Raw genomic sequence first — 57,671 nt, 5'->3', positions numbered from 1 at the left:
AGTTCGAGCAGTTGGTGGTACGCCTAGGCGCGGCGGGTCTCCAGGGCCTTGGCGGCGGGGAAGGTCATGGTCAGCACGTCGGCGAAGCCGCGGTCGGCGGCCTGCATGGCGCAGACGGCGTGGATGTAGCCCATGAATCCGTGCCAGGGGTCGGGGTCGTCCAGGGCGGCGGTGACGGCGTCGGCGTAGGCGTCCATGAGGTCGGCGAAGACCGCGTTGACGAGTTCCTACCGGGTGACGAAGCGTCGGCCGAGCGTGGCCTTGCCGACGCCTGCCTCGCGGGCGACGGAGGCCATCGAGGCGGCGAGTCCTTCCGTGGCGTAGAGGCGGCGGGCGGCGGCCAGGATGCGGTCGCGGTTGCGCTCGGCGTCGGCGCGCAGTCCCGTGCCGGGCTGTCGGCCCGGCGTCTGGTCAGAAGGTGGCGAGGGCATGCCCTCATCCTATCCAAGTGGAACGACCGGCCCGCTTCTGGTGTACGGTGGCGACCGTGAAATTGGTCCGACCGTCCCACTTATTCGAAGGGTGTGGTCATGCGTGCTGCAACCGTGAAGGCGGGGGACGCGGGCGCGCTGGGCGAGGCCGGGGCCACTGTCCTGGTGAGTCTGGACGCGGTGGGCCTGGTCGAGGGCGAGACGGTGCTGGTCTCCGGGGCTTCCGGCGGGGTCGGTTGAGGCGTTCGCCGCCTTCGGCGCCGGCACCCCGGGCAAGATCGCCGTCTCCTGCTCCCGACACACGTCCAACAGAAGAGAAGAGAAACGACCATGCCCACTATTGCCATCATCGGCGCAGGCCCCGGTATGGGCCTGGCCATCGCCCGCACCTTCGGCAGCCGCGGCTTCGACGTCGCCCTGATATCCCGCACCAAGGAGAAGCTTCAGACCCTGGTCGACCAGCTGGGCAAGGAAGACATCACCGCTGAGGCGTTCACCGCCGATGTCCTGGACAGGCCCTCCTTGACCGCCGCCCTGGACGCCGTGAAGGCCCACTTCGGCGGCATCGACGTACTGGAGTACTCCCCGGCCCCGCACTCCCCGGTGCCCGGCGTCACCCTGGCCGCCCCCTCCGAGGCCACAGTGGACAATCTGCAGCCGCAGATCGAGTACCTCTTCTACGGCGCCGTCACGGCGGCCCAGGCCGTACTGCCCGCCATGCGGGAGTCCGGCGCCGGGACCCTGCTGTTCACCACCGGCGGCGGCTCCGTGGACCCCATTCCCATGCTCGGCAACGTCAACGCGGCCGCCGCGGCCCTGCGCAACTGGGTGCTCAACCTGGACAAGGAGCTGGCCGGCAGCGGTGTGCACGCCGCACACGTGGCGATCAACGTCTGGATCGGCGACGGCGGCCCGGAGGGCTTCCCCACGGCCACGCCCGAGCAGATCGCCCCCGTGTACTGGGACCTGCACGAAAACCGCGACCGCTCCGAGTCCGTCTTCAACGCCTGACCGGCCGGCCCACGCCGCTCCCGGGAGGGGGCATCCGCTCCCTCCCTGTCCCGTCCCCCTCTTGGCAAGGAATCCGTACGTGAACGTCTTCTTGTGGATCGTGCAAGCCGTGCTCGCCGCCATGTTCGCCATGGCCGGTGTCATGAAGTCCACCCAGCCCAAGGAGAAGCTGGTCGGCCAGTTGCCCTGGACGGCCGACTTCTCCCAGGGCACCGTCCGCCTCATCGGCGTCGTGGAGTTCGCCGCCGCCCTCGGCCTGATCCTTCCCGCTGCGACTGGCATAGCCCCCGTGCTGACCCCGCTGGCCGCGACAGGCCTGGTCGTGGTGATGGTCCTGGCCGCGATCACCCACGCCCGCCGCAAGGAGCCCGGCGCGATCGCCTTCAACGCCGTCCTGCTGATCCTGGCCGCCGTGGTGGCCTGGGGACGCTTCGGCCCCTACAGCTTCTGACCCCCACCACTACTGTAGGAACCACCCTGATGCGTGTCACCGTCTTCGGCGCGACCGGCGGCACCGGCCGCCTCGTCGTCCAACAACTCCTGGACGACGGCCACCAGGTCACCGCCCTGGTCCGCACCCCCGCCAAGCTCGACCTCACCCACTCCCAACTCACGTCCGTCACCGGCCAGTTGTCCGACCGCGACGCTGTCCAACAGGCCCTCAGCGGCGCCGACGCGGTGATCAGCGCGCTCGGCCCCTCCCTGAAACGGTCCACGACTGGCACCCAGGTGACCGACGGCACCCGCACCATCGTGCAGGCCATGGAGGCCCAGAAGGTCACCCGCTTCATCGGCCTGGCCACGCCCTCACTGGCCGATCCGCAGGACAAGCCGCACTGGAAACACAAGGTGCTGCCCGTCGCGGCCGGGCTGATGTTCCCCCAGGCCCTGGCCGAGCTGAAGGGCATGACCCAGGCCGTCACCGACTCGGATCTCGACTACACCATCGCCCGCATCACCAACCCCACCCACAAGCCCGCCACCGGCCGTATCCGGTCCGGGTTCCTCGGCCACGACCGGGTCGGTTCCACCATGAGCCGCGCCGACATCGCCGCGTTCCTCGTCCTCCAGCTCACCGACACCCGCTACCGGCGGGCCATGCCCGCCATCAGCAACTGACTCAGGACCGGCCCGCCATGACCTTCGAACTCGGCGTCTACTCCTTCGGCAACACCCCGCGCCGTGCGGACGGCAGCCGCGGCCCCACCGCCCAGGCCCTCCGCGATGTGCTGGAGGCCATCAAGCTCGCCGACGAGGTGGGCCTGGACTTCTTCGGGGTCGGCGAGCACCACATACGGGCGATGCCACTGTCCTCGCCCACCTCGGTGGTCAACGCCGCCGCGGCCGCCACCCACCGGATCAAGCTCGGCACCACGGTCACCGTCCTGTCGACCGACGACCCGATCCGGGTGTTCCAACAGCTCGCGACCGCCGCGTCGATCGCTCCCGGTCGCATCGAGCTGGTCGCCGGACGCGGCTCGTCGACGATCACATTCCCGCTGTTCGACCACGACGAGCACGACTACGACCTGCTGTACGCCTCCAAACTCGACCTGCTGACGGCCGTCAACGCCGGCGAGAACGTCACCTGGAACGGCCCGCACCGCAGACGGCCGTTGCAGGATGTCACTGTCTTTCCCCGCCCCGAGGAGCCGCTGAAGATCTGGCTGGGCACCGGCGGCAGTCCCGGCTCGGTGGGCCGAGCCGTCGAGTTGGGTCTGCCGATGTTCCTCGGCGTCCTCGGCGGCACCCCCGAGCACTGGGCCCGGTACGGGCACGCCTACCGCGCCGCCTGGGCCCAGGCCGGACATCCCGCCGAGCGGGCCGACATCGCGGTCGCCGTGCACGGGTTCGTCGCCGAGTCCGGTACCCAGGCCCGGTCGACCTACCTGGAGTACGAGCACCGGATGATGGCCGAGGGCATGGCCGCACTGGGCCGCCCCGCCCCCTCGCGCACCGACCGAGCCGCGACCTACGGCCCCGACGGCATGGTCTTCGTCGGCAGCCCCGACGAGATCGCCGACCGCATCCTCCACCTGCACGGGCTGCTCGGCCACACCCGCCAGATCCTCCAGATGGACGTCGGCGGTATGCCGCAGCGCGACTTCCTGCGCGCCATCGAACTGCTCGGCACGAAGGTGCTCCCTCAGATCCGCGCCGAGCCAGCGAAACCATGAGCCGGAGCCGTCCTCGCCACGGAGGCCACCCGCCGCCTAGCGATCTCCGCCTTACGAGGCGCCCCCGACCAGTGTGTGAGAGGTCTGCGGGCGAAGGAGTGGCACAGCCCGTGGTGCGGCAGGCTTTGTTGAAGGCCTGGAGACCGACGATGCCCACGGCCGCGGCGATGGCGGTGATGGACAAGGTGGAGGACAAGAGCAGGTGGCGGGCGCGTTGAAGGCGTCGGTGCCGGATGTACGACACGACCGTTCGGCCGGTTTCGGCACGGAACACCCGCGCAGCAGCGGCAAGGCCGTCGAGGTCCAGAACGCCTCCACCGCGGACGGCGCCAAGGTCGTGCAGTTCACCGACTGGGGCGGCGCCAACCAGCAGTGGCAACTGGTCCGCACGTCGGGAGTGCTGGCGCAGGTGCACACCGCGGGGCGGGTCAAGGACGCCGGAAACACGGTGCGGTACAGCTGGCCCGGCGTCTACTTCGAGGGCCGCGTCAGCGGCACCGGCGTGGGGATCGTGCTCAGCGACTCGGCCGCCGACTACGACGTCCAGATCGACGGAGCCACCGTCGCCACGCTCGTGACTCCCGGCAACACCACGCACTGGATCAACGGCCTGCAGGACCGCACGCACACCGTCCGGCTCGTCAAGCGCAACGACACCCCGGGCGACACCAGCGCGTTCGGCGGCTTCGTCGCAGCGCCCGGCGGTGCCGTACTGAGCAAACCGGCCGCCCGCAGCCGCCAGATCGAGTTCATCGGCGACTCCCTCACGGTGGGCTACGGCAACCTCTCGACCTCCCGCACCTGCACCTGGGAGCAGCTCAAGCGGACCACCAACTCCGATGTGAGCTACGGCGCCCTCACCGCCCGGCAACTGAACGCCGACTACCAGATCAACGGCTACTCGGGCCTCGGCATGGTGCGCAACGTCAACGGAAGCCAGCCGGACGTCACGTACCGGACCTTCTACGACCGTGCCCTGCAGAACGTGTCCGGCGACGTCTGGCAGAACCCGGGCACCTGGCGCCCCCAGGTCGTCGTGGTCAACCTCGGCACCAACGACTTCTCGACCGCCGTCAACCCCGGTGAGCCGTGGACGCCCGACAGCCTCGCGGCCGGCTACCGCAGTGCCTACGGCGACTTCCTCCAGAAGCTGCGTACGCGCTACGGGGTCGGGACGAGCATCGTGGCAGTCGGCGCCGGCCAGTACGCCGGCCATGTCCAACAGGTGGTCAAGGCACGCAACGACGCCGGCGACAGCGGGGTTCGCTACTGGTTCCTCGACGACTCGGGCCTGGACTTCCTCGGCTGCGACTGGCACTACTCGGCCCGTGACGACCGGCTCATCGCCGACCGGCTCACCTCGTTCATCGCCGGTCTGCCGACAGGTTGGTGACGGCACCGACCGCTGTTCACCGCTCTTCCCCCACGGAAAGGGGTGCAAGATGTCTTCCTCCGTCAGCAGACGGCGCCTCCTGCAAGTCGCCGGGGCCACCGCCGCAGCCTCCGCCACCGGATCCCTCATCGGCAGTTCTCCCGCCCGAGCGGCCATTCCCCGGTCTCGTGCTGGGCATCCAGGACATGTCCACGGCTGACAACGCGACCGTCCTGCAGTGGTCGGACACCGGCACCGCCGACCACACCTGGACGCTGCTCGACCAGGGAGACGGGACCTACAAGATCCGCAACGCGCACAGCGGCAAGTTGCTCGCCATCGCGAACAACTCCACCGCTGTCGGCGCGTTCGCAGCCCAGGACTCGGACAATGGCACGGCCGACAACCGGTGGCGCATTTTGGGCAACTAGTGCCGTATCCGGCAGTGTTCGCCCTGTTCGGCCGTGGAGTGGTGTCGCCTGGTAGCGTCGCTCTCTTCGGTTGGGGCGACCTGCTGGAGCTTTGACGGGATGCCTTGTGACTCTTCCGGATACCGATGTCCTCGCCGCTGCGGTGGCCAGGGTCGCGAAAGTCTTCGGCGGCATGACGGCCCGAGTGGACGAGGCCGGCTGCGGCCGGTGCTTCGATGCGGGCGAGGTTGGGCTGCTGCGGACTCCCGATGTCCCACTCCCAGCGGATCTTGCCCGCCGCGTTGCCCAGAAGCATCCTTCCCACTGGGGCGACCAGCCTGCGATCATCAGACGGGTTTTGCCAGAGCTCGTCTCGATCCTGGCTGAGGGGGAGCACGAGTCTGACCTCATGGCTCGGGGACTGGCCGCGTCAGGCTGGCCCCAGTGGCCCCGACAGCAGGCCCAGGCCGTCGCGGGTTTCCTGGACGCGTGGTGGACCAGGACCCTGCGGACGAAATCTCCGCCGACCTCGGCATCCGAGGTATTCGAGAGCTGCGTGACGGCGGGGTCCTCAGCCACCCCGTGGCTGGCCCGCTGGGAGATGGAGAAGGGCCCGATCGCCCGTCAGCACCTGGATGAGAGCGTCCACCGGTGGCGGGAGGAGCTGGCTTCGGGCGACTCGCCTTTCTCCTGGTGGTGGGGCGCGGAGGCAGAGGGGCGGGCCGCTTGGCAGGAGGTGAGGCGCTGGCTGGCTGGTCAAGGCCGGTAGTCGAGTTGGGCAAGGGCTGCGGCCTGGCATGCGGATCTCCACCCAGTGCCGCACCAAGCAACGTTGCCCGGTCGTGATGTGACGCGCTCCTCGGGTCCGGTTCCGGGCGGCGCGTGGCCGTCAGGCTGTGCGGGTGGCAGAACGAGTACGTGTCCGTGAGATCGATGAGGAAGAAGGCAGACGGCTTCTGCGGATCATCCGCAGGGGCACCGGGTCGGTGGTGACCTGGCGGCGAGCTCAGATGATCCTGCTGTCCGCTCAGGGCATGCCAGTGGCGAAGATCGCCGAGGTCACGTTCACCAGCGAGGATCGGGTCCGCGACGTGATCCACAACTTCAACGCCGACGGCTTCGCCTCGCTCTACCCGAAGTACAAGGGCGGACGGCCGAAGACGTTCACACTGCCCGAGCGCCGCGAGATCAAGAAGATCGCCAAGTCGAAGCCGGCCGAGCACGGCCTGCCGTTCTCGACCTGGAGCCTGGCCAAGCTGGCGGACTTCCTGGTCGCCGAGGGGGTGGTCGACGACATCAGCCACGAGGGCCTGCGCATCCTGCTCCGCGAGGAGGGCGTCTCCTTTCAACGCATAAAGACCTGGAAAACCTCCCGCGACCCGGACTATGCCGCGAAGAAGGCCAGCGTCGAGCACCTCTACGCAATCGCCGACGGCGAAGTCATGGCCGAGGACGGCGAGCCCGAAGTCGTCTTCTGCGTGGATGAGTTCGGGCCGCTCAACCTGATGCCACACCAGGGCCGGCAGCGGGCCGAACGCGGTGGCAGGCACAAAGACCCCGACCGCGAACCCCGCCGCAGGCGCCGGGCCACCTACAACCGCTACGGCGGGGTACGGCACCTGTTCGCCGCACTGGACCTGGCCAAAAACAAGCTCTAAGGGCACATCAAGCCCGTCAAGAAGCGCACACAATTCCTGGAGTTCTGCCGCTACTGCGAACCCTCTACCCGCCCGGGATCCGCATCGCGATCGTCTGCGACAACTTCTCCCCACACCTGACCGCGAAGAAGTGCCAGCGCGTCGGCACCTGGGCAGCGGCGAACAACGTCGAGATCGCCTACACGCCCACCAACAGCTCCTGGCTGAATCGGATTGAGGCCCAGTTCACCGCCCTGCGCTACTTCACCCTCGACGGCGCCGACCACGTGGACCACATAGAGCAGGGCAGCATGATCCGCCGCTACATCATCTGGCGAAACCGCCACGCCGACGACCAGCGCCTCCGCGCCGTCGTCGACGGGGCGAACGTTGCCTGATGCGGCACTAGCAACTAGGGCCTGTGTGACGTTGTGATCAGTCAGCCTTCAGGAGGTCGTTGATCCAGATCATCGAGGCACGGAGGTGGAGGCCGGCGAGGTAGCTCTCGGGCGACTTGTCGTATCGAGTCGCGACGCCTCGCCATGCCTTCAACTTGTTGATGAGCCGCTCGACGGTGTTCCGCTCCTTGTAAAGATCGCCGTCGTGGCATGTGGGGCGGCCGCCCCGGCTGCCCTTCTTCTTCCGGTTGGCGGCCTGGTCCTTCTTCTCCGGGATGACGGCCTTGATGTTGCGTTTGCGCAGGTAAGAGCGGTTGGCGCGGGATGAGTAGGCCTTGTCCGCGGCGACAGCGTCGGGCCGGGTCCGGGGGCGGCCGACAGGCAGACGGACCCGCACCTTCTGCAACACGGGGACGAACTGCGGGCTGTCGGCGGCCTGTCCTGCGGTCAGTACGAGCGACAGCGGACGGCACTTGCGGTCCGCGGCGAGATGAACCTTGCTCGTCAGCCCACCACGGGACCTGCCGAGCAGGGCTTGGTTCAAGCGGAGCTTGCGCCGCCGCCTGACACGCCGCCGCTCTTCCCGCTCGGGGCCGTCCCTGCCGTCCTGTCCGATCTGTTCTGGCGTGCCGCCCCCTTTTGCCGGGCCCGCTCCTGCTCGGCGGCAGCTTCTTCAAGGGCGTCCATGACCTCCTTGCCGATACGCATCCCGGCGGCGTCGTGATGGGCGCGGGCAGTGGTGGAGTCCACGCTGACCAGGGACAAGTCCGTCTGTCCCCGGCGGGCGGCCTCCGCGATCACGCCTTCCAGAAGAGCGGAGAAGACCCCGGCGTCCCGCCAGACGCGAAAGCGCCCGTAGACCGTCGGCCACGGTCCGAACTCGGAGGGCATCTCGCGCCACTGGGCGCTGGACCGGAACCGCCAGATCACCCCCTCGAACTGCTCCCGCAGCCGTTCGGGGTACGGACCGTACTCGCCTATAGGGAGGTACGGCTCGATGAACTCCCATTGCTCGTCGGTGAGTTGCCTGCGTGTCACACCCAGCGTCCTACCAGGTTCTGCCCCCGCACGGGACCAGAACCCGAAATTGATCACGACCTCACACAGGCCCTAGGGGAGGGTCTGCGCGCACCAGATCGTCTTGCCGTCGGTGGTGTGCCGGGTGCCCCATCCCTGGGTGAGCTGGGCGACGAGCAACAGGCCCCGCCCGCCCTCGTCGAAGGCCCGGGCCCGGCGCAGGTGCGGAGCGGTGTTGCTGGCGTCGGAGACCTCGCAGATCAGGGAAGTGTCGCGAATCAGCCGCAGCCTGATCGGCGGCTCGCCGTATCTGATGGCGTTGGTGACCAGTTCGCTGACGACCAGTTCGGTGACGAATGACGCCTCCTCCAGGCCCCAGGCGTCCACCTGTTCGACGGCGAACTTCCTGGCGCGCGGCACCTGCGCGGGGTCGGGCTCTACGTCCCAGTCGGCGACGTGCTGGGGATCCAGCGCGTGAGTGCGAGCGAGCAGCAGCGCGGCGTCGTCGGTGCGGCGTTCGGGCAGCATCGCGTCCATCACCGTGTCGCACAGGGCCTCCAGTGAGGTGGCCGAGTGGTTCAGGACCTGCTGCAGCTCGGCGATCCCCTGGTCGACATCGCGCTCGCGGCTCTGCACCAGTCCGTCGGTGTGAAGGGCGAGCAGACTGCCCTCGGACAGCTCGAGCTCGGTGGCCTCGAAAGGCAGCCCGCCGATGCCGAGCGGCGGTCCCGGCTGTGCGGGTACCGGTGTCATGGTGCCGTCCGGGGAGATGATCAGCGGGAGGGGATGGCCGGCGCTCGCCAGTGTGAAGCGCCGGGAGACAGGGTCGTAGACGGTGTACAGACAGGTGGCCCCCGACTCGCCGGTCGGCTGGAAGGGGCCGACGGGCTGGAGGTCGTTGGCGAGGTGGAGGACCAGGTCGTCCAGGTGGGTCAGCAGCTCGTCCGGCGGCAGGTCGACGTCGGCGAGGGTGCGGACCGCCGTGCGCAGCCGGCCCATGCCGGCCGAGGCGTGCAGGCCGTGGCCGACGACATCGCCGACGACCAGCGCGACCCGGGCGCCGGACAGCGGAATGACGTCGAACCAGTCACCGCCCACCTCCACGCCGGTCCCGCCGGGCAAATAGCGGGATGCCACCTCGACCGCCTCCTGCTTCGGCAGCCCCTGCGGCAGCAGGCTGCGTTGCAGGGTCAGCGCGGTCGTGCGCTCGCGCGAGTACCGGCGGGCGTTGTCGATGGCGACGGCTGCCTTGGCGGTCAGCTCTTCGGCGAGGATCAGGTCGTCGGCGGTGAAGGCCTCGGGCCGGTCGCGGCGGGAGAAGGCGACGACGCCGAGCAGCGCGCCGCGCGCCCGGAGCGGCACGGTGATCCGGCCGGTCAGTCCGTCCGCGGCGATGGACCCGTCGATCAACGGGTTGCCCGGGGGCCAGTGCGCCGGGTCGGCGGCGAGCCCGGGCCCGAAGGCCCATTCGCCGCCCTGGCCGGGCTCGGCGGCGAGTTCGACCGTGGACCTGCCGGTGGCCATGCAGCGGGCGGCGACGGAACCGGGAGCGTGGCTGACCGGCATCGTGGGCCCGGGACCCCGGTCGGTGTCCTCCCTGGCGCTGTGCTGGGCGGCACGGCTGAGCGCGATGGCCTCGCCGGGGGCGAACGCGGACGCGGAGGGCGGTTCCTCTCCGCGCAGCACCTCGTCGAAGAGATCCACGCTGACGAGGTCGACGAATCCCGGCACGGGGGTCCTGGCCAGTTCCTGGGCGGTGCCGATCACGTCGAGTGTCCGGCCGATGCCACGGGTGGCCTCGTTGAGCAGGAGCAGGCGCTGCCGAGCCCAGTACTCGGCGCTCATGTCGAATCCCCAGTTGGCGACCGCGCGGACCCTGCCCTCCTCATCTCGGACGGGCCAGATGCTGGTGGCCCAGGCGTTGGCGTAGTCACTGCCACGCGGGCGGAAGACGGTGATGAGACGCGCGGGCTCGCCCGTCCTCGCCACTTCGGCGAGCTTGTCGGTGTAGGGCTTGTCGTCTCTTTCGGGAAACAGCGTGCGGTCGAATTCGGGCAACACCTCGCGGTACTTCTTACCGAGCACCTGCTCCTCGGAGTGCGCGATCACCCGGCCCGAGGAGGCGTTGATCCACAGGAACCGCAGCTCAGGGTCGTAAACACCCAGAGCGAAGGGGGACTGCTCGAAGGCCCGGTCGGCGATCACCGGGCGGCGTCCCCAGCGCTGGACGGTCACCACCTGACCCAGTGCCCGCCCGTCGGGGCCGCACAGCGGCTGAGCCGCCACCACGGCGTCCACCGTGGAACCGTCCCGGTGGCGCAGCGGGATGAACCCCGTGGGGTCGGGGCCGGCGCCGTAGCCCTCGGGGAAGCCGGGTGGCGGGGGATCGGCCAGCAGGTCGGTCACGGGGCGGCCGACGGTGTCCTGCGCCGTCCAGCCCAGCAGCAGCCGGGCCCCCTCGCTCCAGCCGCTCACCATGCCGTCCGGGTCCACCACGGCAACGGCAGTGGGCGCGTCCTGCTTGCCGGCCATCTCCACGCCACGCCTCCGTCCGGACAGCCGTGCCCGTCAGGGCTGGTTTCCAGCGGCTGCTTCCAGCCTAGATCGGCCCCCGCCGCACGGCGCTCCGGCCGGTGCGTTCGGGGTGCTGGGTGCTGGGTGCTGGGGCCTGGTGCCGGGTGCCGGGTGCCGGAGCGACTGGGGCCGGGGGCCGCGCGCCCCCGCTCGCGTCTCGAAGGACGGGGCCGACTCGTCCGCGAGCGGGTGGCGCGCCGCTCGCCGAGGTCCAGCCCGCCCGGTCGCCTGTCTCGCCGTCGGCATGCTGTGGGCATCGACGGCCTCGGCGGGGGACCCCGCCCTGACTGTCGGGTTCAGCCCGGGTACGGCAGGTCGGCCTCCGCGGTGCCGGCGGGCCGGGTGTGCACGGCCCCGTTCGGGCCGTCGATCCGCAGCTGCCACGCGTGCGGGCTGTCGGTGGTCACGTGCAGGCGGCCGCCCCGGCGGCGCAGGTGGAAGCGGGCCGTTTCACCGGGGCCGTCGGCGCTGGGGATCACCACGGTGCGCTCGGCGCCGTCGGCGAAGGCGTGCACCCGCAGTTCGACGCCGTCCCCCCAGGCGGAGACCGGGTGCTGGTCGTCGGCGGCCAGCGCGATGACCGAGTCCGGGCGGGCCAGCAGCGGCAGGGTATGGAAGCCGTGCCGCTCACGGGCCCAGCGTGGACCGGTGACCTGAGCGCCCGTCAGCACATTGGTCCATGTGCCTTCCGGCACGTAGTACTCGACTGTGCCGTCGTCGGTGAAGACCGGGGCGACGAGCAGGTCGTCACCGAGCATGTACTGCCGGTCGAGGGCGGCGGCGGCCGGGTCGTCGGGGAACTCCAGCACCATGGCGCGCATCACCGGGACACCGGAGGTGTGCGCCTGCTGCGCGGCGCGTTGCAGGTACGGGGCAAGGCGGTGCTTGAGCAGGGTGAACTCGCGGGTGACGTCGACGGCCTCCTCGCCGTAGTCCCACGGCACACGGTACGAGTTGCTCCCGTGCAGGCGGCTGTGCGAGGAGAGCAGACCGAACTGCACCCAGCGCTTGAAGACAGTCGGCGTCGGGGTGCCCTCGAAGCCGCCGATGTCGTGGCTCCAGAAGCCGAACCCGGACAGACCGAGCGAGAGCCCGCCGCGCAGTGACTCGGCCATGGCGCCGAAGTGGGAGTCGCAGTCGCCGCCCCAGTGCACGGGGTACTGCTGGCCGCCGGCGGTGGCCGAACGGGCGAACAGCATCGCCTCGCCCTCGCCGCGCTCCTCGCGCAGCAGGTCGAAGACGGCCTGGTTGTACAGGTGGGTGTAGTAGTTGTGCATCCGTTCCGGGTCGGAGCCGTCGTGCCAGACGACGTCGGTGGGAACGCGTTCGCCGAAGTCTGTCTTGAAGCAGTCCACGCCCTGGGCGAGCAGGGAGCGCAGCTTGCCGGTGTACCAGTCACGGGCCGCCGGGTTGGTGAAGTCGACCAGGGCCATGCCCGGTTGCCACAGGTCCCACTGCCACACACCGCCGTCCGGACGGCGTACGAGGTGCCCCTCGCGCATTCCCTCCTCGAACAGCTCGGACTTCTGGGCGATGTAGGGGTTGATCCAGGCGCACACGCGCAGTCCCCGCTCCTTGAGCCGGGCCAGCATGCCCGCCGGATCGGGGAAGGTCTCCGCGTCCCATGCGAAGTCGGACCACTGGTAGGCGCGCATCCAGAAGCAGTCGAAGTGGAAGACGCTCAGCGGGATGCCGCGCTCGGCCATGCCGTCGATGAAACGGCCCACCGTGGCCTCGTCGTAGTCGGTCGTGAAGGACGTGCTCAGCCACAGGCCCAGTGCCCAGGCGGGCGGCAGGGCCGGGCGGCCGGTGAGCGCGGTGTAGCGCTCCAGGATCTGCTTCGGGGTCGGGCCGTACACGACGAAGTACTCCAGCGACTGGTCCTCGACGCTGAACTGGACCTGGCCGACGCTCTCCGAGCCGACCTCGTAGCTCACCTTGCCGGGGTGGTTCACGAAGACGCCGTAGCCGCGGTTGGTCAGGTGGAACGGGACGTTCTTGTACGCCTGTTCGCTGCTGGTGCCGCCGTCGGCCTGCCAGATGTCCACCACCTGCCCGTTCTTGACGAACGGGGTGAACCGCTCACCCAGCCCGTAGACCAGTTCCCCCACGTCCAGGGCGAGTTGACCGACCATGTGGTGACGGCCCTCGGCGTCGGTGACGAAACCGGTGCCACGCTCGCCGGCGGAGGTCAGCACACGTCCGCCGGCGGTGAACTCCAGCCGCCACGGCTGTTCCGTGTCCACCCGCAGCGTCAGTTCGCCGGAGGCCAGCTCCAGCAACGCTCCGTCCTGGCGCACCTTGCCGGCGTCCGCACCCGCGCCGGGCAACGCGAAGTCCGGTCCTCGGCGCACCGATCCGGCGTGGTGGGTGGTCCGCACGCCGATGATCCCCTCGGCCGGGGACCAGCACTCCACGGTGAGCAGCGGGCTGTTGAGGGTCTGCCCGCGCCGGCTCACGTGCTTCACGGGTGCGTACAGGGTCAGCCGGTGGTCGCCGGCGCGGATGTCGGCGACCTCGGCCGCATAGCGGGCGGTGCAGCCCGGACGCATCAGCCAGTAGCCGTCCGTGAACTTCATCGGGCAGGTTCCTCCGTCCGCGCGCGGTGCGCGGTGATCAGGCCCCGGTACCAGTGGTAGCTGTCCTTGGGGGTGCGGTCCTGGGTGTCGTAGTCGATGTGGACCAGGCCGAAGCGCTGGTCGTAGCCGCGCGCCCACTCGAAGTTGTCGAGCAGCGACCAGGCGTAGTAGCCGCGTACGTCGACGCCGGCGGCGATGGCGTCGGCCACGGCGGCGAGGTGGTCGGCCAGGTAGCGGATGCGGTCGGGGTCGTGGACGTGGCCGTCGGGTGAGACCGTGTCGGCCTCCGCGGAGCCGTTCTCGGTGATCCAGATCGGCGGCAGGTGCGGGTAGCGGGCGTGGAGGTCACGGAGCAGTTCGGTGAACGCGGACGGGACGACCGGCCAGCCCATGGTGGTGTGCCGGGTGCCGTACGGGTCCAGCTCGGCCACGCCCACGTCCACGGCGGTGCGCCGCTCGGGGTCGGCCACCCGATGGGGCGCGTCGGCCACGGTGAGGGGCCGGTAGAAGTTGATGCCCAGGAAGTCCAGCGGGGCGCCGATCAGGTCCAGGTCGCCGGGCAGCCGCCAGGGGCCGTCGGCGAGACCGGCCCAGGTCTCGGCCTCATGCCGGGGGTAGCGGTGGGCGAGGAGCGGTTCCGTCCAGATGTCGTTGTGCAGGGTCTCGGCACGTCGCAGGGCGGCGCGGTCCTCGGGCCGGTCGGAGGCGGCGTGGATGCGGTCGAGGTTGAGGGTGATTCCGATCTCCCGGGCGCCCGCGGTGCGCAGCTCATGTACTGCCAGGCCGTGGGCGACCAGCAGATGGTGGGCGGCGGCCAGTGCGCCGCGTCCCTCTTCGGCGCCGGGTGCGTGCCGCCCCTCGGCGTAGCCGACGAGGGCGGAGCAGTACGGCTCGTTGAGGGTGATCCAGCGCTCCACCCGGTCCCCGTAGCGCTCGGCGGCGAGGGCCGCGTACCCCGCGAACGCCTCGGCGGTCTCCCTGACGCGCCAGCCACCACGGTCCTCCAGGGCCTGGGGCAGGTCCCAGTGGTAGAGCGTGACGGCGGGTGCGACACCGGCGGCCAGCAGCTCGTCGATCAGCCGGTCGTAGAAGTCCAGGCCCTTGGCGTTGACCGGCCCGGTGCCCTGGGGCAGCACGCGGGGCCAGGCGATCGAGAACCGGTAGCCGTCGACGCCGAGCCCGCGCAGCAGGGCGATGTCCTCGCGGTAGCGGTGGTAGTGGTCGCAGGCGGTGTCGCCGGTGGCTCCGCCGAGGGTGCGGCCAGGGGTGTGGCTGAAGGTGTCCCAGATGGACGGGCCGCGGCCGTCCTGGTCGTGGGCGCCCTCGATCTGGTAGGCGGCGGTCGCGGCTCCGAAGCGGAACCCGGCGGGCAGGAAAGCAGGACCCACGGAGGGACACCTCGACGAGTGGGAGAGGCTGGGTTGGTGAAGCGCTTCGACGCTGCCACTGCCTGAGATGCGATGTCAATGCCTGGCGGAAAACCCGGCTCCAGTGACTGCAGCCTCTTGTTTCGCCAGAAATTCCTCATTAACTTGCATCTCAATCGAAGCGCTTCGACTGCACCACTTTCCCGTCTCGACTGCCGGGATCCACTCGTCTCTCAAGGGCTTCGCATGACTGATCTGCCCGCGCGCGTCCTGTTCGGCGCCGCCTATTACCACGAGTACCAGCCGTACGAGCGGCTCACGACCGACCTCGATCTCATGGCGGAGGCGAACTTCACCGTCATCCGCGTCGGCGAGTCGGTCTGGTCCACCTGGGAACCGGAGAACGGCCGGTTCGAACTCGACTGGCTGCAACCCGTCCTCGATGGCGCCCATGAGCGCGGCATCTCCGTCGTCCTCGGAACTCCCACCTACGCGGTGCCGCCGTGGCTGGCCCGGCAGTACCCGGAGATCGCCGCCGAGGACGCCACCGGGCGGCGCGCCGCGTGGGGTGGCCGGCAGGAGGTCGACATCACGCACCCGGCCTTCCGTTTCCACGCGGAGCGGGTGATCCGCGCGATCGCGGCCCGTTACGCCGATCATCCCGCGGTCATCGGTTTCCAGGTCGACAACGAGCCGGGCCCCCGGCTGCCGCACAACCACGGTGTCTTCCAGCGGTTCGTGGACGACCTGCGGCAGCGGTACGGCGATGTGGAGACCCTCAACCGCGAGTGGGGTCTTGTGTACTGGTCGCACCGACTGTCCACCTGGGCCGACCTGTGGAAGCCGGAGGGCAACGCACAGCCGCAGTACGACCTGGCCTGGCGGGCGTTCCAGGCCCGGCAGACCACCGAGTTCATCGCCTGGCAGGCCGGCATCGTGCGTGAGTACGCGAGGCCCGGCCAGTTCGTCACCACGTGCCTGGCCTACTGGTCTCCCGGCCTGGAGGACGACGAACTCACCGACAGCCTGGACGTCACCGCGGGCAACCCGTACTACGACATGCAGGACAGCCTCACCATGCCGGAGCCTCCGCACGAGAAGCTGCCGGGGCAGTGGATGTCGTACGGGGCATGGGCGCTGCACCAGAGCGCCGACCGGATCTACTCCTCGCGCCAGGAGCCGTTCCTGATCACGGAGACCAACGCCCAGGCCATCGGCGGCACTTCGGACAACCGGCCCGCCTTCGACGGGCAGTGGCGGCAGGCCGCGTGGGCGCTGGTCGCGCGCGGGGCCCGCATGATCGAGTACTGGCACTGGCACACGCTGCACTTCGGCACCGAGACGTACTGGGGCGGGATCCTCCCGCACAGCGGACGGCCGGGCCGCGCCTACGGTGAACTCGCCCGTTTGGGAGCGGAGTTCGAGCGGGCCGGAGACCTGGTCGCCGGGATCACACCGGACGCCGACATCGCGATGGTGTACTCGGCGCCGAGCAAGTGGCTGATGAACAAGTACCCGCCGCTCGCGGGTCCCGACGGCGGTCCGGACAGGGGCGCGTACGAGGGCATCTTCGACCCGTTCTACCGGGGCGCGTTCGAGGCGGGGCGCCAGGTACGGATCCTGCACGCCCGTCAGTTGCACGACGCGCGCGGCGAACGCCCAGGCCTGGCACCGGAGTCGGCGGCCGAGCTGCACCCCGTGCTCATCGCTCCCGGGCTGTACGTGGCGGGCGACGGGATGCTCGACTGGCTCGGCGCCTACGCGGAGGCGGGCGGCCACCTCGTCCTCGGTCCCCGCACCGGCTACGGCGACCATGAGGCGCGGGCACGCCACGAGGTGACGCCGGCGCGACTGGCGCGGGCCGCGGGCGTCCGGTACGACGAGTTCAGCAACCTGCACGCCGACCTGCCGCTGCGCACCGCACCGGGCAGCCCGCTCCAGCTGCCCGCCGACGCGGTGGCCACCCGCTGGGTGGAGGGCCTGGCCGTCGAGGACGCCGACGTCCTGGCCGAGTACGACCACCCGCACTTCGGGCGCTGGCCCGCCGTCACCACCCGCCGCCACGGCGCGGGCCGCGTCACCTGCGTGGGCACCGTGCCCGGCCGCGATCTGGCCCGCGCCCTTGCCAAGTGGCTCGCGCCCTCCCCGTGCAGCGGCTGGCAGGACCTGCCGGACTCGGTCACCGTCGCCACCGGCACCGCCCCCGACGGCCGGCGCGTCCATGTCGTCCACAACTGGAGCTGGCAGCCGGCCACCGCCCAGGCCCCGGTGGACCTGACCGACGCCCTGGACGGCAGCGCGGTCCCGGCCGGTACGCCCGTGGGGCTCGGCGCCTGGGACGTCCGCGTCCTCGCCGCCGCACCGGGGCCGGCCGCGCAGGACCGGTGACATCCGCCACCGCGGCACCGGAAACAGGCCGACAGGCCGACAGGCCGACAACGAACCCGGCGTCGGTCTGTCGGCACGCCCTGGCCGAATTCATCGGCCCTTCGCGTCCCCGAGCAGGACGTCCTGGTCGCCGCGGAGGCCGGCCCACGCGGTCGTAGCCATCCCATCTCTTCGTCGGGCGTGAGCCGCGCCGGCAGATCGTCGATGCGCTTCGCGGAAGGCAGCCGCGGATCGCGGAAAGGTGCTGGTGCGTGCGGCGCGTGGGCGGACACATGGGATCCCCCTGAGACGGAGCGGTACGAGCTTTCGAAGCGCTTCGATGCTGGTCAGGCGCCAGGCGAGCGTCAAGGGAGCAACGCCGTTCCATCAAGCAGGACATAGGCAGAGCTCCCGACAGCGCCCTGAAGGAATCTTGGAAGCGGCCCTTGTGCGCCTATGGGTGTTCACTTAACCTCACAGCAACATCGAAGCGCTTCGACTACGCATCGCGTCGCAGTGGTTGGATGTCTGCTTTCAGCTCAGCCAGTTCCAGTCACGACACCGCAGCCGACGGCCCACCGCTGGGTGTCCAGATGCGCCATGAAGGGTTGACGCAATGACGCCGAATGCCGCTTCCTCCGGACCGAGCCGGAGAAGCTTCCTCGCCTCCTCCGCGATCGCCACCGCAGCGGTGGCCGGTGGAATGCCGCTGCTCACCGCCTGCGGCGGTTCGGACAACAGCTCGCGCGAGGGCACCACGTCGGGCAAGGCCGCCGACAAGCTGCTCCCGACCTACGTCGCCAGCAAGGTGGCCGATCCGGACATGCCCTCGAAGAACGGTTCGGCGGCCGGCTACACCAGCAAGGTCGACCTCGCGGCCCTCGCCACCTCGGTCCCGGACAAGCTCGGCACCGGCGCCCCCGTCAAGATCATGTCCCCGTTCTGGGGCACCCCGCCGAAGCCCGGTTGCGCCTACTACCAGGAGCTCGACGCGGCGGCGGGTACCAAGGTCACCTGGCAGAACCAGAACGGCATGACCTACGGCCAGAAGCTCGGCGCCGTCCTCGCCTCCACCTCCCTGCCCGACATGGTGGTCGTGCCCAGCTGGGAACTGAACAACAGCAAGATCGGGAGTGCGGTCGCCGCGAAGTGCATGGACCTTGGCCCCTACCTGGCGGGCGACAAGGTCAAGAAGTACCCGAACCTGGCCGCGATACCGTCCGACGCCTGGCGCATGGGCATCTTCGGCGGCGCGCTGCGCGGCATTCCGATGCCCACCGCCCCTGCCAGCATGATCGTGCCCTACTACCGCAAGGACATCTTCGAGAAGAAGGGGTACTCCGTACCCAAGTCGGCCGACGAGTTCCTCAGCTGGGCCAAGGACGCCACCAGCGCCAGGGCCAAGGTGTATGCCTGCGGTGACATCTCCTGGATCGCGGGCGCCGTCTTCAGCGTCGCGCCCAACTGGAACATCGACGACGACGGCAAGCTGCGGTACAGCATCGAGCGTCCCGAGTATCTCGAATCCCTGGCGTGGCTCCGCAAGCTGTTCGACGCCGGCGTGGTCCACCCCGATGACAGGGCGCGCACCGGCGACGAGGGCCAGCGGTTCACCGCCGGACAGATCCTGGTCTGCAAGGGCGACATGTCGTTCTGGTACGTCAAGGCCGCCGAACAGGCCCGGGCCAACCCGGAGTTCCAGATCGACGGCATGGACATCTTCGGCGTCGACGGCGGCAACCCGACGCCGTACGCGTCCGCGCCCGCCAACATCTGGTCGATGATCCGCAAGGGCGCCTCCAAGGAAACGGTCGAGAACGCCCTGGCCGCCGCGAACTTCGCGGCAGCGCCCTACGGCACCAAGGAGCGGATGCTCGTCGACTACGGCGTCGAGGGCAGCCACTACACGGTCAAGGACGGCGTCCCGGTCAAGACCGACCAGGGCAACAGCGAGGTGATCAACGCCTGGGCGATGCTGGCGCACCCGGCGCCCTACGAGGCCCACCCCGACCTCCCCCGTATCGCCCGCGCGCAGGTCGAGTGGCAGCAGCGGATGGGTGCCTTCATGAAGAAGACCTCCATCTACGGCATGACCGTCATCGAGCCGGCCCGCTACGCCAACCTCTCCAGCCAGCTCGAGCAGCTGCAGATCGACTACGTGCGCGGCCACAAGAAGATGTCCGACGTCCAGGACTTCATCGCCAACTGGAAGTCCTCCGGCGGTGACAAGCTGCGCGACTGGTACAAGGAGCTCCTCGACAAGAACGGCAGTGGCAACTGATGTCGCTCACCACCGGGAGCAGGCCGGAGGGGACCCGTCCCCCCGCGGCCGTCGAGGAGCCGGCGGCCGCGGTCGCCGCCGCGGAGGTGACGAAGAGGCGGGCGACGCGCGGGCCGGGCAAGGCCGGCAAGGTCCCGTTCCGGGTCCGGTGGCACCGCGACCGTGCGCTCATCCTGATGACGCTGCCCCTCGTCGCGCTGCTGCTGGTCTTCCACTACGTCCCGCTGCTCGGCAACGTCATCGCCTTCCAGGAGTACGACCCGTACATCGCCGGCAACGGGATCACGGCGATCTTCCACAGCCCGTGGGTCGGCCTGGACCAGGTCGAGCGGATGGTCGAGGACCCGCTGTTCTGGGATGCCACGCAGAACACCCTCGTCCTGTTCGTGATCCAGCTCGTGCTGTTCTTCCCCGTGCCCATCGCCCTCGCGCTGCTCATCAACAGCGTGATCCGGCCCCGGGTGCGGGCCGTGGCACAGGCGATCATGTACCTGCCGCACTTCTTCTCCTGGGTCCTTGTGATCACCGTCTTCCAGCAGATCTTCGGCGGCGCGGGCATCATCGCCCAGACCCTGGAGAGCCACGGCTGGAGCGGCTTCGATCTGATGACCAATGCGGACCTGTTCAAGTGGCTGGTCACCGCGGAGGCCGTGTGGAAGGACGCCGGCTGGGGGATCATCGTCTTCCTCGCCGCGCTCTCCGCCGTCAGCACGGATCTGTACGAGGCCGCCGCCATGGACGGCGCCGGGCGCTGGCGGCGCATGTGGCACGTGACGCTGCCCGCACTGCGCCCGGTGATCGCGCTGCTGCTGGTCCTGCGGGTGGGCGACGCGCTGAGCGTCGGCTTCGAGCAGTTCCTGCTCCAGCGGGACGCGGTCGGCGCGGGAGCCAGTGAGGTCCTCGACACCTACGTATGGAACATGGGAATCCAGAACGGCGACTTCAGTTACGCGGCGGCGGTCGGCCTCGTCAAGGGGCTCATCGGCGTCGCTCTCGTCCTGGGCGCGAACAAGTTCGCGCATCTCCTGGGCGAGCAGGGGGTGTACAAGAAATGAGTCTCGACACCACGCTCATCCGCAGCCTCAAGGCGCCGCCCCGGCCGGTGTGGGAGGAGCCGCCCAGCAAGGCCGGACTCACCGCGAAGGGCGGCCTGCTGCTCCTGTGCTGCCTCGGCGTCCTCGGTCCGCTGTGGATCGTCATCGTCACCAGCCTCTCCCCGAAACCGGTGATCGACCAGGCCGGCGGCCTGGTCGTGATCCCCCGCGGCATCACCTTCGTCAACTACACGGAACTGCTCGGCGGCGGCCAGGTCAGCCGGGCGATCATGGTCTCGGTCGGGGTCACCTTCTTCGGCACCCTGTTCTCCATGGCGGTCTCGGTCCTCGGCGCCTACGGCCTTTCCCGGCCGGGGAGCCTCGGGCACCGGTACTTCCTGATGACCATCATGGCCACCATGTTCTTCGGGGCCGGCCTCATCCCGACGTACCTCCTCGTGCAGGCGCTCGGCCTCACCGACACCTATCTGTCGCTGATCCTGCCGAGCGCGGTCAGCGTCTTCAACGTCCTCGTCCTGCGGGCCTTCTTCATGGGGATCTCGCCCGAACTCACCGAGTCCGCCCGCATCGACGGGGCCGGCGAGCTGCGGATCCTGCTGACCATCATCATGCCGCTGTCGCGGGCGGTGATCGCGGTCATCTCCCTGTTCTACGCGGTCGGTTACTGGAGCGCCTGGTTCAACGCCTCCATCTACCTCACCGACCAGGAGATGCTGCCGCTGCAGAACGTGCTCATCCAGCTGGTCCAGAAGGGCACCGAAGCGCCGACCGGCCTCCAGCAGGCGGTCCACACCGGCGAACTCTCCGCCCTGGGGCTGCAGATGGCCGTCATGGTCCTCGCGCTGACCCCCGTCGCGGTTGCCTCCCCCTTCGTCCAACGCCACTTCAAGAAGGGCATGCTCACGGGGGCCATCAAGGGCTGACCGGCGCCTATTGAGTGGGGGTGCGTGTACCGGTTGGCGACTGCGGGTTCGTCGTGGCTGGTCGCGCAAGTTCCCCGCGCCCCTGAGGTAGATATCCGCACCCCCTATATGAGAGGCATGTCATGCACACGTCCCACCTCGGCAGGCGAGCCGTTCTCGCCGGGGCCGCGGCCGCCGCCGCGCTTACCACCGTCCCCTTCCTCCCGGGGCGGGTACAGGCCGCCGAGTCGGCCGCAACCGGCTACCGCTGGCGCAACGCCGTCATGGGCGGCACCGGGTTCATCACCGGCGTGCTGTTCCACCCGTCGGTGCGAGGGCTCGCCTACGCCCGGACCGACATCGGCGGCGCCTACCGCTGGGACGACCGGACCGACCGCTGGATCCCGCTGACCGACCACCTGGGCTGGGACGACTGGAACCTCCTCGGCGTCGAGGCCATGGCCGTCGACCCGGCCCACCCGAACCGGGTGTACCTGGCCCTCGGCACGTACACCCAGCCCTGGGCCGGCAACGGGGCCGTGCTGCGGTCCGAGGACCGGGGCGCCACCTGGAAACGCACCGACCTCACCGTGCAGTTCGGCGGCAACGAGGACGGGCGGGGATGCGGCGAACGGCTGCTGGTCGACCCACGGAACTGCGACACCCTGTGGCTCGGCACCCGGCACGACGGGCTGCTCAAGTCGACCGACCGGGGCGCGACCTGGAAGGCCGTGAGCTTCCCGGCCAGGCCGAGCGCCACCGGCCAGGGCATCACCCTTGTCGTCGCCGCGGGCCGCAGCGTCTACGCCGGCTGGGGCGACTCCGACGGCACCGCCGACCACCCCAACCTGTACCGCACGTCCGACGGAAGGACCTGGGAGCCCGTCCCCGGGCAGCCCACCGGCACCGCCGCCAAGGTGCCCGTCCGCGCCGCGTACGACCGCCTCACCCGCGAGCTGTACGTGACGTACGCCAACGCCCCCGGCCCCAACGGTCAGTCGGACGGCAGCGTGCACAAGCTGCGTACGGCGAACGGGAAGTGGACCGAGGTCACGCCCGTGAAGCCCGGCGGGGCGACGAGCGACGGCGGGACCGACTCCTTCGGCTACGGCGGGGTCGCCGTCGACGCCCGCCGGCCCGGGACGCTCGTCGTGTCCACCAACAACCGCTGGGCCGAGATCGACACCGTCTTCCGTTCCACCGACGGCGGCCGCACCTGGATGTCCCTGAAGGACACGGCCGTCCTCGATGTCTCCGAGACCCCCTACCTCAACTGGGGCAAGGACAAGCCCAAGTTCGGCTGGTGGATCCAGGCCGTCGGCCTCGACCCGTTCGACTCCGAGCACGTCGTCTACGGCACCGGCGCGACCCTGTACGGCACGCGCGACCTCAAGCGTTGGGCCCCGCAGATCCGCGGCCTCGAGGAGGCGTCCGTGGTGGCGCTCCTGTCGCCTCCGACGGGAGAGGCCCACCTGATCAGCGGATCGCGGGACATCGGCGTGCTCTACCACGAGCGGCTGACCGCCTCACCGTCCCGCGGCATGGCCACGAACCCCGTGTTCGGGTCCGCCATCGCACTCGCCCAGGCCGCGGCCAAGCCCTCGTACGTCGTGCGCACCGGCTCGGGCGACCAGGGCAACGGCGCATGGTCGAACGACGGCGGAAAGACCTGGGAGCCCTTCGCGTCGCAGCCGGCCGTCGCCAAGGACGCGCCCGGCCCGATCGTCACCAACGCCGACGGCAGTGTGCTGCTGTGGTCCCTCGCGCACTGGGACGGCACCGTGTATCCGGCGCACCGCTCGGCGGACAACGGCGCCACCTGGGCCGAGGTCACCTCTCTCCCGAAGGGCGCCGTCCTGGTCGCGGACCCCGTGGACCCTGCGCGCTTCTACGCCTACGACACGACGGCCGGCACGCTCTACGCCAGCACCGACAGCGGCCTGACCTTCACCGCCCGGGCCACCGGCCTGAGTTCGGGCGACGCCGGGTTCCAGCTGGCCGCGGCCCCGGGACGCCCCGGCGACCTGTGGCTCAGCGCCAAGGCGAACGGGCTCTACCGCTCCACCGACGGCGGCGCGAGCTTCACCAAGGTCGGCAGCTGCCGGGCCTCGCACACCCTGGGCTTCGGCAAGGCCGCCAAGGGCGCCTCCTACCCGGCGATCTACATGGCCGGCGGGATCGAGGACTTCAACGCCATCTACCGCTCCGACGACGAGGCGAAGACCTGGCTGCGGATCAACGACGACCAGCACCGGTGGGGCTGGACCGGCGCGGCCATCACCGGCGATCCGCGCGTCCACGGCCGGGTCTACCTCGCCACCAACGGGCGCGGCGTGCAGTACGGGGAGCCCGTCTGATGCCCGGCCTGCATGACACGACACGAGGCCGTCTGCTCCTCGGCGGCGACTACAACAACGGCATCGGCGTCGTCCTCGCCACCCCGATCTCCTCGCCCCCGCCCTGGACGGGCCGACTGCACCCCGACACCCTGCCCGTCACCGAGGACGGCCGCACCGAGTGGTGGGGCGGCCGGCCGGTGCTCGGCGGCCTCCCCGAGCGGGTCGAGGCCGTCCGCCGGGGCGAGGCGCTGTTCGTGCTCCACCACGGACGCGAGCCGGTGACCGTCGAGGTGCCCGGAACCCACCACGATCTGCGGACGGGGACGGCCGTCACCGACCGGGTCACCCCCGGCCGCTACGGCGTGGCGGTGCCCCGGCCATGACCGCGATCAGCCGGGGGGCCGACTCGCACCGACCGTATCGAAGTCAGGACTTCTTCCGGTGACGCGCAGCCCATCGATCTCGTCGCCGGAGAGGACCACGCCCTCAGCCAGGGGGGCGTGGTAGCACCCCCACAATTCCCCCCACCCGTGGAAGGGACACCATGGTCAAAAGCAAGATACGCAAGATCACCATGGCGGTGCTGGCGCCGGCGATGGCTCTCGGTGCCACCGTCGGCCTCGCCTCCGCCCCCGCTTCGGCAGCGGTCTTCAACTCCTGCGACCGTTGGGCAAGCACCAGCCTCGACGGCTACAAGCTCTACAACAACATCTGGGGCTCCGGCGCGGGCAGCCAGTGCCTCTGGGCCAACTCCGGGACCAGCTGGGGTGTCTGGGCCGACCACCCCAACACCGGCGGCATCAAGTCCTACGCCAACTCAACCAAAGCGATCAACAAGACGATCGACTCGCTCGGCTGGCTCACCAGCAACTACAACGTCAGCGTCCCGTCGTCCGGCGCGTACAACACGTCGTACGACATCTGGGACACCGACCACCAGTACGAGATCATGCTCTGGGTCAACTACAACGGAGCCGTCGGCCCGATCGGCGGCTACGAGGGCAACGTCACGCTCGGCGGCCACAACTGGAACGTCTACAAGGGCACCAACGGATCGAACCAGGTGTTCTCGTTCCTGCGGACGTCCGACTCCAACTCCGGCACCGTGGACATCAAGCCGGTCCTCCAGTGGATCGCCTACACCAAGGGCTGGATGCCCGGCAACGAGACCATCGGCGACGTGCAGTTCGGCTATGAGATCACCTCGTCGTCCGGCGGACTCAACTTCAACACCAACAACCTGACCGTCACCGGCGGCTGACCCGACATCAGGGCCGAGGTCGGTCCGCGTCCTTCTCGGGGGACGCGGTCGACCTCGGCCCGCAGCGCGTTGCAGTCCGCGAATCGCGGGCGGCCAGGATCAGTAGCCGTAGATCATCTTGTAGGCGACCTCCGGGAGGAACTGTCCGGCCGAGGAGCCGGTTCCCACGCCGCAGTTGCCGTCGGACTCGCCCGGGACCTTGATCCACAAGAGCATCTCGGCACCTCCGCCCAGCTGAGTGGGGGTTCCGACACGGCGGCCTGAAGGGTTGCACCACTGGCCGTTGGAGCCGTTGCCGTTGCGGCTGGTGTCCACGACGAACGGCTTGGTGTAGCCGTACCGGGCGCCGAGTTCCCTGTTGACGGCGTTGCCGTAAGCGGTGTTCTCGGCCGTGGTCAGGTAGTTGGAGACGTTGAGCGAGAAACCGTGGGCCTGCCGGAGGCCCGCTTCGTGAAGACGCTGGGCCATGGTCGCCGCGCCCGCCCAGGCCGGGTTGCCGGCGTCGAGGTAGACCCAGGTGTTGGGAGCCTGACGGTTGAACTCGGCGAGCGCTCCGGTCAGCATGCTCTCGCGTTCGTCGATCTGGGCCTGGGTCATGCAGCCGTAGTCCCCCAGGGAGTCCGGTTCGAGGACGACGACGGCCGGGCGGCCCGCGATCCCGCCCGCGAACTGGGCGATCCAGCTCGCGTAGGCGGACGGCGAGGAGGCTCCGCCCGCGGAGTGCCCGCCGCAGTAGTCGCGGTTGTAGATGTTGTAGGCGACGAGGACGGGCAGCTTGTCCCGGGCGTCCGCGGCGCCCACGTACGCGCCGGTGGCCGTGCCGATGGTGCCGCTCCAGGAGCCGAACCAGCGGGCCGTCGGTGTGTTGGCGATGGAGGCGTTGATCGCGGGTGTCCGGCCGTCACCGGGGTTGGCGGCGACCCACCGCTTCGCGCTGGAGTCGGGGTCCACGTAGAACCCGTTGGTCATGGTCGTCGGGTCGGCCGCGTGGGCGGAGGGGGCGGCGGCGAGCGCCAGCGGCAGTGAGGAGAGCGCTGCCACCAGGGTGAGGAGTCTGCGGCGCATGATGGGTACCTCGGCTTTCTGACAGGGGTGCGTCCGAAGGTCGCCGGTGAGCAGGGGGAGCACTCCCATCGGAAGCGCTTCCCACGGCGCAGTCGGTCAGCAGGTCGAGTTGGTCTATGTGAGGAGGCCGAGCCGCCACGGGACCGTGGGGTGGTGGGGGTTGCGTGGTGCGGTCGGTGGACCTCCCGGGGCGTAGTGCGGTCGATGGACCTCTTCAGGGCGTGGACAGCTCGAACCACGTGACGCGGACCGCGCCGCCGAGGCGGCCACCGGCGCGCGACGACGGGAAAGATGTTGTTGGGGTCATGACATATGCATGGGTGGCGTGCTCCTTGCGGCTCGGCCGTTTGCGGTGGCGCAACCCGGAGGTGCCCTGCGGGGTTCGAGTGGAGCGGCTCTGGCGCGTTCGGAATCTCGAATGCAAGTCGAGTTGTCGAGCAAACTGGATGATAGAGGGCCGGTGGACGCCGTCAAGAGCCCTCGCATGATTCGCTGGCTACATCGAAACATTCGAAGCGGCGGCGGGTGAATCACCGCAGCTCAGTTGGGCGGATGCGCCCCGGATGTACCGCATGCTCAGATCTTGGCGTGCAAGGCGTGGCTGGTTTGCCGGTTGTGTTGACATGACGGCTCGCCTCTCTAGTATCCGTGAGGCTCTCAGTTTCCGAATGGCCTCCGAAATTTCGGACCCCCTTGTGTGATCCCCGGGAAAAGGAGCCCCAGGTGCCCAGACGATCAGGCGGACGATTGCTCCGTCTCCTCGCGACGGCTGTGCTGACGGCCACCGCGTTCGTGACGGCCTCCTCTCCACCCACCGCCTCGGCCGCGCCGGGCAGCCCGGCGCTCACCCCACCGCTCGGCTGGAACAGCTGGAACAGCTTCGGGTGCGGGATCACCGAGGCGCAGGTCCGCCAGGCCGCCGACGCGATGGTGTCCTCCGGCATGCGGGACGCCGGCTACCAGTACGTCGTGGTCGACGACTGCTGGTTCGACCCGCAGCGCGACGCGGCAGGCAACCTGCGGGCCAATCCGGCCAAGTTCCCGAGCGGGATGAAGGCACTCGGGGACTACATCCACAGCAAGGGCCTGAAGTTCGGCATCTACCAGGCGCCGGGCGAGCGCACCTGCGCCCAGGCCGTGGGGAGCTACCCGGGGTCCACGGGCAGCAGGGGGCACGAGGCCCAGGACGCCGCCACATTCGCCTCCTGGGGCGTCGACTACCTCAAGTACGACTGGTGTTCCCCCAGCGGTACGCGTGACGAGCAGGTCGCGCGGTTGACGCTCATGCGCGACGCCCTGCGCTCCACCGGGCGGCCGATCGTCTACAGCATCAACCCCAACAGCCTGCACGCCCCCACCGGCGCCACCTACAACTGGGGCGAGGTCGCCGACCTGTGGCGAACGACCGAGGACCTGCTCGACATCTGGCAGAACGGCAACACCAACAGCTATCCGATGGGAGTCGGCAACGTCCTGGACGTCACCGCGCCGCTGGCGGCGCAGGCGGGCCCGGGGCACTGGAACGACCCCGACATGCTGGTCGTCGGCCGTCCCGGCCTGTCCCTGACCGAGTCCCGTTCCCACTTCGCCCTGTGGGCGCTGCTGGGCGCCCCGCTCATGGCCGGCAACGACATCCGCACCATGTCCGCCGACGTGAGCGCGATCCTGCGCAACCCTCGTCTGCTGGCGGTGAACCAGGATCCGCTGGGCGCGGGCGGGCGCAGGGTGCGCGACGACGGCGGCACCGAGGTGTTCGCCAAGCCCTTGTCCGACGGCTCGGTCGCGGTGGGCCTGTTCAACCGGGGAGAGAGCACAGCGACGGTCACCACCACGGCCGCGCAAGCCGGCCTGTCCGGCGGGCCGTTCACCCTCACCGACCTGTGGACCGGCGGTACGTCCAGCACGTCCGGGCAGATCTCGGCGAGCGTCCCCGCGCACGGCGTGGCCGTGTTCCAGGTGACCGGGGGCAGCCCCCAGACCGCCACGACCTCGCGGCTGCGCGGCAACGCTTCCGGCCGCTGCCTGGACGTGGACAACGCCTCCACCGCGGCCGGGGCCACCGTACTCATCTGGGACTGCCACACGGCCGCCAACCAGCTGTGGACCACGTGGGCCGGCGGCGAGATCCGCGTCTTCGGCGACAAGTGCCTGGACGCCTACGACCAGGGCACCACCAACGGCACCCGGGTCATCACCTGGCCCTGCAACGGCCAGAACAACCAGAAGTGGACCGTCGGCTCCGACGGGTCGATCCGCAACGTCCATGCCGGGCTGTGCCTCGACGCAGACCGGGCCGGCACCGCCAACGGAACGCCGCTGGTCCTCTGGACCTGCAACGGCCAGGCCAACCAGCAGTGGACCCGCGCGTGAACAACCGCGGCTTGAGCACCCGCTGGCGGCCTCCGACACGGCTGCCGCAACCGTCGGCGCCGCTGCCGTGACCCCCGGCTGCGGCAAGGCACCCGCACTGACGAGCGGTACGCACACGACTGGCGACGCCGGTCTGTGCGCCGGGTGAGCCGGAAGCCGGTGTCGGAGCCCCAGCCGTTGTTCTGGACGACGCTTCCTCCGTCGGCTGCGAGAATGGCGGCGGCAGCAGGCGAGGGGAGGGGGAAAGGCGACCGTGCCGGACAACCGAGCGGGAAGACCTTCGGCGGAGGACCACGGTGAGCGCGGCGGGGGACCCGCATCCGTGACGATCGCTTACATCGCCGAGTCCGCGGGCGTCTCCGTGCCCACCGTGTCGAAGGTGCTCAACGGCCGGTCGGGCGTGTCGGACGAGACCCGGACCCGCGTCCAGGAACTGATCCATCAGTACGGTTACCGCAAGCCCCCGAAGAGCCGGAGCAACCTGGTGGAGCTCGTGTTCCGCGAGCTGGAGAGCATGTGGGCCGTGGAGATCATCCGCGGTGTCGAGCGCGTGGCCCGCAGGAACCGGATCGGTGTGCTGGTGTCGGAGTTCGGTCTCCATGACACGGTGGGCATGACCATGGACGACACGGTCGGCCGGCGCCCTCGATGTGTCCTGTCGGTCGCGCAGCTCTCGGAAGCCGAGCGGGACCAACTGGCGGCGAAGGGCATCCCGTTCGTCGTCTTCGACCCGATCGACGAGCTGCCCGACGACGTTCCGTTCGTGGGTGCCACGAACTGGAGGGGCGGTCAGGCGGCGACCCGGCATCTGGTCGACCTGGGGCACCGGCGCATCGCCATGATCAGCGGGCCTGATCACTCCTTCTGCCTCGCACGGCTGTCCGGCTACTATTCCGCTCTCGCGGAAGCCGGACTGCCGATGGAACCCGGCCTGGTGGTGAAGACCCAGCTCACCCGCGACCACGGTTACGTCGCGGCGCGGGCGCTGCTCACCGGCCCCGATCGCCCCACCGCCGTGTTCACCGCCAACGACATGCAGGCGCTCGGTGTCTACCAGGCCGCGCGCGAGCTGGGACTGCGCATCCCGCACGATCTCAGCCTGGTGGGTTTCGACGACGTACCGGCCGTGGCCTGGATGGATCCGCCCTTGACCACGGTCCATCAGCCGCTGGCCGAGATGGCGGCGGCCGCCACCGAGCTGGCTCTGGCGCTCGGCCGCGGCGAGGAAGTGCCGCAAGTGGGACTGGAGATCGCGACCACCCTCACGGTCCGGGAGAGCACGGCTCCGCCGAAGGAGGAGTGAGGGAGCCTGGGGACAGGCGTGCCCTGGTTGCCGGGGAGGTGGCAACCAGGGCGAGGGGCCGGTCGGTCAGGAGGCTGTGCCGGTGACCGAGCTGCCGGACTTCGTGACGTGGTACGTGACCGTGGCGCCGCTGTAGAAGTGGAAGACCAGCGTCGCCGGTTCCCCGTCGCGGAGCGCGTTGAGGAACTCGGGAGTCAGGATGATCGTGCTGTTCGGGTAGTCCGGCGAGAAGGCCTTGTTGAACTCCTGGTACGGAGTCCAGTCGGTCTGGCCGGCATTGGTGCCGTCGGCGTACGTGGCGTGCATGGTCGCCAGGTCGTTGCCCCGGTACTGGGTGGGAACGGCGAATTTCTCGACAGTGCCGGTGGCGTCCGACACCACGGGAACGTCGTTGGTGACGATGTCGATGTTCCAGGGCAGGCCGCTGGTGAACCGGGCCTGGACGGTCGAGTTGACGCCGTAGGCGCGGTTGCCGACCAGGCGGGTCAGCGCGCCGGCGGTGAAGGTCAGCTGGTTGCCGGAAACGGTGTAGTCCCGTCCCGCGGCCAGCTTGGTGTCGCCCTGCCACACCCCGCGGAACTTGGTCCCGTTGAGGTTCAGGGTGAGCGACTTGGCCGTGACCGGGCTGGACTTCGGCACGAAGACCTTGTCGAAGGAGGCCGTGCCCGAGCGGGTGGTCCAGCTCGACTTGATCCAGTTCATCAGGGCCGGGTCACGCCATTGCAGGGTCTCGCGGTTCAGGTACGAGAACGGGTCCCACAGGGCGGTCGTGAGGCCGTACTTGCGCCCCGCGTATCCCACATGCTCGAAGTACTTCAGCGCCTCGCCCCGCTCGACGCGGGAGGGGTGGAAGTGGTTGGGCCACTCGAGCAGGCCGTACTCGCCGATGTAGAGCGGGATGCCCTTGGCGACGAAGGTGTTGTGCATGTTGGCGAAGGTGTCGTCCAGGTGCTTCTGCGCGGTGGCGTCGTAGTGGGTGCCGCCCGCGACGTTCACGCTGAACGGGTACCAGCTGTAGAAGTGCACCTGTGCAATGAGCTGATCGTCGTTCAGCGCGGTGATCGTCTTGTACAGGTCGTCCATGAAGGCCTGGTCGGGGCTGCCGGCCGGCGTGGTCAGGCTCAGCAGGCGGTTCGCGTTCGCGCCGCCCGAGGCACGGACCACGGAGTGGAACGACGTCTGCAGCTCCCTCAGGTACTGGAACTTCTGCGCATCCGTGGCGCCGGCGAAGCTCGGCTCGTTGATGCCCTCGAAGACCAGGGTGCGCGGCGCGTCACGGAAGGTCGTGGAGATCTGGGACCAGGTGGAGTTGAACCGGGCCATCACGTTGTCGTGGTCGCTCGTGATCTTCTCGACCCACTGCCACGAGTCGTGGTGGACGTTGAGCACGACGTACAGGCCGCTGTCCAGCGCCCAGCCGACGAGCTGCTTGACGCGGGCCATGTAGGTGGCGTCGATGGTGTACGGGGCGGTGGTGGACTGGTGGGCGCTCCAGGTCACCGGGATGCGGACGCTGCGGTAACCCTCCGAGGCGACCTTCTCGAACGTCGCCTTGGTGGTCTGCCCGTTGCCCCAGGAATCCTCGTTGGGAATGGCGTCCAGGGTGTTGCCCAGGTTCCAGCTGGGTCGCATCGCGGCGACGGCGTCCATGGCGCGGGCCGGAACTCTGAGGGTGGACCCTGTCGGCTCCGCCGTGCCGTCGGTCGCGGCGGTCGAGGTGCCGCCCGCGAGTCCCAGCATGACGGCGAGCACCAGGAGCAGGGAGGCCAGGCGGCCGGGGCCGCGGCTTCGGTGGTGTGCGGGGTGCCGTATGTCCTTCATGTGTCGTCCCTTTCGGTCGGTCGTGACCTTCGGTCGGTTCAGCTTTCGAGAGGCTCGTAGTCGAACCAGTCGAAGTGGACGGTGCCTGCGGTGGCGTACATGCCGATGACCCGGCCGGTGAAGCCGCCGGCGACCTCGGTCGACAGGGAGCGGCCGTCGAGGGCCGCGAACTCGGTGAACGTGCCGTCGGGTTCTTCGATGCCGAGGGAGACGACGTCGGGTCCGGTGCACGGTCCGTGCGGAGGCGGCGGGTCCGTGATCGTGACGGCGAGCACCAGCGGCCCGGCGGGTACGGAGCGTTCGGCCACGACCGTGTGCAGGGAGCCGACCCGCGCGATCACTCGCACGTCCGTCCCGGACGCCTCGACCGCGTAGTGGTGCCGCTCGTCCAGCCGGACGGCGAGGCCGCCGCGCCCCTGCTCCGGGTCGACCAGGGTGCGGGCCCGGCAGGTGAGGTGCTGCTGGCGCCGGCCGGTGAACACCACGTCGGGCTCGTCCAGGGAGCCGCCCCGCGCGCGGAGTGTCAGCCACCCGGGGCGCTCCTTGGTGGTGCAGAGCTCGGCGGGGCGGTCCCGCACGGAGATCCAGGTCGGCCCGAGTTCGCTGAGCTCGAAGTCGTCGCGCCGTTCCTCGGCGGGAGCGGGGGAGAGCGGCCAGGGGGGCGCGGACAGGTCCAAGGTGACCTCACCGACGACCGGCCAGCCGTCCACCCAGGTCACGGGAGCCAGGAAGGTCTCCCGGCCGAGCACGTGCCAGCCGGGGGTGCCGCCGCGCGGTCGTACGCCGAGGAAGACCATCCACCAGGAGCCGTCGGGCGCCTGGACCAGGTCCGCGTGGCCGGTGTTCTGCACGGGGTGGTCGGTGCCGCGGTGGGTGAGGATCGGGTTGGCCGGGCACGCCTCGAACGGGCCCTGGGGCGTGCTACCGCGGGCGATCGACACGCCGTGGCCGCGCTCGGTGCCGCCCTCGGCGATGAGCAGGTACCAGTAGTCGCCGATCCGGTACAGGTGCGGCGCCTCCGGGGCCTTCGCGCCGGGGCCGCCGGACCAGAGCCTGTGCGGGGTTCCGTACGTCTCGCCGGTGGACGGGTCGAGGCGGACCTGCGACACCCCCGCGACCGTGCACCAGCAGGTGCCGTCCTCGTCCCAGGCCAGGTCGGGATCGATACCGGGCACGCCTGGTGCCGGGATGGGATCCGACCAGGGTCCGGCCGGGTCGGTGGCCGTGACGATCAGGTTGCCGCCACCCTCGCTGCAGTTGGTGACGATCAGCCAGAATCGGCCGTCGTGATGGCGCAGGGTGGGGGCGTAGATGCCGCCTGAGGACGGCATGGAGGCCGGCAGACGCAACTGCTCCGGCCGGTCCAGTACGTTGCCGATCTGCCGCCAGTTCACCAGGTCGCGGCTGTGGAAGAGCGGTACGCCGGGGAAGTACTCGAAGCTGGAGCAGGCGAGGTAGTAGTCGTCGCCGACCCGGCAGATGCTCGGGTCGGGATGGAGCCCAGGGAGCACGGGGTTGGCGGCGCGGGCGGGAGGGTTCTGAGCGGGCACCCTTGTTCGTCCTTTCGTCGGGTGAGCACCAGGGCCGCGCTCAGGGAGCGTCCGGCTCGGTGCGGGTGATGCGGAGCAGCGCCGCGGACGGCGCGGTGGGCAGGGTCACGGTGAGGTCGGCCGTGTCCGGGTTCCAGACGGCAACGGCCTGACGTGCGGCGGGGTACAGCACCTCGACAGACGCTGCGCTGCCCGCCCGCTCGGACAGCCGGAGGGTGGTGGTGGCCTCACCGCCCGGGCGGCGCCAGACGGTGAGGTAGGTGGTGGTGGGGGTGTGCAGGGCGAGAGCGATCCAGGGGTCGCCCCAGGCGGGCAGCCCCAGTGGCCAGGACGGCACGGCCCGGGGCAGGTCGGCGCGGATGGCCTTGTACACGGCGACCGCTTCGTGGACCAGGGCGCGGGCCTCGGGCCCCAGTTCCGGCAGGCGGCCGGAGAGGTGGATGCGGCCGAGGAGGGCGCTCGCCAGGGTGAAGGCGACCTCGTCGAGGGAGTCCTCCGGCTGCGGATAGGCCCAGACGGCGCCCTGCTCCGGAGTGACGGCGGTGGGTGCCGAGGCCGCGATGGGTGCGTAGAGCCGCAGGTTCTGCTGGTCGCTGGTGGACTGCAGTTGCAGCCGGGACAGCATGGCGTGGTCCCAGCGCATGCCGCCGGAGGCGCAGTTCTCCACCACCAGGTGCGGGTACCGGTCGAGGATGCCGTCGAGCCAGTCGAGATGCGCCCGGTTGTGGCCGAGCAGGCCGGCGCCCGGGGTCTCGCCGGGGTGGGAACTGGTGCCGGAGCCGGGGTCGATGTTGTGGTCGAGCTTGAGGTAGCCGACGCCCCACTCGCCGACCAGGCGGTCCACGACCTGGTCCAGGTGGGCGCGGGCGGCCGGGTGGCGCAGGTCGAGGTGGTGCCGGCCGGCCTCCGTGACGCGGACGCCGTCGCGGCGGAAGAACGCCTCGTCGGGCAGGGACGTGGCCATGGGGCTGCGTACGCCGATCACCTCCGGCTCCAGCCACAGGCCGGGGACCATGCCGCGCTCCCGGATGCGGTCCAGCACCTCGTGGATCCCCTTCTCCCCGGGGAAACGTGAGGCGGCCGGTTCCCAGGCGCCGACGGTGGTCCACCAGCCGCCGTTGTCGCCGTCGTACCAGCCGGCGTCGATCACGAAGTACTCGGCGCCCGCGTCGGCCGCCGCGTCGATGTGCGGCAGCAGCTTCTCGGTCGTGGGGTCGCCCATCAGGCAGTTCATGTAGTCGTTGAAGATGACGGGCAGGCGCTGGTGGTCGGTGTGCGGGCGGCGCTGGGCGCGGCGGTAGCGGGTCAGCGCGGCGAACGCGGCGTCCGGTCCGCCGTCGGCGCTGAAGGACAGGGCGGCGGGTACGGTGCGGAAGACGGCGCCGGGTTCCAGGGAGTGCCGCCAGCCGTGGTGGGTGTCGGTGGGTCCGAACAGCGCCGCGTAGGCGGCCTTGTCCCGCTCTTCGCATTCCCAGCGCCAGCCCCCGCCGTTGTGCTCGATCTGCCACACCCAGGTGCGGCCGGTGATCCGGTCCGTCAGGCCGCCCATGGGGAGGTGCCCACAGCTGGACCAGGTGCCCTGTCCGTTCAGGGTGAGGCCGGCTCTGCCGTTCGCCTGGATCACGCGTCCGCTCTGGGCCGGTGTGCTCAGGCGCATCGGCTGTCGCCGCCAGCGGCATTCGGTGAGCCAGTCGTTCTCCGCCATCAACAGGTCCGCGGCGTCGAAGGCCGTCGGCGCCTGCGAGGTGAGGCAGCCCACCGCGAGCGAGCTGACCGACTCCAGGTGCAACGTGGCCTGCCCCTCGTTGCGCAGGGTCACCTCGCTGCGGAGCACGGGGATGCCGTCCGGGGAGCGGTAGGTGACCTCCGCGGCCAGCCCGGTTTCCGGATCGTGGAGGTGCACGGTCAGGGTGTGCCAGTCGCCGTCGCGGGCCGCGCGGTGGGACCGGTGACGCAGCCGCCCGCCGAGATCGGTGCCCACGAGGCGGTTGCCCGACCAGCCACGGCCGTGGCCCGCGGCCGTCACCTCCACCAGGGGCAGGGAAGCACCGGGGATGCTCTGCGCTTCGCCGGGCAGTCCGAGGTGCGTGAGGCGCGGGCTGCCGTCGCCATCGAGGACGATCTCGAGGGTAAGGGCCCCGTGCCCCCAGTGGAAGGTTCCTTGTCCCTTGGCCATGGCGGCCCTTTCCAGGTCAGTGCCCGCGCAGAACCGCGCAACCGCCGGGCGGCAGTTCGTGCGCGACGGCATCGGTGAGCAGGTCGTGGGCGGGGGCCGGCAAGGGCACGGTCTCGGGGGTGTGGTTGAGCAGGACCTGCCAGCGGCGGCCGTCGGCCGCATGGCGGATGACGGCTTCGACACCGGGCGGCAGGCCCGGCACGTCCGGTTCGACGCCGGCCTCCTTCAGCAGGCGGCCGACCAGGGCGGCGTAGTCGGCGTCCTCCAGGCGGGTGGAGAGATACCAGCCTTGTCCGGCGCCGAAGCGGTGCCGGGTGAGGACGGGGCTGCCCGTGAGCATGCCGTGGGTGTAGGTGGCGAGCGTCTCTGCGCCCTCGGCGCGCAGGGACTCGCTCCAGACCGTGCCGTACGACCCGTCCGACAGGGTGATCCGCTCGTCCTGCCGCAGCGGCCGGTATTCCTCGACGCGGATGCCCAGCGCCGCGCGCAGGGGGGCGGCCGGGTAGCCGCCGAGGCGGGCGTGAAGGCGCTCGTCGGCGGCGGCCGCCAGGCCGGGTGCGCCGGGGTACTGGTCGCAGGTGACCACGTCGAGTTCCCGGGCGAAGACCCACAGGTCCACGTTCTGGTAGGCGGGGAGCATCAGGTTGGTCGTCACCGGCCGGTCGCTGTGCGCGCGGATCGCGTCGCGCTGCTCGCAGTAGGCGGCGATGATCTCGTCGGACCAGAAGCGGTGGAAGTCCAGTGCCTGGCCGGGGTTCTTGTGCCACTGCGTCGCGCGCGGCGGCAGCACCTGCTCCCAGGAGGTGTAGCGCTGGCTCCAGAAGGCCGTTCCCCAGGCCTCGTTGAGGGCGTCCAGTGAGCCGTGGCGGGCACGCAGCCACACCCGGAAGGCTGCGGCCGTGTGTTCGCAGTAGCAGAGCGTGCCGTACTCGTTGTGCACGTGCCACAGCGCGAGGGCGGGGTGGTCGCCGTATCGCGCAGCGAGCGCGGAGGCCATCCGGCGGGCCGCGTCGCGGTAGGCGGGGGCGGCGAGGCAGTACGTGTCGCGGCTGCCGTGGACGAGGCGGGTGCCGTCGGGCCGGACCGCCAGCGCGTCGGGGTGGGCCAGGGTGAACCAGGGCGGCGGGGACGCGGTCGGGGTGGCGAGGTCGACGGTCACGCCGTTCGCGTGGAGGCGGTCGATGTGGGCGTCGAGCCAGGCGAAGTCGTAGCGCCCTTCCTCCGGTTCGAGCAGGGCCCACGAGAAGACGCCCAGCGTGGCCAGGTTGACCCTGGCCCGGCGCATGAGCTCGTCGTCCTCCTTCCAGACCGGCTCGTCCCACTGCTCGGGGTTGTAGTCCCCGCCGAAGGCGAGGCCGCCCAGGCGGTCGGTGATGCTGCGTGCCGACATGACGGTTGCGGCCCTTCCCCTAGGAACTGTCGAAGCGCTTCGCCTGATGGGGAAGGTAACGGACTTGTTTCTTGCGAAACAAGAGCCTGAACACAAGGAAAGTTTCTTGAGCAGGGGCCAATTGGCTGCCGACCAAGGGTAGAGGTGGAGTCGATGCGCTTCGACAACTCACGTACATACGAGGACGGCGGGATCAGCGCGTTCGGCTTCGACCGGGGTGGCCGGCGCGGTGGCGAGGCCCGACCGGGGAGTGCTCGAGATCGTCGAGCGTGTCGCGGTTGCGGAGATCAGTGCGACGTCCAGGCCCCGGGAGCCAAAGGTACGGGCGATGGCCTAGCCCAGCCCCGATGGCCCCGCCGTCCAAATCCCTGCGCAGCAACGCCGAGCGCGCCCGGGAGCGGATCATCGCCGCCGCGCGCAGGGTGTTCGCACGCGAGGGCATGGGCGCCTCGGTGGCCCGCGAGGCGGGGATGGGGACCGCCACCATGTTCCGCCGCTTCCCCGCGAAGGAGGAGCTGGTCGACGCGGTCGGTGTCCCGCGACCGGACCGCGTGACGGGGGTGTGGTACGGCAAGGCCCATGGCGGGACTTGGCGAGCGACGCCATTTCGCACGCGGACCTCGCCGGCACCGACCTACGCGCTTGCGCATGCCGGTGAGCAACGGACGTTGTGCCCGCTGACGGGATCACCGACAGGTGATCGGCGGGATGCCGACGCCGTCGGCGAGATCGACTGGGACATCGCCGTGGACTCAACCATCGTGCGGGCCCGTCAGCATGTAGCCGCGCTCGCACCGCACCACCACCGCCGGCCCTTGCGTAAAAGGAGCAAGGCACCGAGAAGCACCCAACGGCCGTCATTGTTGTGCGCAGTTGCCGGTCGCCGGCCCTTGAATCGGGCATGGTCGTTCTGCCGCCACCCCTGCGGCGACGTTCTCGGCGGCAACCGTCTTCGTGCGGCGGCTGAGATCCGCAGCAGCTCTCCGAATCGACATCGCCGTGATCACTCGGTCACCATCCCTCTGATCACCCGGTGTGGTCAGGGCGCAGCCACGAGGCGATCCAGCGACGGCGCCAGAACCGGGGCAAGCGCCTCGGCGTACGCCTCCGAGACGTGGCTGTCGTCGCGGTAGACGGCGGTGTCGGCGACGACCACGGGGCAGATGCCGGTGCGGGGGGCACAGAGCCAGGAGGTGGGGTCGATGACCGTGGTGGCCGTCGTGGATGCGGCGGTGCGGATGGCTGCGCCGCGGGTCGTGTCGCGCCTCGGGTCCGGCACGTGGTTCGCGCAGGCGCGTAGTTGCAGGGAGTTCCTGGCGGCGCAGTCGATCGGGTCCCCCTTGGGCCATGGCGTGTCGAGCAGGGCTGCGACCCGGGCGCCGGAAGTGCCCAGGTCTCGGAAGGTGCTCTCGAAGCCGGTGGTCCACTGCCGGAGCGGGTCGGCGGAGGGGCGGGCCGGGTCTCCGGCGTCCGAGGAGGAGACGACGACCAGGTCGGGGCGCAGGGTCTTGATCCTTGCCATGGCGTTGGAGCGCCAGGTGTCGCAGGCGGTGTACGGCTTGTGGCCGTTGACGATGGTCACGTCGGCGACCTTGCAGGACGCCTTCGTCAACGAGACCAGCTTCCAGCCGCGCGTCGTCGCGAGCCGTTGCAGGGCCGGGAACCACTGCGCCGCGTGGGAGTCGCCGAAGAGGACGACCGTACGGGAGGATGACCGGTTGCCGTAGACGCAGGGCGGGGTGCGGGTGGTGGCGTAGCCGACGTGGCAGCCGTCCCGGTAGACAGCGGAGCGGGAGGACTTCACCTTCGGCAGGGGCGGGGCGAGGTTGCTCGGCAGGGCGGTGGGGGACGACCTCAGGAGTTCGGTGAGACGTGCCTGCGGGGCCGGTGCGTCGGAGAGGGCCCGCGCCAGCGCGGGCGCGGGGTCGCCCGCCTCGATCGTCGGCGGGACCGCCGTCGCCGTCAGGGACAGCGCGGAGACGCCGGCCGACAGCGCGGCGCCGAGAACCAGGGCGCGGCGGGGGCGCCTGCGGAAGGCCCGGTGGAAGCGGACCGGGTTCTCGACGAGGCGCAGGGTCAGCCACGCCAGTCCCAGCGCCGCCGCGGACAGCCCGAGCGCGAGCGGCACGTCGGCCGTGCCGTCGGCGCGGCCCAGCGCCGCCGGGGCTATGACCAGCAGCGGCCAGTGCCACAGATACCAGCCGTACGAGAGTCCGCCGAGCCACACCAGCGGTCGCCGCCCCAGCAGCCACCCGACGCCGTGCGGGGCGGGCGCGCAGCCGCCGGCCAGGACGAGCGCGGTGCCGGCGACCGGCAGGAGGGCGTGGTAGCCGGGGAAGGGCGTCTCGGCGTCGTACCAGACCGCTGCCAGCGTGACGCAAGCCAGGCCGAGCCAGGTCAGCGGGGCCGCGAGGGCGGCGGGCAGCCGTTCAAGCCGGCCGGTGGCCAGCGCCAGAAGCGCACCGGCTCCCAGTTCCCAGACACGGGTGAGGGAGCCGAAGTACGCCCACGGCGCCGAGGAGTTCGTCATCAGAACGCCCGCCGCGAACGACGCCAGGCACAGCACTCCGAGCGGCACCGCGACCAGTCGGCGCCGACCGCGGGCGACCCGCCAGGTGAGCAGCAGGAGCAGCGGCCACACCAGGTAGAACTGCTCCTCCACGGCGAGCGACCAGAAGTGCTGGAACGGTGACGGCGGGCTGTTCTGGGCGAGATAGTCCGTACCGGCCGCCGCCAGGCGGAAGTTGACCGCGTACAGCGCGCCGGCGAGGGCGTCGCCCGCGTACTCGGCGAGCCGCGCCTTCGACAGGAACAGCCACGCCCCGCCCAGCGTGACGGCGATGACCAGGGACGACGCGGGAAGCAGCCGCAATGCCCGACGGGCGTAGAAGGAGCGGACCGACACCCGGCCGGTGGTGGCGAGTTCGCGCAGCAGCAGCGACGTGATGAGGAAGCCGGAGATCACGAAGAAGACGTCGACACCGATGTAACCGCCGCCGACCTGGGACACACCGGCGTGGGAGAGCACCACCAGCCCGACGGCCACCGCGCGCAGCCCCTGGATGTCGAGCCGCAGGGCGTGGCCTCGGGGCGGTGCGGATCTGCCGCTCGCCGGGACGGTACGTGTCTCGGCGGACGCGATGCTCGGCATCAGGGGGTGACTCCTCGGGGACGACATGGTTCGGCCAAGAAGACCTGTCCGGCCGCCCCACGGGGTTCCGCTGTTGTCCCCCAACTTCACCTCAGCTGTGAAGGTTCAACCGCGCGAAACTATCCGTTCACCCCCATTCAGCCCGGTGACAAGAAACATCGAGCCCGTTGAGCGTTGCCGAGCGCCGCGGAGAGAGCGCGGCTGACCGTGTGCCGGGGTCAGCGACTGCTCATCCCTGGGTGGGCGTCGGGCGGGTGTGGTCACCGAAGGACCGGCACGCAGCTGGGCGCGGCCGGCGAGGACCGGGACGTCCTCGGCGTTCGCCGATGCGGAGGATGCGATGAGGTCGCTCGTATGGCACTGCTTCCTCGGGCAACAGCTCGAATCCATCCGCATGTTGACCAACCAGGGGCATGGACCAGGACTCCCCGCTGTCCTGCCTGTTGGTCGGCCGGCCCACCCTCGGAGGCACCATGAGACTCGCCGTCCTCGCCGCCCTCGAACTGCGCACGGCCCTGCGCTGCACGATGCCGGGCATGACCTCGAAGGAGACGACCAGCCAAGTCGCCCACCATCTGAAGATCGCCGGGTGCCCCGACCAACTGTTCACCGAGGACGCCCTCACGCTGATCCACACCAGCTCGCGCGGCTACGTACGGGCGGTCACAACCTGTCCCTGCAGGCCCTGGGCGCCGCGTTCGCCACCGGCAAGAACCTCGTCGACGAGGCCGCCGTCCGCGCCTCCGTGAGCGAGGTCGTCGGCGACTGACCTTGTTCTTCAGGGTCCGGCTGTGACGGGTGGCCTCCTACTGGCCGACCTGCGGGATCCGGACGACCGCTACCCCTCCCTCCAGATCTACCGTTGTCCGGTTCGGCGGCGCCCCGTCTTCCTCGTCGTCCCGCATCAGCAGTGCCGACTGCCGCTCCTTGAGTTCGTTCTGCTTCCCAGGCGAAAAGCTCGCATGGAGCTGCTCAAACCCGGTCGCCGATATCTGGCCCTGCCGGACGCTGTTCCGCCATGGCAGCAGTCCGGCCCGCCCGGCACGGAGCAGCAGCTGATCCACGAAGGCCACGGCGGTCAGCAGGATGACCAGCCCGGGCAAGGTCATGAAGACGGCGAATTCCATGCCCCCAGTATCCGGACCAGAGGGCGGTGCCGACAGAGCAGACAGATGCGCATCGGGTGGCTGCCGTCCACACAGAGCGGCACGTCGGAATGGCGGCTCGTCTGCAGCTCGAACGGCGCGCTTCACCGCTGGTGCCGTTGGGCCTGCGCACGGCACCGGGCCAGCGCGGGCTCGCTGCCGGCTGGGCGATCCCTCAGGCGGCTCCGAGCTGGGTGTAGCTAGTGCCGCGTCAGCCAAGGTTTGCCCGTCAAGGAGCGGCGTCCGGTGCGTGCTCTCGGCGTGCCGGCCGGAAGTCCTCGTCGATGGACCGGACGTACTTGGGCTTTCGGCCGGTGCGGCGGTGGGGGCCCCTCCCGTTCGAGCGAAGCCGAGAATGGGGGAGCGTGCCGGGCGTCGCGACGGGGCGAACCTTGGCTGACGCGGCACTAGCTCCGGTCCTGTCGGCCGGTGCGCGTTGCGTGGTCAGAGAGTCGCCTGGCGATGCCCTGGATCTCGTGAAGGGCGCGTGGGGGTAGGCGAGTTGCCGGTCCGGTGAGAGCGCGGTGCTGTTGGGGCTTCCTGGCGGTCGGCGCGGTAGGCGGACTCTCGCTTGACTTCTCCGTTGGGAAGCCGCTCTGCGCTCAGTGGCCGGTTGCGGTCGCCTTGCCGCTGTCGGGTTTGCCGGGCAGTCAGTCGCCGGACCGTGGCGATGTCCGGGGCTCTGGAGGGCGCGTTGCCGGCGTCGGACCACGGTGTCACTCCGCGGGCAGCGCAAGCGCCACCTTGCCCGTGGTGCGGCCGTCGAGAAGGTGTCGGACGGCTGCGGCAGTCTCGGCGAGCGGGTAGACGCGGTCCATGACCGGGCTGAGCGTGCCCGCGTCGATGAGAACGGTCAGGTCGCGCAGCCCGTCGGCGTGCTCGGAGGAAATGAAGGTGCCCAACTGCTGGCCGGTGAACGGGGACAGCATCTGTGCGCGGAGCTGCCGGTCAGCGCCGCCGAGCCAGGGGCCGTTCGTCTCGCCGCCGGTGATGACCAGCCTGCCGTGGGGCGTGAGGGCGCGGCGCAGATCCCCTAGACCGCGGTTGCCCGCGATGTCGATGATGACGTCGTAGCGTCGTGGGCCGGCCAGGAAGTCCTCGCGCGTGTAGTCGATCACGTGGTCGGCGCCCAGCGCTCGTACGGCGTCGAGCTTGGGAGTGCTCGCGACGGCCGTGACCCGGGCGCCGAAGGCATGGGCGAGTTGGACGGCGAAGGTGCCTACGCCGCCGGCGGCGCCCGTGATCAGGACCTGCTGGCCCTCCTGGACACTGCCCTTGTCGCGAACCGCCTGGAGCGCGGTGAGCGCGCTGACGGGTACCGTCGCCGCCTCCTCGAAGGTCAGTCCGGTCGGCTTGGGAGCGATCCTGTGGGGACGGGTGGCGGCGTATTCGGCGAACGCGGCCACTGCCGTGCCGTAGACCTCATCGCCGGGCGCGAACCCGGTCACTTCGGGGTCGACCGCCTCGACGACACCGGCGATGTTGCGGCCGGGGTTGGGGAGCTTCGGCCTGCGCAGCCCGCTCACGGGCCGGATCGCGTACGGCAGACCGGCCATCATGTGCCAGGTGCCCCGGTCCACGCTGGAGGCGCGCACACGTACCAGTACCTCGGCCGGCCCGATGCTGGGCCGGGCGAGCCGCGCCGCGCGCAGCACGGCTTCCGGTTCGGCGCCGTAACGCTCCTGCACGACGGCCGCCATCGTCTTGGTCCCACTCGTGGTCGCGATCGGCTCGCTCATGTTCCGCATCGTCATTGCTCCCGTTCCGTCTGCCGCATACTTACGCCGTAAGTCAGACTTACGGCGTAAGTAGAGCACTTACGGCGTAAGCTCGTCAATGCTGGGAGACCACGAGAGGAAGTGATGTCCACCGTGACCCGAGGTCCCGTCCGGCAGCCGACCCGCGAGACGCTCACCCGGCAGCGGGTGCTGCACGCCGCCGTCGAACTCGCCGACGCCGGCGGCATGGAGACGCTCAGCATGCGCAAGCTCGGTGAGGCGGTCGGAGTCGAGGCAATGTCCTTGTACAACCACGTGGCCAACAAGGAGGACCTGATCGACGGCATGGTTGACCTGGTGTTCAGCGAGGTCGAACTGCCCACGCCGGGTGACGGCTGGCGACAGGCGATGCGACAGCGGGCCATCTCCATGCGCCTCGCGCTGTCCCGCCACCGCTGGGCCATCGGGCTGATGGAGTCACGGGCCACTCCAGGCCCGGCCACTCTGCGTCACCACGACGCCGTTCTGGGCTGCCTGCGTCAGGGTGGGTTCTCCCTCCCTCTGACTGCGCACGCCGTCTCGGTTCTCGACAGCTACATCTACGGGTTCGCCCTGCAGGAGAAGACCCTGCCCTTTGACTCCCCGCAGGAGACCGCCGAACTGGCGGATTCCATCATGAGCGGTTTCGGCGATGGTGAGTATCCGTACTTGACCGAGATCGCGAGCGCTCACGTCATGCGTCCCGGGTACGCCTTCGGCGACGAGTTCGAATACGGACTGGACCTCATCCTCGACGGCCTCCAGCAAGCGGCGAGCTGACGAGCCGGCGGCGCACCGGCCGTATCCGGTTCACTGTCCTCTCGAACTGGTGCCGTGGATGAGCCCGAGGGAGCCGGCGCACCACGGGCACCCCATGAGCACCCGATGAGCACTCCACGAGCGCAAGGGCCAATCGGCGGCCGGGTTGCCCGACCCGAGCCCGATCGCGTGATGGCCAACTGTGACCCTCAAATGGCCGACTGAAGTGCTCAGTCACACGTATGGGCGGGCCGCCGTACAGCGCTCTGGCGGCGGCCCGGGTCCTATTGCCTCCTATTCCGCATCCGAATGCGAGGCCTTGCTGAGCAGCCCCTGGCCACCCCGGCGCACTGTGCCCGCCGTTCCATTCCCTGCGCGGCCGTACCCCGCGAACCGGTCGACCACGTCCGCCCGCAACGGCCGGCGGATGGTGCGCCGCAGGGCGAGGGAGAAGGGGATGACCGCGCCGCCGTCACGGCGGCCTTCAAAACGCCCGCTTCGACGCTCCAGGACTCCCGCCACGAGCACCTCACCCACGACGCACGCGGCCGGACGGAGTTCGCGGAGTGGGGCCCATCGACCAGCTGCTCGCCGCGCCGGGCATGGTCTACGACCCGGACACTGACGCCGGAGCCGAGACGTCAAGCCCTCGAACCAGCCGGGCTCCAGCGCTTGGTCCTCGCCGCTGTCGACCCGCACGTCGACCGCGACGTCGGAGACGTTTTGCTGCTGCGCGCCCTGCCGACGTGTTCGTGGTCCAGGTTGGTGTGCACCGTCTCCGGGTTGCTGTGTGGTCCGGCGACAACGCCGGCGAGTATGCGCACCTGGACGGCGAGAACCGTCACCAGGTTGGCGCTGCCTATGGGCCCGCGGGGAGGACCAGGGGACAGGCCGCGTCATCGAGCCGGTCGATGGTGGGATGGTCACCCAGGATGATGCCGAGCCGGTCCGCCTGGATGTGCGAGACGATCGCCACGGCGTCATGAGGGGCCTCGGGAGCGGGCTTGCGGCGTCACGGCGTGCACGGGGGTGGTCGGTGGGGTGGCCGCCAGCGGTGCGGCAGACGCGGCCGATGGCCGCGCTGCAGCTCGGACAGGCCAGTCCGAGTATGCGCTCCTCCAAGCGGCATAGGGAGGGCAGGAGATCACCCCAGGCCCCGATGGCCGCCGCCCAGCTTCTGCCAGGTGCAGCTGCCGAAATAGTCGTGGCGGTCGCCGTAGAAGGCGGCGTACTGCTCCAACGCGCACTCCTCCCGCTCCTGCGCGTGCAGCCAGGCCTGCGCGGCCGCGTGCCGGCGGTCGCTGGGGCCGGGTGGCCCGGCTCCGTCTCGGTGTCCAGGATCGGGTGCGCGTCCGGGTCGGCGAGATCTTCTGAGCCCAGGCGACCGTGGGCCCGAGACCGTTCCACCGGACGCGGTCCGCCCGGCCGCTGCGCCTCCGCGCGCTCCTGCTCGGTCTCCCGCTCACACGGGGCGCAGTACCAGTCGGCTGACCAGGGCCCTCAACCAGCGCGAGTGAACTGGTCCGGCCACGGCGCCCGCGCACAGGGCCGGCATTGGTGGGTGGGGGTTCAGGTGGGCATGCCGGTGAGGGAGAGGAAGTCGGCGCGTGGGCGGGCGTCGTGGGGGAGTGCCGAGGAGGGTGGAGGTGAGGGTTGGAGCCGGTGGCCTGGACTCCGCGCAGGGTCATGCAGGTGTGTTCGGCTCCGATCACGGCGCCGACGCCCTTGGGCTCGAGGTGGGTGTGCGGACAGTCGGCGACTCGCTTGGTCAGGCGTTCCTGGAGCTGAGGGCGGAAGGCGGGGTGTTCGGTTCGGCATAGGCGCGGGCCAGGCCATGCGGTGCCCGGGGTGCCGTGCAGGCTCTCGGTGTCGGTTTGGATGCCGAGCGGGCAGTGCACCGGTCACGGCCTCGTCGAACTGCAGGCCGCGGGGGTAGTACGCCTCAGGATGGGCGCACGCTGGCGTGCGGTGAGGAAGTCGGCTCCAGACGCACGCAGCAGTGACCGGGGCTGGGCGCCAGGCGCGCCTGGAGGCCGCTGTCGACGAGTCCTTCCAGCGCGCCGCGCAGCAGGTGGAGGTTCATGCCGCACACCGTCTGGGTGTGTGCGCGGGCGAGCGCGTGGAAGGGGCAGTTGCCCAGGATGATGGCGTCACCGTCACAGCGGGGTTCGAAGCCGTTCTCCTCCAGCACGGCGAGCAGGTCTGCCTGGCCCGGTCCGGCGAGCTGTGTGCCCAGCTCGTGGGCCTTTCGGTGCAGGACCGCGCGGACCGGCTCACCGGTCGCTTCCGATTCCTCCAGCGCCTGGGCCAGGAGCCGTCCGGCCAGCTCGTAGTGCCGCTCGGGCAGGCTGACGGTGACCTGCTTGTCGGAGCGCCTGTAGAGCTTGGCGGGCCGGCCCGCTCCCGGGCCGGTGCGTCCGCTGCGCCGTTCGTAGACGACGTCGAGCAGTGATTCGTCAGCCAGCCGGTCCAGGTGGAACGCCGCGGTCTGCCGGGCCAGGCCGAGGGCCTCGGCGGCCTCGTCGCGGCTCACTGGTCCCGGCTGGCGCACGACGTGGTCGTAGAGCCTCCTGCGGGTCGGCTCGTCGAGCGCGGCGACGGCGGAGACGCCGGGGCGGGGTGCTTCCTTCGAGTGGTCCACGAACCCCAGTGTAAAACCAATGGCGATTGACTAAAGAAGGTTTCCGCGCTTCTATCGTTAGTGGGAGTTGTCGATAGAAGGAAGGGCGTCATGTCCTCCGCAACCACAAACACCACAAACACCACCCCCACTACATCCGCCGCCTCCCGCCGGGCCATGCTCAGCGATCCCGGCTACCAGGCGTTCGTCATCCTGCGCACCGGGTTCACCGTGGCGCCGATCCTGTTCGGGCTGGACAAGTTCGCCAACCTGTTCGTGGACTGGCCCACCTACCTCGCGCCCTGGATCAACGATGTCGTTCCGGGCAGCGCCCAGACGGCCATGTACGCAGTCGGAGTGATCGAGATCGTCGCGGGCCTTGCCGTCGCGCTCGCCCCGCGCTTCGGGAGCTGGCTGGTGGCCGGATGGCTCGCCGGGATCATCGTCAACCTGCTGACCATCCCCGGGCACTACGACATCGCGCTGCGCGACTTCGGCCTTCTGCTCGGCGCGGTCGCCCTCGCCCGGCTCGCGCAGCGCTACCACGGCAAGCGGCAGTCTCACTGACGGCAGACCGCAGCCGCGGAAGGTCACGAGGCGGGTGGGCGCCTCCATCGGCTCACCCGCACGCGTCGCAGTGGCGGGCTCGGCAACCCGGGACCGGCGATTCACACCCGCGCGGCATCGAGTCGCCGCGCGGTCGTCGGCCTCCTTGTGTGAAGGAGGCCGGAACCCGGTCCGCAGGAGATAGCAGGAGATATCAGGAGATATCAGGTGCGGTGTGCAGAGGGCACCGCCCGAAGTCACGGGAGGGAGGAAGATCATGAGTGAGAACCTGGACCGGCTGGCCGCCCAAGGCGTAGCCGTCTGGCTGGACGATCTGAGCCGGGAGCGGCTCGCGGGTGGCTTGGCCGACCTGGTGGAGGAACAGCGGATGGTCGGCATCACCAGTAACCCGACGATCTTCGCCAAGGCGATCCGCTCGGGTGTCCGCTACGACGAGCAGGTGGCTGATCTCGCCCGGCGCGGGGTTCGGGTCGAGGAAGCCGTCAGGCTGCTGACCGCGTTCGACGTGCGCTGGGCCTGCGACGTACTGCGCCCGGTGTACGAGGCCAGTGACGGTGTCGACGGGCGGGTGTCGCTCGAGGTGGATCCGCGCGTCGCCCACGACACGGCGGCGACGGTCGCCGAGGCACGGGCCCTGTGGTGGCTGGTGGACCGCCCGAACATGTTCGTGAAGATCCCTGCCACGCGGCAGGGCCTGGAAGCGATCAGCACGGCGCTTGCCGAGGGCATCAGTGTCAACGTGACCCTGGTCTTCTCTCTGGACCGCTACGACCACGTGCTCCGCGCCTTCCTGGACGGCATGGGCAGGGCGCATGCGGCGGGCCGCGACCTGACGTCCATCGCATCGGTGGCCTCTTTCTTCGTCAGCCGGGTGGACACGGAGGTCGACAGCCGACTGGACAAGATCGGCACACCGGAGGCACGGAATCTGCGCGGCAGGGCCGCGATCGCCAACGCACGCCTGGCCTACCAGCACTTTGAGCAGGCGGGCGCATCAGACCGATGGAGGGCCCTGGCGGCGGCCGGGATGCGCCCGCAACGCCCGCTGTGGGCATCCACCGGGGTGAAGGACCCCGCCTACGACGACACCCGCTACGTCGACGAACTGGTCGCTCCCGGGGTGGTCAACACCATGCCGGAACAGACCCTGCGCGCGGTCGCGGACCACGGCCGCGTCCAGGGCGACACCATCCATGGCACGTACGCGGCAGCCCAGCGGGTACTCGATGACCTGGAGGCTGTCGGACTGTCCTATGACGACGTAGTGCGTGTGCTGGAGGACGAGGGCATAGCCGGGTTCACGACCTCCGGCAACGAGCTCTTCGAGCAACTGGAAACCGAACTGCACACCAAGGGCGCCGCCGCCTGAGGCAGCCGGTCGCCGACCGGACCATCCGGGCGAAGCAGCCTCCTGCGACCACGCTCGGCAGACACGCCGGCAAACACCGGCCGAGCGTCATCGACGACGGGCTGACGATGGGCTCCAGGGCGGCAGGGTCACGGACCAGCTCGCAAACGGACCGCCGTCGCTCTGCGGGCGCAGCCAACGCAGCACGGGAGAGGACATGGCCGCGAACACGGGACCTGTGATCGTCGGAGCCGGCCTGGCTGGTGCGAAGACAGCTCGAACCCTCCGGGAAGAGAGCTTCGACGGCCCCATCGCGCTGCTCGGCCAGGAGAGCGAGCGCCCCCACGAACGGCGGCCGCTGTTCAAGGGCTACCTGCTGGGCAAGGACGAGCGGGAGACGGTCCACGTCCACCCGCCGCAGTGGTTCTCCGAGCACGACAGCGACCTGCGCCTGGGCACCACCGTCACAGCGATCGACCCGGCCGGACATGACGTGACCCTCGCCGACGGCAGCCGCATCGGCTACGCGAAGCTGCTGTTGACCACCGGGTCCTCACCGCGCCGCCCGCCAGTGCCCGGAGCCGACCTCGAACGGGTTCACCACCCGCGCCGGCTCTCCCACAGCGGCCGCATCAAGGAAGCCTTCACACCCGCATCCCGCATCCCAGTGATCGGCGCCGGCCGTCTCCAGGACGGTGACCTCCACGCCGCCCGTGCGGCCGGCGTGAACGTCGACGTCCGGGACGTCACCGACCCGTTCCGCGCGCTCGGCACCTCCGAAAGACCGGTCGATCCGACGCGGCTCGCCGACCCCGACGTACCCCTGAGCGGCCTTCTCGGCCGGCCCGACTCACCGGACGACAGCCCGGAGGAGGTGGTCTCAAGGTGACAGCCTCGCCTCCCGCATCCGGCCGTACCTCGACCGGCCCGGACACCACACAGCCGGTACGGGCGAACGGGTACGCGCCACTGCGGGACTACGCCGTGATCGGGGACGGGCGCTCCGCCGCGCTCGTCGCCCGTGACGGCTCGGTGGACTGGCTGGCCTGGCCCGACCTGGACTCACCCACCCTGTTCGCCGCCGTCCTCGACCAGGCCCGCGGCGGCAGGTTCCTCCTGCAGCCCGAGACGCCCTTCACCGCGGCCCGCCGCTACCTCCCCGGCACCAACGTCCTGGAGACGACGTTCACCACCGCGCAGGGCACGGTTCGGCTGACCGACGCGCTGACCCTCTCCGACGACCTTTCCCTGGTGCCCGGTCGGGAACTGGTCCGGCGGATCGAGGGCCTCGCCGGCAGTGTTCCCATGCGCTGGAGCGTCCAGCCGCGCTTCGCGTACGGCACGCGCGCGCCGATCATGACTCAGCGCACCGGAATCCCGGTGGCGGCCTCGGGGCCCGACGCGGTCGCCGTCCGCGCCTGGAACTCGGGAAAGACGCAGTGCACCAACGACGCGGTCACCGCACGATTCCACACCGACGCCGGTACCAGGGCCCTGATCACGCTGGCCTACGCACACCAAGAACCCCTGGTCATGCCCACTCGCGCCGAGTGCGAGGCCCGCCTGGACAAGACCACCGCCACCTGGAGACAGTGGGCCGACCAGCGCACCTACACCGGACCGTGGCATGAGGCGGTGCTGCGCAGCGCCCTCGCCCTCAAGCTCCTGGTCTTCGCACCCTCCGGCGCGGTCGCCGCCGCCGCGACCACCTCCCTGCCCGAGGAGCTCGGCGGAACACGCAACTGGGACTACCGCTTCAGCTGGATCCGCGACTCCGCCTTCACCCTGGACGCCTTCCTCAAGCTGGGCTGCGCGCCGGAAGCCACCAGCTACTTCTGGTGGCTGATGCACGCCTCCCAGCTCACGCACCCGCGCCTGCACGTCCTGTACCGCCTCGACGGCGGCACCCGCACACCCGAGCAGACCCTGCCCCTGTCGGGTTACCGAGGCTCGGCGCCCGCACGCATCGGCAACGCGGCCGCCGGACAGCTCCAGCTCGACACCTATGGCGAACTGCTGCAGACCGCCTGGCAGTACTCCGCCGCAGGGCGAAGGCTGGACGCCGACATCGCCCGCAGACTGGCCGAGACCGCCGACTTCATCTGCACCGCCTGGCGGCAGCCCGACGCGGGCATCTGGGAGGTACGCAGCGACCCCGAGCACTTCACCCAGTCCAAGATGATGTGCTGGATCGCCCTCGACCGCGCCCTCGACCTGGCCAGGCAAAAGCTGATCCCCGAACGGCACTCCGCTCGCTGGCGGCGAGAGCGACAAGCCATCGCCGAGTTCATCGACGACCGCTGCTTCAGCCCGCGTCTGAACAGTTACGTGCGCTCCGCCGACAGCGACGCCCTGGACGCCGGTCTCCTCCTCGGTCTGCTCCACCGTTACCGCCCGCCCGACCACCCGCGCATGCGCGGCACCGTCGCCGCCATCCAGCGCACCCTCCAGGACGGCCCCTACGTCAACCGCTACCTACGCCCGGACGGCCTCCCCGGCAGCGAGGGCGCCTTCCTGGCCTGCTCGTTCTGGCTCGCCGAAGCGATGGCCCTGGTCGGTCGCGTCAACGAAGCCACCCACCTCATGGGTCAGCTCGTGGCCCTCGCCAACGATGTCGGCCTGTACAGCGAAGAGGCCGACACCACCACCGGCATCTTCCTCGGCAACCTCCCTCAGGGCCTCACCCACCTGGCCCTGATCAGCGCCGCCTGCGCGATCAGGGAGGCTGCGCGATGAGCATCTGGGCCGCACTGGCCGGCGGGCTCGTCGGCACCCTGATCCTGACCACCGGCCTGCGCGCCGCCAACGCCGCCAATCTCACGCGCATCGACCTGCCGTTCCTGCTCGGCACCGCCTTCACCAGCAACCGGACCCGTGCCAAAGCCCTCGGCTACAGCGCGCACTTCGTCAACGGCCAGGTCTTCGCCCTGCTGTACTACGCCGTCTTCGCCGCCCTCGGCTACAGCAGCTGGTGGCTGGGCACCGTCTTCGGCCTCGTCCACGGCCTGTTCGCCGCCACCGCGCTGGTCAACATCCTGCTGCCCCTCATCCACCCGCGTATGGGCACACCCCACACCAGCGCCCCCGACGTAGCGCTGCTGGAACCACCCGGCTTCCTCATGCTCAACTACGGCCGCGGCACACCCACCGTCACGCTCGCAGCACACCTCGCCTACGGCACCATCGTCGGAGGGTTTCTCGCATGGCCTGACTGAGGGAGCCCTCCGGCCGGTACGGGTCAGGGACAAGGTGCCGTCACAGCATGGCGGGTGTCCGGCCGCCTCTGACTGTCGGGCCAGTTCCTCTGCAGCCCCGAGGTCGCCGACGAGATCGCCCCAGCGACTGCGCGAGGCGTCGCTGCGCGTTCGAGCAGGACTGGGCACGCGCCCTGGACGACGCCCGGCACAGCTACAGCCTCGCCCCGGTCCATGACGTCGTACGAACTTGGCGGTCCCGCCTCGGAGCAGGCCTTCGGGGCCCGTACGTGGGCGATCAGCCGTCCTGGGTCACACGCGCGGGTGTGGTCGCCTGGTCATTTTGGGCCCTGTACTTGCCCGGTGCTGTGTGATGTGTGCGTTTGAACGCATGGGCGAAAGCGAACTCGGAGACGTAACCCACCTGGCTTGCCACAGCCCTCAGCGGCGCATCTGTCGTTTTCAAGAGGCGTGCCGCCGTGGTCATGCGCCACCAGGTCAGGTATCCGAGTGGTGGTTGGCCGACCAGCGCGGTGAAGCGCCTGGCGAAGGCGGCCCTGGACAGGCCGGCTTCGGTGGCGAGTGTTGCGACGGTCCACGGTGCTGCGGGGTCGCGGTGCATGGCGTCCAACGCATAGTCCTGGAGAAGGACCGACACATCGCGGCCACCGATCCTGGCCACTTCCTCCGCGATCATCGGAGCGATCAACTGAGGCGGCATCTCGTGCGCCCGGTCCAGCAGCACTCCCAGCAGCCGCTCACCGAACCCTTCCGACCGGTCCACCATGCCGCTTCCCGGCCGCGGCGCACTTTCTGTCACGACCGCCCTCCCATGGTCTCCGGCCGCTTGTCGATCACCCTTGTGAGGCGTCCATCGACATCTCGCCCCAGAAGCGTTCGCATCAAACGATCATCGCCCGCAGGAACCTGGTCCACGATCCCAAGAGACCCGTATCCCTGGGCGAATCACCCTAAGGTGCAAGCAGCGCACGGTTGGGCTGTAGGCGTTCCTGATCAATGACGCGACCATGGTCGGCCTGGCCAAGCGCCTGCTCGACGAGGCGAGGTCGCGGCGTACGCGGCCCGCTATGCGCACCACAGCCGGGTGGACACCGCGGTCGCAGCCGACGAGCAGGTCACACGGCGGCAGGAGGTAGCCGACTTCAGTGAACTCCTGGTCCAGCGCGAGGCCCTCCACACGGTGTCGGGCAAAGTGCACAACGTTGATCTGATGCGCGTCTGCCCCAAGAGCGGATGCTCTCTCGGTGCCTTCGCCCGACAGACACGACCTGCGCCGTCTGTCGCGTCTTCAGCGCGTGGCCCGGTCTGCTGCTTCCCGGGTGATGTCGGCGTAGAGGCGGAAGAGGGTCGGCCGGGCCTCGCCGTGGTCGCGTTCGGGAAAGGCCGCCCAGCACCGGGCGATGAGTTCCCGGGCCTGGGTGCCGGGCCAGGGCTGGGGCAGGAGCTGAGGCGGCAGCAGCGGGTCGGGCTCCATGGCACGGGTGAGTTCGGCAGCCAGTTCGACAGCGATGGTGAGCAGTTCGGACGGGGAGAGTCCGGTGGAGCCGGTGAGCCGGTCGAGGCGGGGCTGGGCGATGCGGCTGAGGCGGTGATAGCGGTCGGCGATCTCCTGCAAGGGCCACAGGTGGCGGGCGAGTTCAGCAGGCTCTTGGGTGTCGCCCCTGCGCAGGTCCGTCGTGCTGAGGAGGGTCAGGGCACCGTGGGCGCCGAGACGGTGCGCCGCGTCTTCGACATACGGTTCCCAGGCGTTGGCGCAGACGTACAGTCCGCCCTGGAGAGGGGCGCCACCGAGGTGGACGAGCGTCTCGCGCAGGGCGTCCCGGGCCGTGCGCGCCGATTCGGGCACGGCGAAGGCGGCCAGGTGCCAGACGCCGTCCCAGGGGGCGAGCCCGGCGTCCTGGCGGAACGCGTGCCGCAGGAAGTCCGCGTTGGGACTCAGGGCTTGTGTGGTGTCTTCCGTGGCGTGCAGTACTGCTTTGCGACCGCGGCCTTCGTGGGTGAACCGGCTCTCGGCCACGAGGCGTTTGACACACAGCCGTACCTGCTGGTCGCTCATGCCGAGGGCGGCGGCGATGGTGTACAACTCGTCCGCGCTGACCGTGCCGTCCTCCCGGATCAGCGCGTGGACGAGCATGCGGGTGGGGATCTCGACGTGGTCGGTCACGGTGTGCCCAGTCCTCTCGGCCCGTCCGCCTCGACGGGGCGGTGCATGGTGGTCACCGCGCCGAACCCCAGCAACCTGCGGAGGTAGGGCGTGCGCTCGGTCCGTACGGCCGTGAAGCCGCGCCGCTCGTACAGGGCTCTGGCGCGCGGATTGGTGTCGATCACGTCCAGTCTGATCTCCCGGCAGTCCTGCTGCGCCGCGACGGCCGCCACTTCCTCGATGAGCAGGCTTCCGACGCCGCGGCCGCGCACGTCCGGGGCAACGGCGATGCCGTCCATGACGAGCTGTCCGGGGGCCGGCCGGCGTTCGAACAGGGCGAGGAGCAGAAGGCGGTGCGGTCCGCCCAGGTGTCCGTACGCGCGCAGCACGGCGCAGGCCGACCCTCCGGTGAGGCCCCGCCCGCCGAGCTGGTAGCCGGCGAGGCCGACGAGCTGCCCGTCGACGAGCGCGCAGACCGCGCGATCGGCGTTCAGATGGGCGGCGATGAAGGGCACCGCCTTGCCCGGCGGGTTCAGTGCGGGACCGAGTTTGCGGCCGAAGGCGTCCCAGTACAGCTCGGCCGCCCGCCGCTCGGCACCCACCGGAACGCCTCGCTGTACCGCCACCGGCCCGGTCCCGGGGCCTGTCGCGTCCAGTCCCATGCCGTGCCCCCTTTCTCCCTGAAGTTCTCCCTGAAGCTGAAACCAAATCTATCAGACTCGCGACGACCGTTCTCGTAATGATAGTTTTGCCGCCTACCCAAAACCGAACAGAGGCGGTCATCCCATGTGTCCAAAGACCCAGCCCCGACGGCGCGGGCTCCGCATCACCGCGTGGTCACTCGTCACGGTCCTGGTCGTGGCCGCCGGCCTCGTCGGTGTGGTGCTGTGGCAGAACTCCTACGACATGGACGAGCGGCGAGTCTCGATCCGCCACGGCGGCCACACCCTCAACGGCGTACTGGCCACCCCCAAGGACGGCCGCAAGCACCACGGCCTGGTCGTGTACATCCACGGCGACGGTCCCATCGACGCCACCCACGACGACGGTTACAAGCCCATGTGGGAAGCGAACGCCAAGGCCGGGTACGCCTCTCTGTCCTGGGACAAGCCCGGCGTCGCAGGCGCCCCCGGCAACTGGCTCGACCAGTCCATGGACGACCGGGCCGACGAGGCAGCCGCCGCCATCGCCTGGGTGCGCGCCCGCCCGGACATCGACGGTGACCGCATCGGGCTCTGGGGCGCCAGCCAGGCGGGCTGGGTCCTGCCGAAGATCGCAGCCAAGACGCCCGTGAGCTTCGTCATCGCCGTCTCTCCCGCGATCAACTGGCTCCAGCAGGGCCGCTACAACCTCCTCGCCGAGCTGCGCGCCGACGGCGCATCGGCAGCCCGTACCAAGGCCGCGATCGCCAAGAGCGACCACACGCGCCGACTGCTGGAACGGCATGCGACCTTCGAGGAGTACGTCAACGCCACGCACGGTGACACGGACGGCATGACCGCCGACCGCTGGGGCTTCATCTCCAAGAACTACACCGCGGACGCCACGCGAGACCTCCGCGTCCTGCGCGGCATACCGGTGCTGCTGACCCTCGCAGGCCATGACATCAACGTGGACACCGCCGACACGGAGCGGGGCTACCGCAAGGTGCTGGACGCAGACGGTGCATTGACGGTCAAACGCTACCCGCACGCGACCCATTCACTGCTCAAGCAGTCCATCGAGCAGTCGGCCGTCAAGATCACGCTCACCGCGCTCTTTTCCCCCCGCTCGCTCTTCGCGAACGGATTCCTGGACGACCAGCGACAGTTCCTGAAAGATCCCGGCCGAGGCAGCGGCGCCACTCCATGAAGGTGGCGGTCCTGCCGCGGAACGGCGGGCCCATGGCCCCGTTGCCGGACCGGACGACGTCCATGGTCGCCGGGTGCCGCGGGAGGTCATGACACGGCTGCTGCGCGGGCTGTACGACGAGGTCAACGCGAGCCAGCGGCAAGTCGGCTCGGCGGTGGCAAGTCGGCTCGGTGGTGGCGGCCTTCGAGTGGTATGCGGATCTCGACCCACAGTGCTGACGGAGGCATGCACCGGGCCCTGGCCCTGCGATGAAGGCCGCCATCCCTGGCAGACTTTGTGCACACCTACAACCCGCCACCGCTGCCACACCACACCCGGCGGTCAGCCACCGATCAGCTGTGTGAACAACACTTCAGGTCAATACCGGGGCCCGGCCCGTGCAGCAGCGTTCAACGGGTTCAGTGCCCGTGTGGCCGTGTGGCCCTTCGCGCCAGCGTCGACGGTGTCCTTGCGGCGTGGGCGCCGCTGCACGTGGAACAGTCAGGACCTGTGGATCGAGCGCCACGCTCTTCTTCTCGCCCGCCGTATCACCGCTCATGCTGACCTTCCACCTTCTTGGCTGTGGTCAAGTCCTGGGGCCGCGTCCGGGGTGGCCGGGCTCCAGGAGTCCAAGGGCGATGAGTCTCGCCGTGGTTGCCGGTCTGTATCCGCAACACGCGATCGACCGCACTCGAGGAGAGCATCATGACCGCTACTTATACGTTCGACGTCTTTTCCAGCCTCGACGGCTTCGGCGCCGCGGGCGGCAACTGGACCGGCTACTGGGGCAAGCAGGGTCCCGAGCTCCTCGACCACCGCCTCGCCCTGTACCGCGAGGAGCAGCGGATGGTCTTCGGAGCCAACACGTACCGGGCGTTCGCGCGGATGCTGGCCTCGAGCAACGAGGGGTCCGAGGTGCGTGACCCATGGGTCACACGGATGAGGAGCCTGCCGGCAACGGTGGTGTCGAGCACACTGGAAGGGTCCCTCGACTGGCCCGATGCGAACCTCGTGTGCGGCGACGCCGTCGACGTCGTCGCTCGGCTCAAGGAGGAGTCCGAGGTGCCGCTGCGCTCGCACGGCAGCCTGTCGATGAACCGGGCGCTGATGGCCGCCGGTCTGGTCGACCGCGTCCAGGTGACGCTCTTCCCCGTGATCACCGGTCGGACCGGGCTGGACCCGATCTTCCAGGGTGCGGCCGACTTCGACCTCGAGCTGATCGAGTGCCGGACGCTCGACGGCCACATCCAAGAGCTCATCTACCGGCCCAGCCTGCATGTCTGAGACGCCATTCGCACTCCGAAAAAGGAAGTCGCCGCCATGGTCGACGACAGCCGGGTGACACCGGCCGTCGACCCCGCCGCCTTCCCGGCGCCCCAGAAGGACGCCTGGTACTGGGCGGCCGGTGTCTCTGACCCCGAGCCGCCGTGCGCCGGCCCGGAACCACGACGACGGCCCCACCGACCACCACGACCTCACCACTGGATATGCCCCGCTGCGTACGGCTGAATGCAGCAGTGTCCGGTTCTCGCCATTCCGCGTTAAATGCCTGGACTGCGAGCCTCCCCGGACGGGACACTTCCGTCTTCCGAACCTCCGGGAGTGTGATGGGGACAACAGATATGCCAGGTCCGACGCCGGGCAGGAGCGCGGTCGTTCTGGCACTGCGCCGCTACGGCCGGGAACTGCTACGACTACGACGGCTGGCCCTGCCCGCGCTGCTGTTGCCGGCCGTGGGCAACATCGGCATCCGCTACGTCGCGCCCCTCCTGATCGCCAAACTGGCAGGACAGGCCGCCGACGAAGGAGGTCTCACCCTCAGCTCGGCGCTGCCGTACGTGCTGGGCTTCGGCGTGACGCTGCTGCTCGCCGAGGCCGTGTGGCGGGTCGGGCAGTACTGCCTGAACCGCGTGGACGCCCTCGGTATGGAACACCTGTACGTGAGTGGTATGGATGAACTCCTCGCCAAGGACGCGGCATTCTTCCATGACAACTTCGCCGGCTCCCTGACCAAACGGGTGCTGAGCTTCGGCAAGCGCTTCGAGGACTTCGTCGACACGGTGACGTACCGGATCGTGGGCAGTCTCGTCCCCCTGGTGTTCGGTGCCGTGGTGCTGTGGAGCTACGAACCGATGCTCGTCGCCGGCCTTCTTGTGATGATCGTGCTGACCGTGGCAGCCGCGACACCTCTGATCCGTCGCCGGCAGAGGCTCGTCAACGACCGTGAGGCGGCGATCGCCCGGGTCTCCGGCCACGTCGCCGACAGCCTCACGAACATGGAGA

General features: G+C 70.0%; 43 protein-coding genes and 6 pseudogenes (1 of these 49 cut by a window edge). 29 read left to right on the top strand and 20 right to left on the bottom strand.

Annotated elements, in window-relative coordinates:
• Window positions 1-23: 23 nt before the first annotated feature.
• Both JIX56_RS01175 and JIX56_RS01170 read right to left on the bottom strand, forming a co-directional pair.
• Entirely contained in the window at window positions 24-197 is a 174-nt protein-coding gene (locus tag JIX56_RS01175; protein WP_257536861.1) for a hypothetical protein, read from the bottom strand.
• 30 nt (window positions 198-227) lie between these two features.
• Window positions 228-431 (bottom strand): TetR/AcrR family transcriptional regulator, encoded by a 204-nt coding sequence (locus JIX56_RS01170; protein WP_257536860.1) that lies wholly within the window; start codon window positions 429-431, stop codon window positions 228-230.
• A gap of 99 nt (window positions 432-530) precedes the next feature.
• Here JIX56_RS01170 and JIX56_RS01165 point away from each other — a divergent pair, with 99 nt between their 5' ends.
• The 5 genes from JIX56_RS01165 to JIX56_RS01145 all read left to right on the top strand — a co-directional run bounded on the left by JIX56_RS01165 (window position 531) and on the right by JIX56_RS01145 (window position 3,619).
• The gene (locus JIX56_RS01165) at window positions 531-671 is read left to right on the top strand and encodes a hypothetical protein (protein ID WP_257536859.1); all 141 of its coding nucleotides are present in this window, start codon (window positions 531-533) and stop codon (window positions 669-671) included.
• A 90-nt stretch (window positions 672-761) separates the two neighbouring features.
• Window positions 762-1,442, top strand: coding sequence for an SDR family NAD(P)-dependent oxidoreductase (locus JIX56_RS01160; RefSeq protein ID WP_257536858.1), 681 nt, complete (start codon window positions 762-764; stop codon window positions 1,440-1,442).
• Between the two features lie 79 nt (window positions 1,443-1,521).
• A complete protein-coding gene (locus JIX56_RS01155) occupies window positions 1,522-1,893 on the top strand; it encodes a DoxX family protein (protein WP_257536857.1) in 372 nt (123 codons plus the stop codon).
• Window positions 1,894-1,922: 29 nt separating this feature from the next.
• Window positions 1,923-2,561: an NAD(P)-dependent oxidoreductase gene (locus tag JIX56_RS01150; RefSeq protein ID WP_257536856.1), complete on the top strand. Its 639-nt coding sequence runs from the start codon at window positions 1,923-1,925 to the stop codon at window positions 2,559-2,561.
• A 17-nt stretch (window positions 2,562-2,578) separates the two neighbouring features.
• On the top strand, window positions 2,579-3,619 hold the full coding sequence (locus JIX56_RS01145) for an LLM class flavin-dependent oxidoreductase (protein WP_257536855.1): 1,041 nt from the start codon (window positions 2,579-2,581) through the stop codon (window positions 3,617-3,619).
• Between the two features lie 94 nt (window positions 3,620-3,713).
• On the opposite strand, the pseudogene JIX56_RS01140 reads toward JIX56_RS01145, so the two are convergent.
• Window positions 3,714-3,896 (bottom strand): annotated as a pseudogene (locus tag JIX56_RS01140) (helix-turn-helix domain-containing protein); the annotation flags it as partial.
• Between JIX56_RS01140 and JIX56_RS01135 the strand changes: the two are divergent.
• From JIX56_RS01135 to JIX56_RS01125, 3 genes and pseudogenes are all read left to right on the top strand, one after another.
• Window positions 3,822-5,012 (top strand): GDSL-type esterase/lipase family protein, encoded by a 1,191-nt coding sequence (locus tag JIX56_RS01135; protein ID WP_443031729.1) that lies wholly within the window; start codon window positions 3,822-3,824, stop codon window positions 5,010-5,012. The pseudogene JIX56_RS01140 and the gene JIX56_RS01135 sit on opposite strands and share 75 nt — an antisense overlap.
• Before the next feature lie 161 nt (window positions 5,013-5,173).
• A pseudogene (locus tag JIX56_RS01130) lies at window positions 5,174-5,422 on the top strand (RICIN domain-containing protein); the annotation flags it as partial.
• Between the two features lie 881 nt (window positions 5,423-6,303).
• Window positions 6,304-7,436, top strand: a pseudogene (locus JIX56_RS01125) (IS630 family transposase).
• Window positions 7,437-7,473: 37 nt separating this feature from the next.
• Here JIX56_RS01125 and JIX56_RS01115 read toward each other — a convergent pair.
• The 4 genes and pseudogenes from JIX56_RS01115 to JIX56_RS01100 form a co-directional block, all read right to left on the bottom strand.
• Window positions 7,474-8,474, bottom strand: a pseudogene (locus JIX56_RS01115) (IS5 family transposase).
• A gap of 72 nt (window positions 8,475-8,546) precedes the next feature.
• Window positions 8,547-10,985: a SpoIIE family protein phosphatase gene (locus tag JIX56_RS01110; protein ID WP_257550690.1), complete on the bottom strand. Its 2,439-nt coding sequence runs from the start codon at window positions 10,983-10,985 to the stop codon at window positions 8,547-8,549.
• 338 nt (window positions 10,986-11,323) lie between these two features.
• A complete protein-coding gene (gene yicI, locus JIX56_RS01105; protein ID WP_257536853.1) occupies window positions 11,324-13,606 on the bottom strand; it encodes an alpha-xylosidase in 2,283 nt (760 codons plus the stop codon).
• Window positions 13,603-14,994, bottom strand: coding sequence for a GH1 family beta-glucosidase (locus JIX56_RS01100; protein ID WP_257536852.1), 1,392 nt, complete (start codon window positions 14,992-14,994; stop codon window positions 13,603-13,605). Before JIX56_RS01100 ends, yicI begins: the two co-directional genes overlap by 4 nt.
• 225 nt (window positions 14,995-15,219) lie before the next feature.
• Here JIX56_RS01100 and JIX56_RS01095 point away from each other — a divergent pair, with 225 nt between their 5' ends.
• The 7 genes from JIX56_RS01095 (at window position 15,220) to JIX56_RS01060 (ending at window position 25,178) form a co-directional block, all read left to right on the top strand.
• Window positions 15,220-17,361 carry a beta-galactosidase gene (locus JIX56_RS01095; RefSeq protein WP_257536851.1) on the top strand — a complete coding sequence of 714 codons (2,142 nt, stop codon included), beginning with the start codon at window positions 15,220-15,222 and terminating at the stop codon, window positions 17,359-17,361.
• Window positions 17,362-17,956: 595 nt separating this feature from the next.
• Window positions 17,957-19,621 carry an extracellular solute-binding protein gene (locus JIX56_RS01090; protein ID WP_257536850.1) on the top strand — a complete coding sequence of 555 codons (1,665 nt, stop codon included), beginning with the start codon at window positions 17,957-17,959 and terminating at the stop codon, window positions 19,619-19,621.
• On the top strand, window positions 19,621-20,676 hold the full coding sequence (locus tag JIX56_RS01085; protein ID WP_257536849.1) for an ABC transporter permease: 1,056 nt from the start codon (window positions 19,621-19,623) through the stop codon (window positions 20,674-20,676). The genes JIX56_RS01090 and JIX56_RS01085 overlap by 1 nt, the downstream gene beginning before the upstream one ends.
• Complete coding sequence (locus JIX56_RS01080) at window positions 20,673-21,599, top strand: carbohydrate ABC transporter permease (RefSeq protein ID WP_257536848.1); 927 nt, start codon at window positions 20,673-20,675, stop codon at window positions 21,597-21,599. The genes JIX56_RS01085 and JIX56_RS01080 overlap by 4 nt, the downstream gene beginning before the upstream one ends.
• 122 nt (window positions 21,600-21,721) lie before the next feature.
• On the top strand, window positions 21,722-23,935 hold the full coding sequence (locus tag JIX56_RS01075) for a sialidase family protein (RefSeq protein ID WP_257536847.1): 2,214 nt from the start codon (window positions 21,722-21,724) through the stop codon (window positions 23,933-23,935).
• Entirely contained in the window at window positions 23,935-24,300 is a 366-nt protein-coding gene (locus tag JIX56_RS47900; RefSeq protein WP_443031727.1) for a beta-galactosidase, read from the top strand. Before JIX56_RS01075 ends, JIX56_RS47900 begins: the two co-directional genes overlap by 1 nt.
• Before the next feature lie 161 nt (window positions 24,301-24,461).
• Window positions 24,462-25,178 carry a glycoside hydrolase family 12 protein gene (locus tag JIX56_RS01060; RefSeq protein ID WP_257536846.1) on the top strand — a complete coding sequence of 239 codons (717 nt, stop codon included), beginning with the start codon at window positions 24,462-24,464 and terminating at the stop codon, window positions 25,176-25,178.
• A 99-nt stretch (window positions 25,179-25,277) separates the two neighbouring features.
• On the opposite strand, the gene JIX56_RS01055 is transcribed toward JIX56_RS01060, so the two are convergent.
• Window positions 25,278-26,243: a glycoside hydrolase family 6 protein gene (locus tag JIX56_RS01055; protein WP_257536845.1), complete on the bottom strand. Its 966-nt coding sequence runs from the start codon at window positions 26,241-26,243 to the stop codon at window positions 25,278-25,280.
• A 723-nt stretch (window positions 26,244-26,966) separates the two neighbouring features.
• Between JIX56_RS01055 and JIX56_RS01050 the strand changes: the two genes are divergently transcribed.
• Both JIX56_RS01050 and JIX56_RS01045 read left to right on the top strand, forming a co-directional pair.
• A complete protein-coding gene (locus tag JIX56_RS01050; protein WP_257536844.1) occupies window positions 26,967-28,613 on the top strand; it encodes a glycoside hydrolase family 27 protein in 1,647 nt (548 codons plus the stop codon).
• A gap of 322 nt (window positions 28,614-28,935) precedes the next feature.
• Complete coding sequence (locus tag JIX56_RS01045) at window positions 28,936-29,916, top strand: LacI family DNA-binding transcriptional regulator (protein ID WP_257536843.1); 981 nt, start codon at window positions 28,936-28,938, stop codon at window positions 29,914-29,916.
• 66 nt (window positions 29,917-29,982) lie between these two features.
• Here the strand turns inward: JIX56_RS01045 and JIX56_RS01040 are convergent, their stop codons facing one another.
• Genes JIX56_RS01040 through JIX56_RS01025 form a run of 4 tightly spaced genes read right to left on the bottom strand, consistent with a single transcriptional unit; the run spans window position 29,983 to window position 36,853 of the window.
• Window positions 29,983-31,737 carry a cellulase family glycosylhydrolase gene (locus JIX56_RS01040; protein WP_257536842.1) on the bottom strand — a complete coding sequence of 585 codons (1,755 nt, stop codon included), beginning with the start codon at window positions 31,735-31,737 and terminating at the stop codon, window positions 29,983-29,985.
• 38 nt (window positions 31,738-31,775) lie between these two features.
• Window positions 31,776-33,287 carry a glycoside hydrolase family 43 protein gene (locus JIX56_RS01035; protein WP_257536841.1) on the bottom strand — a complete coding sequence of 504 codons (1,512 nt, stop codon included), beginning with the start codon at window positions 33,285-33,287 and terminating at the stop codon, window positions 31,776-31,778.
• A 40-nt stretch (window positions 33,288-33,327) separates the two neighbouring features.
• On the bottom strand, window positions 33,328-35,463 hold the full coding sequence (locus JIX56_RS01030) for an alpha-galactosidase (RefSeq protein ID WP_257536840.1): 2,136 nt from the start codon (window positions 35,461-35,463) through the stop codon (window positions 33,328-33,330).
• Window positions 35,464-35,479: 16 nt separating this feature from the next.
• Window positions 35,480-36,853: a beta-galactosidase gene (locus JIX56_RS01025; protein WP_257536839.1), complete on the bottom strand. Its 1,374-nt coding sequence runs from the start codon at window positions 36,851-36,853 to the stop codon at window positions 35,480-35,482.
• Between the two features lie 347 nt (window positions 36,854-37,200).
• On the opposite strand from JIX56_RS01025, the gene JIX56_RS01020 reads away from it, so the two are divergent.
• Window positions 37,201-37,986, top strand: coding sequence for a helix-turn-helix domain-containing protein (locus JIX56_RS01020; protein ID WP_257536838.1), 786 nt, complete (start codon window positions 37,201-37,203; stop codon window positions 37,984-37,986).
• Here the strand turns inward: JIX56_RS01020 and JIX56_RS01015 are convergent.
• Window positions 37,893-40,004, bottom strand: a complete 2,112-nt coding sequence (locus tag JIX56_RS01015) for an acyltransferase family protein (RefSeq protein WP_257536837.1) — start codon at window positions 40,002-40,004, stop codon at window positions 37,893-37,895. The genes JIX56_RS01020 and JIX56_RS01015 overlap by 94 nt on opposite strands.
• 413 nt (window positions 40,005-40,417) lie before the next feature.
• Here JIX56_RS01015 and JIX56_RS01010 point away from each other — a divergent pair, with 413 nt between their 5' ends.
• A complete protein-coding gene (locus tag JIX56_RS01010) occupies window positions 40,418-40,753 on the top strand; it encodes a hypothetical protein (RefSeq protein ID WP_257536836.1) in 336 nt (111 codons plus the stop codon).
• 57 nt (window positions 40,754-40,810) lie between these two features.
• Here JIX56_RS01010 and JIX56_RS01005 read toward each other — a convergent pair whose 3' ends face one another.
• The gene (locus tag JIX56_RS01005) at window positions 40,811-41,131 is read right to left on the bottom strand and encodes a DUF6191 domain-containing protein (protein WP_257536835.1); all 321 of its coding nucleotides are present in this window, start codon (window positions 41,129-41,131) and stop codon (window positions 40,811-40,813) included.
• Window positions 41,132-41,865: 734 nt separating this feature from the next.
• Window positions 41,866-42,888, bottom strand: coding sequence for an NAD(P)-dependent alcohol dehydrogenase (locus JIX56_RS01000; protein ID WP_257536834.1), 1,023 nt, complete (start codon window positions 42,886-42,888; stop codon window positions 41,866-41,868).
• Window positions 42,889-43,011: 123 nt separating this feature from the next.
• Between JIX56_RS01000 and JIX56_RS00995 the strand changes: the two genes are divergently transcribed.
• Entirely contained in the window at window positions 43,012-43,686 is a 675-nt protein-coding gene (locus JIX56_RS00995; RefSeq protein ID WP_257536833.1) for a TetR/AcrR family transcriptional regulator, read from the top strand.
• A 1,548-nt stretch (window positions 43,687-45,234) separates the two neighbouring features.
• Here JIX56_RS00995 and JIX56_RS00990 read toward each other — a convergent pair.
• Window positions 45,235-45,473: pseudogene (locus tag JIX56_RS00990) on the bottom strand (GTP cyclohydrolase I); the annotation flags it as partial.
• A gap of 134 nt (window positions 45,474-45,607) precedes the next feature.
• Window positions 45,608-46,315 (bottom strand): helix-turn-helix transcriptional regulator, encoded by a 708-nt coding sequence (locus JIX56_RS00985; RefSeq protein ID WP_443032015.1) that lies wholly within the window; start codon window positions 46,313-46,315, stop codon window positions 45,608-45,610.
• 81 nt (window positions 46,316-46,396) lie between these two features.
• On the opposite strand from JIX56_RS00985, the gene JIX56_RS00980 reads away from it, so the two are divergent.
• The 6 genes from JIX56_RS00980 to JIX56_RS00955 all read left to right on the top strand — a co-directional run bounded on the left by JIX56_RS00980 (window position 46,397) and on the right by JIX56_RS00955 (window position 51,768).
• Window positions 46,397-46,852 (top strand): hypothetical protein, encoded by a 456-nt coding sequence (locus JIX56_RS00980; protein WP_257536831.1) that lies wholly within the window; start codon window positions 46,397-46,399, stop codon window positions 46,850-46,852.
• A gap of 256 nt (window positions 46,853-47,108) precedes the next feature.
• A complete protein-coding gene (gene tal / locus JIX56_RS00975) occupies window positions 47,109-48,221 on the top strand; it encodes a transaldolase (RefSeq protein WP_257536830.1) in 1,113 nt (370 codons plus the stop codon).
• Window positions 48,222-48,417: 196 nt separating this feature from the next.
• The gene (locus JIX56_RS00970) at window positions 48,418-49,089 is read left to right on the top strand and encodes an FAD-dependent oxidoreductase (RefSeq protein ID WP_257536829.1); all 672 of its coding nucleotides are present in this window, start codon (window positions 48,418-48,420) and stop codon (window positions 49,087-49,089) included.
• Complete coding sequence (locus tag JIX56_RS00965) at window positions 49,086-50,936, top strand: glycoside hydrolase family 15 protein (RefSeq protein WP_257536828.1); 1,851 nt, start codon at window positions 49,086-49,088, stop codon at window positions 50,934-50,936. The genes JIX56_RS00970 and JIX56_RS00965 overlap by 4 nt, the downstream gene beginning before the upstream one ends.
• Complete coding sequence (locus JIX56_RS00960; protein ID WP_257536827.1) at window positions 50,933-51,415, top strand: hypothetical protein; 483 nt, start codon at window positions 50,933-50,935, stop codon at window positions 51,413-51,415. Before JIX56_RS00965 ends, JIX56_RS00960 begins: the two co-directional genes overlap by 4 nt.
• Window positions 51,416-51,462: 47 nt before the next feature.
• Entirely contained in the window at window positions 51,463-51,768 is a 306-nt protein-coding gene (locus tag JIX56_RS00955; RefSeq protein WP_257536826.1) for a DUF6247 family protein, read from the top strand.
• Here the strand turns inward: JIX56_RS00955 and JIX56_RS00950 are convergent.
• The 3 genes and pseudogenes from JIX56_RS00950 to JIX56_RS00940 form a co-directional block, all read right to left on the bottom strand.
• A pseudogene (locus JIX56_RS00950) lies at window positions 51,693-52,028 on the bottom strand (helix-turn-helix transcriptional regulator); the annotation flags it as partial. The gene JIX56_RS00955 and the pseudogene JIX56_RS00950 sit on opposite strands and share 76 nt — an antisense overlap.
• Before the next feature lie 675 nt (window positions 52,029-52,703).
• Window positions 52,704-53,579 (bottom strand): PaaX family transcriptional regulator C-terminal domain-containing protein, encoded by an 876-nt coding sequence (locus JIX56_RS00945; protein WP_257536825.1) that lies wholly within the window; start codon window positions 53,577-53,579, stop codon window positions 52,704-52,706.
• A complete protein-coding gene (locus tag JIX56_RS00940; RefSeq protein ID WP_257536824.1) occupies window positions 53,576-54,220 on the bottom strand; it encodes a GNAT family N-acetyltransferase in 645 nt (214 codons plus the stop codon). The genes JIX56_RS00945 and JIX56_RS00940 overlap by 4 nt, the downstream gene beginning before the upstream one ends.
• Before the next feature lie 124 nt (window positions 54,221-54,344).
• Here JIX56_RS00940 and JIX56_RS00935 point away from each other — a divergent pair, with 124 nt between their 5' ends.
• From JIX56_RS00935 to JIX56_RS00920, 3 genes are all read left to right on the top strand, one after another.
• On the top strand, window positions 54,345-55,409 hold the full coding sequence (locus JIX56_RS00935; RefSeq protein ID WP_257536823.1) for an alpha/beta hydrolase family protein: 1,065 nt from the start codon (window positions 54,345-54,347) through the stop codon (window positions 55,407-55,409).
• Between the two features lie 684 nt (window positions 55,410-56,093).
• The gene (locus tag JIX56_RS00925; RefSeq protein ID WP_257536822.1) at window positions 56,094-56,672 is read left to right on the top strand and encodes a dihydrofolate reductase family protein; all 579 of its coding nucleotides are present in this window, start codon (window positions 56,094-56,096) and stop codon (window positions 56,670-56,672) included.
• 323 nt (window positions 56,673-56,995) lie between these two features.
• On the top strand, window positions 56,996-57,671 hold the start of the coding sequence (locus tag JIX56_RS00920; RefSeq protein ID WP_257536821.1) for an ABC transporter ATP-binding protein. It continues 1,244 nt past the right edge of the window; the window shows 676 of its 1,920 coding nt (coding positions 1-676); its start codon is at window positions 56,996-56,998; the stop codon falls past the right edge of the window.

Origin of the sequence: Streptomyces sp. CA-210063, assembly GCF_024612015.1 — a bacterium.
GTDB lineage: Bacteria > Actinomycetota > Actinomycetes > Streptomycetales > Streptomycetaceae > Streptomyces.
Note: the sequence above shows the minus strand (reverse complement) of the source record. Positions and strands in the feature narration are given on the sequence as shown.

Coding starts and splice junctions, on each gene's coding strand:
- JIX56_RS00970 (WP_257536829.1), top strand. CDS start 48,418: ATGGCCGCGAACACGGGACCTGTGATCGTCGGAGCCGGCCTGGCTGGT.
- JIX56_RS01175 (WP_257536861.1), bottom strand. CDS start 197: ATGGACGCCTACGCCGACGCCGTCACCGCCGCCCTGGACGACCCCGAC.
- tal (WP_257536830.1), top strand. CDS start 47,109: ATGAGTGAGAACCTGGACCGGCTGGCCGCCCAAGGCGTAGCCGTCTGG.
- JIX56_RS00940 (WP_257536824.1), bottom strand. CDS start 54,220: ATGGGACTGGACGCGACAGGCCCCGGGACCGGGCCGGTGGCGGTACAG.
- JIX56_RS01055 (WP_257536845.1), bottom strand. CDS start 26,243: ATGCGCCGCAGACTCCTCACCCTGGTGGCAGCGCTCTCCTCACTGCCG.
- JIX56_RS01160 (WP_257536858.1), top strand. CDS start 762: ATGCCCACTATTGCCATCATCGGCGCAGGCCCCGGTATGGGCCTGGCC.
- JIX56_RS01075 (WP_257536847.1), top strand. CDS start 21,722: ATGCACACGTCCCACCTCGGCAGGCGAGCCGTTCTCGCCGGGGCCGCG.
- yicI (WP_257536853.1), bottom strand. CDS start 13,606: ATGAAGTTCACGGACGGCTACTGGCTGATGCGTCCGGGCTGCACCGCC.
- JIX56_RS01060 (WP_257536846.1), top strand. CDS start 24,462: ATGGTCAAAAGCAAGATACGCAAGATCACCATGGCGGTGCTGGCGCCG.
- JIX56_RS01040 (WP_257536842.1), bottom strand. CDS start 31,737: ATGAAGGACATACGGCACCCCGCACACCACCGAAGCCGCGGCCCCGGC.
- JIX56_RS01015 (WP_257536837.1), bottom strand. CDS start 40,004: ATGCCGAGCATCGCGTCCGCCGAGACACGTACCGTCCCGGCGAGCGGC.
- JIX56_RS47900 (WP_443031727.1), top strand. CDS start 23,935: ATGCCCGGCCTGCATGACACGACACGAGGCCGTCTGCTCCTCGGCGGC.
- JIX56_RS00955 (WP_257536826.1), top strand. CDS start 51,463: ATGGCGGGTGTCCGGCCGCCTCTGACTGTCGGGCCAGTTCCTCTGCAG.
- JIX56_RS01145 (WP_257536855.1), top strand. CDS start 2,579: ATGACCTTCGAACTCGGCGTCTACTCCTTCGGCAACACCCCGCGCCGT.
- JIX56_RS01025 (WP_257536839.1), bottom strand. CDS start 36,853: ATGTCGGCACGCAGCATCACCGACCGCCTGGGCGGCCTCGCCTTCGGC.
- JIX56_RS01010 (WP_257536836.1), top strand. CDS start 40,418: ATGGACCAGGACTCCCCGCTGTCCTGCCTGTTGGTCGGCCGGCCCACC.
- JIX56_RS01090 (WP_257536850.1), top strand. CDS start 17,957: ATGACGCCGAATGCCGCTTCCTCCGGACCGAGCCGGAGAAGCTTCCTC.
- JIX56_RS01005 (WP_257536835.1), bottom strand. CDS start 41,131: ATGGAATTCGCCGTCTTCATGACCTTGCCCGGGCTGGTCATCCTGCTG.
- JIX56_RS01110 (WP_257550690.1), bottom strand. CDS start 10,985: ATGGCCGGCAAGCAGGACGCGCCCACTGCCGTTGCCGTGGTGGACCCG.
- JIX56_RS01170 (WP_257536860.1), bottom strand. CDS start 431: ATGCCCTCGCCACCTTCTGACCAGACGCCGGGCCGACAGCCCGGCACG.
- JIX56_RS00925 (WP_257536822.1), top strand. CDS start 56,094: ATGACCGCTACTTATACGTTCGACGTCTTTTCCAGCCTCGACGGCTTC.
- JIX56_RS01085 (WP_257536849.1), top strand. CDS start 19,621: ATGTCGCTCACCACCGGGAGCAGGCCGGAGGGGACCCGTCCCCCCGCG.
- JIX56_RS01020 (WP_257536838.1), top strand. CDS start 37,201: ATGGCCCCGCCGTCCAAATCCCTGCGCAGCAACGCCGAGCGCGCCCGG.
- JIX56_RS01095 (WP_257536851.1), top strand. CDS start 15,220: ATGACTGATCTGCCCGCGCGCGTCCTGTTCGGCGCCGCCTATTACCAC.
- JIX56_RS00995 (WP_257536833.1), top strand. CDS start 43,012: ATGTCCACCGTGACCCGAGGTCCCGTCCGGCAGCCGACCCGCGAGACG.
- JIX56_RS00960 (WP_257536827.1), top strand. CDS start 50,933: ATGAGCATCTGGGCCGCACTGGCCGGCGGGCTCGTCGGCACCCTGATC.
- JIX56_RS00980 (WP_257536831.1), top strand. CDS start 46,397: ATGTCCTCCGCAACCACAAACACCACAAACACCACCCCCACTACATCC.
- JIX56_RS01165 (WP_257536859.1), top strand. CDS start 531: ATGCGTGCTGCAACCGTGAAGGCGGGGGACGCGGGCGCGCTGGGCGAG.
- JIX56_RS01030 (WP_257536840.1), bottom strand. CDS start 35,463: ATGGCCAAGGGACAAGGAACCTTCCACTGGGGGCACGGGGCCCTTACC.
- JIX56_RS01150 (WP_257536856.1), top strand. CDS start 1,923: ATGCGTGTCACCGTCTTCGGCGCGACCGGCGGCACCGGCCGCCTCGTC.
- JIX56_RS00935 (WP_257536823.1), top strand. CDS start 54,345: ATGTGTCCAAAGACCCAGCCCCGACGGCGCGGGCTCCGCATCACCGCG.
- JIX56_RS01000 (WP_257536834.1), bottom strand. CDS start 42,888: ATGAGCGAGCCGATCGCGACCACGAGTGGGACCAAGACGATGGCGGCC.
- JIX56_RS01080 (WP_257536848.1), top strand. CDS start 20,673: ATGAGTCTCGACACCACGCTCATCCGCAGCCTCAAGGCGCCGCCCCGG.